Genomic DNA, 54,177 nt, shown 5'->3' on the forward strand with positions numbered 1-54,177 from the left:
TGGCGCATCCGGTAGACTGACAATGCGGCTGCGTCCCATCTGCGCGCTCGGTCAGCTGTTTTGACCGTGCTTGAGGCAGCCGCTAGTCTTAACGATCGTGCCCGGGTCATCCTGGGCCGTCATGCGTGCCCCTCGTAGTTTCGGGTCAGCGCGTGGAACGGGACTTCTGCCGACAGTCAGAAAGTTTATGACTCAGGCGCGCCCGTACCCATGCGACACACCCGACCGCGGGGGTCAGGCGCGCAGCAACCGACCGGACGACAGAAAGAGACCTACGCGGTGCCCACCATCCAGCAGTTGGTCCGCAAGGGCCGCCAGGACAAGGTGTCCAAGAACAAGACGCCGGCCCTGAAGGGTTCCCCTCAGCGTCGTGGTGTGTGCACGCGCGTCTACACGACCACTCCGAAGAAGCCGAACTCGGCGCTTCGCAAGGTCGCACGTGTCCGCCTCACCAGCGGCATCGAGGTCACCGCCTACATCCCGGGTGTCGGCCACAACCTGCAGGAGCACTCCATCGTGCTCGTGCGTGGCGGCCGTGTGAAGGACCTCCCCGGTGTCCGGTACAAGATCATCCGCGGTTCGCTCGACACCCAGGGTGTGAAGAACCGGAAGCAGGCTCGCAGCCGGTACGGCGCGAAGAAGGAGAAGAGCTAATGCCGCGCAAGGGTCCCGCCCCGAAGCGGCCGGTCATCATCGACCCGGTCTACAGTTCGCCGCTGGTCACCCAGTTGATCTCCAAGATCCTGGTGGACGGCAAGAAGCAGATCGCGCAGAGCATCGTCTACACGGCGCTCGAGGGCACCCGGACGAAGACCGGCACCGACCCGGTCATCACGCTCAAGCGTGCCCTGGACAACGTGAAGCCCAGCATCGAGGTGAAGAGCCGCCGCGTCGGTGGCGCCACCTACCAGGTGCCGATCGAGGTCAAGCCCGGTCGCTCGACCACGCTCGCCCTGCGCTGGCTCACGTCGTACTCCCGGGCGCGTCGCGAGAAGACCATGTCCGAGCGCCTGATGAACGAGATCCTGGACGCGTCCAACGGTCTCGGTGCGTCGGTGAAGCGCCGCGAGGACACGCACAAGATGGCCGAAGCCAACAAGGCTTTCGCCCACTACCGCTGGTGATCCGGGGTCCGATCCGGACCCCCGAGTTCACTCTTTTGAAGCACGACAGAAGCGAGAGGTAGACCACCGAGGTGGCCGTACAAATCACCACCGACCTGAGCATGGTGCGCAACATCGGCATCATGGCCCACATCGACGCCGGCAAGACGACGACGACCGAGCGGATCCTCTTCTACACCGGTATCACCTACAAGATCGGTGAGGTCCACGACGGCGCCGCCACGATGGACTGGATGGAGCAGGAGCAGGAGCGCGGCATCACCATCACGTCCGCCGCGACGACCTGCACCTGGAAAGACCACACCATCAACATCATCGACACCCCCGGGCACGTCGACTTCACCGTCGAGGTGGAGCGCTCGCTGCGCGTCCTCGACGGCGCCGTCGCGGTGTTCGACGGTGTCGCCGGTGTCGAGCCGCAGTCCGAGACCGTGTGGCGCCAGGCGGACCGGTACGGCGTACCGCGGATCTGCTTCGTCAACAAGCTGGACCGGACCGGCGCGGAGTTCATGCGCTGCGTCGACATGATCGTCGACCGGCTGGCCGCGGTGCCGCTGGTGCTGCAGCTGCCGATCGGCGCCGAGGCCGACTTCATCGGTGTCGTCGACCTGATCGGGATGCGCGCGCTGACCTGGCGCGGCGAGACCACGATGGGTGAGGACTACACCGTCGAGGAGATCCCGGCCACCCACACCGAGATCGCCGCCGAGTGGCGCGACAAGCTGATCGAGACGCTGGCCGAGGCCGACGACGAGATCATGGAGATGTACCTGGAGGGCGAGGACCCCACCCAGGAGCAGATCGTCGCGGGCATCCGGCGGGCGACCATCGCCAGCAAGCTGACCCCGGTGCTGACCGGTACGGCCTTCAAGAACAAGGGCGTCCAGCCCCTGCTCGACGCGATCAACGCCTTCCTGCCGAGCCCGCTCGACGTGCCCGACATCGAGGGCCACGACGTGAAGGACTCCTCGGTCGTCGTCACCCGCAAGCCGGACGACTCCGAGCCCTTCTCGGCGCTGGCGTACAAGATCGCGGCCGACCCGCACCTGGGCAAGCTGACCTTCATCCGGGTCTACTCGGGCAAGCTCGAGACCGGCACCCAGGTCCTGAACCCCACCAAGGGGCGCAAGGAGCGGATCGGCAAGATCTACCGGATGCACGCGAACAAGCGTGAGGAGATCGCGTCGGTCGGCGCCGGCCACATCGTCGCCGTGATGGGTCTGAAGGACACCACCACCGGTGAGACGCTGTCCGACCCGGCCAAGCCGATCATCCTGGAGTCGATGCAGTTCCCGGCTCCGGTCATCTCGGTCGCCATCGAGCCCAAGTCGAAGGCGGACCAGGAGAAGCTCGGCGTCGCGATCCAGCGCCTGGCCGACGAGGACCCGACCTTCCAGGTCCGGACCGACGAGGACACAGGCCAGACGATCATCGCCGGTATGGGTGAGCTCCACCTGGAGATCCTGGTCGACCGGATGAAGCGCGAGTTCCGCGTCGAGGCCAACGTCGGCAAGCCCCAGGTCGCCTACCGCGAGACGATCAAGAAGAAGGTCGAGAAGGTCGACTACACGCACAAGAAGCAGACCGGTGGTTCGGGTCAGTTCGCGCGCGTGATCATCGACATCGAGCCGACCAGCGCCGAGGCCGGTGGTGAGGGCGGGTACGAGTTCGTCAACGCCGTCACCGGTGGCCGCATCCCCCGGGAGTACATCCCGTCGGTGGACGAGGGCGCCCAGGAGGCGATGGAGTTCGGCGTACTGGCCGGCTACCCGATGGTGGACGTCAAGGTGACGCTGCGCGACGGCGCCTACCACGACGTCGACTCGTCCGAGCTCGCCTTCAAGATCGCCGGTTCGATGGCCTTCAAGGACGCCGCCCGCCGGGCGGCCCCGATCATCCTCGAGCCGATGTTCTCGGTCGAGGTCACCACGCCCGAGGACTACATGGGTGAAGTGATCGGCGACCTCAACTCACGCCGCGGCCAGATCCAGTCGATGGACGAGGGCCCCGGTGGCAGCCGGGTCGTGAAGGCCCTGGTGCCGTTGTCCGAGATGTTCGGGTATGTCGGTGACCTGCGGTCCAAGACCCAGGGCCGCGCGTCGTACTCGATGCAGTTCGATTCCTACGCCGAGGTTCCGAAGAACGTGGCGGAAGAGATCATCAAGAAGGCTCGCGGCGAGTAATCTCGCCCCGGACCAACCAACCCACAGCGCGTCGGCGTACGGCGTAAGTCAACATTTTCCAGGAGGGCCCCAGTGGCTAAGGCGAAGTTCGAGCGGACTAAGCCGCACGTCAACATCGGCACCATCGGTCACATCGACCACGGTAAGACCACTCTTACCGCGGCGATCACCAAGGTGCTGCACGACAAGTACCCGACCCTCAACGAGGCGTCGGCCTTCGATCAGATCGACAAGGCGCCGGAAGAGCGCCAGCGCGGTATCACCATCTCCATCGCGCACGTCGAGTACCAGACCGAGGCCCGGCACTACGCGCACGTCGACTGCCCGGGTCACGCGGACTACATCAAGAACATGATCACCGGTGCGGCCCAGATGGACGGTGCGATCCTGGTCGTCGCCGCCACCGACGGCCCGATGCCGCAGACGCGTGAGCACGTGCTGCTCGCCCGTCAGGTCGGCGTGCCGGCGATGGTCGTCGCCCTGAACAAGTGCGACATGGTCGACGACGAGGAGATCCTGGAGCTCGTCGAGCTCGAGGTCCGCGAGCTGCTCTCCGAGCAGGAGTTCGACGGTGACAACGCGCCGGTCGTGCACGTGGCGGCCCACCCGGCTCTGCAGGGTGACGCGAAGTGGGGCGAGTCGATCATGGAGCTGATGAACGCGGTCGACTCCTACATCCCGCAGCCGGAGCGCGAGATCGACAAGCCGTTCCTGATGCCGGTGGAGGACGTCTTCACCATCACCGGTCGCGGCACGGTCATCACCGGTCGGATCGAGCGGGGCGTCGTCAAGGTCAACGAGACCGTCGACCTGATCGGCATCCGCCCGGAGAAGCAGACCACCACGGTCACCGGTATCGAGATGTTCCGCAAGCTGCTCGACGAGGGCCAGGCCGGTGAGAACGTCGGTCTGCTGCTTCGTGGCACCAAGCGCGAGGACGTCGAGCGCGGCATGGTCGTGATCAAGCCGGGCACGACGACCCCGCACACCAACTTCGACGCGTCGGTCTACATCCTGTCGAAGGAGGAGGGCGGCCGTCACACGCCGTTCTTCCAGAACTACCGCCCGCAGTTCTACTTCCGCACCACGGACGTCACCGGCGTCGTCACGCTGCCCGAGGGCACCGAGATGGTCATGCCGGGCGACAACACCGACATGTCGGTCGAGCTGATCCAGCCGATCGCCATGGAAGAGGGCCTGAAGTTCGCGATCCGTGAGGGTGGCCGCACCGTCGGCGCCGGCCGGGTCACCAAGATCCTCAAGTAGTTCCCAGCAGTTCAGCGGTACCGCGAGCCGCCCATCCCCGACGAGGGGGTGGGCGGCTCTCGCGATTCAGGGCAGCAGAGCGCGATCCGGAGCACCAGGACCGAGTTCGCAGTACCAGGGCGAGGAGTATGCAGAGATGACCTATCCGAAGGCATCGGCCGGCGCTGCCGAGGCGAAGCTCACTGCGAGTCCTGACTTCCCCCGGATCGAGGAGGAGGTGCTGGGGTACTGGAAGACCGACGGCACCTTCCAGGCGTCGATCGACAACCGCCCGGCCGGGGAGAACGGGGAGAACGAGTTCGTCTTCTACGACGGCCCGCCCTTCGCGAACGGCTTACCGCATTACGGGCACCTGCTGACGGGGTACGCCAAGGACGTCATCCCGCGGTACCAGACGCTGCGTGGGCGCCGGGTGGAGCGCCGCTTCGGCTGGGACACCCACGGACTGCCCGCAGAGCTGGAGGCGCAGCGGGTGCTCGGGCTGAAGACCAAGGCGGACATCCTGGCCCTGGGGATCGAGAAGTTCAACGAGGCCTGCCGGACCTCGGTGCTCAAGTACACCGGCGAGTGGCAGGCCTATGTCACCCGCCAGGCCCGCTGGGTCGACTTCGAGAACGACTACAAGACGCTCAACCGGGACTATATGGAATCGGTGATCTGGGCGTTCAAGACCTTGTACGACAAGGGGCTGGTGTACGAGGGGCTGCGGGTCCTGCCGTACTGCTGGAACGACGAGACCCCGCTGTCGAACCACGAGCTGCGGATGGACGACGACGTCTACCAGCCGCGCCAGGACCCCTCGGTGACCGTCGCGGTGACGCTGGAGACGGGGGAGCGGCTGCTCGCCTGGACCACGACGCCCTGGACGCTGCCGAGCAACCTGGCGATGGCGGTCGGGCCGGACCTCGACTACGTCGTGGTTGAGGACGCCCAGGGCCGCCCGTCGATCCTCGCGGAGGCCCGGCTGGACGCGTACGCCACCGAGTTCGGCGCCGACGCCCGGGAGCGGGTCACCCGGCGCCTCAAGGGCTCCGAGCTGATCGGCCTGCGCTACGCGCCGCTCTTCCCGTTCTTCGCCGATACGGAGCTGTGGGGCACGGAGAACGCGTTCCAGGTGATCGCGGCCGACCACGTCACCACAGAGAACGGCAGCGGTGTCGTCCACATGGCGCCGGCGTACGGCGAGGAGGACCAGGCGGCCTGTGACGCCGTCGGCATCCCCACCCTGCTGACGGTCGACGAAGGGGCCCATTTCACCTCCGTGGTGGCTCCCTACCAGGGGTTGTTCGTGTTCGATGCGAACCGGCCGATCATCAACGACCTCAAGGCCGCCGGCGTACTGGTCCGCGAGGAGAGCTACGTCCACAGCTACCCGCACTGCTGGCGGTGCCGGAACCCGCTGATCTACAAGGCGGTGTCGAGCTGGTTCGTCGAGGTGACCCGGATCCGGGACCGGATGGTCGAGCTGAACGAGCAGATCACCTGGGTCCCCGAGCACGTGAAGCACGGCCAGTTCGGCAAGTGGCTGTCGAACGCGCGGGACTGGTCGATCAGCCGGAACCGCTTCTGGGGCAGCCCGATCCCGGTCTGGCGCTCCGACGACCCGGCGTACCCGCGGATCGACGTGTACGGCTCAGTGGCGGAGCTCGAGCGCGACTTCGGCGTACCGGTCGCCGATCTGCACCGGCCGTTCATCGACGACCTGACCAGGCCCAACCCGGACGACCCGACCGGCCGTTCGACCATGCGGCGGGTACCGGACGTGCTGGACGTCTGGTTCGACTCGGGGTCGATGAGCTTCGCCCAGGTGCACTACCCGTTCGAGAACACCGACTGGTTCGAGCACCACTTCCCGGGCGACTTCATCGTCGAGTACATCGGCCAGACCCGCGGCTGGTTCTACACCATGCACATCCTGGCCACCGCGTTGTTCGACCGGCCGGCCTTCTCCTCCTGCGTCAGCCACGGGATCGTGCTCGGCAGCGACGGCCAGAAGATGAGCAAATCGCTGCGCAACTACCCGGACGTGTCCGCGGTGTTCGAGCGCGACGGGGCCGACGCGATGCGCTGGTTCCTGATGTCGAGCCCGATCCTGCGCGGCGGCAACCTGATGGTCACCGAACAGGGCATCCGCGGGGGCGTCCGCCAGGTGATGATCCCGCTCTGGAACGCCTGGTACTTCTTCGCCCTGTACGCGAACGCCGCCAACGGCGGCACCGGGTACGACGCTACGTGGAGCACCGGGTCCGAAGTACTGCTGGACCGATATCTGCTGGCGAAGACCAGGGCGTTCGTCGAGGACATCCAGGGCAGGCTCGACGCGCTGGAGATCTCGGCCGCCTGCGAGTCCGTCGCGGCGTACCTGGAGGCCCTGACCAACTGGTACATCCGGCGGTCGCGGGAGCGGTTCTGGGACGACGGGGACGCGTCCTTCGCTGATGCGGCCAACACCCTCTATACGGCCCTCGAGGTGGCCACCAGGGCGATCTCGCCGCTGCTGCCGCTGGCGGCCGAGGAGGTCTGGCGCGGGCTGACAGGCGGCCGCTCGGTCCATCTGACCGACTGGCCCGACGTCACGGACCTGCCGAGCGACCCGGCCCTGGTAGCCCAGATGGACCGGATCCGGGAGGTCTGCTCGGTCACCTCGGCGGTTCGGAAGTCGACCGGGATCCGCGGCCGGCAGCCGCTGTGCAAGCTGACGGTGGCGACCACGGACGCCAAGGCACTCAAGCCGTTGACCTCGATCGTCGCCGCCGAGGCCAACGTCCAGGAGGTCCTCCTGGTGGACCTGGCCGATGTCGACGAACAGCACGCGCCGGTATCGCAGAAGCTGACCGTCAACGCCCGGGCCGCGGGGCCCCGCCTGGGACGGGACGTCCAGTCGGTGATCAAGGCGGCCAAGAGCGGCGACTGGTCCGTCGACGACGCGGGTGCGGTGACGGCGGGCGGGATCGCCTTGCAGGAAGGCGAGTACACCCTCGAGACGACCCTTGCCGACCACAACGGTACCGCGGACGCGGCCGCGGGGGAGAGTCGGGCGAGCGGGCTGCTGAGCGACGGTGGATTCCTCGTGCTGGACACCGCGATCACCCCAGAACTGGCCGCTGAGGGGATCGCGAGGGACGTCATCCGGGCGGTTCAGCAGGCCAGGCGCGACGCGGGCCTCGACATCACCGACCGGATCCGGATCGGGCTGGCGGCTGAAGGCGAGGACATCCGCCAAGCGGTCGAGACGCACCGCGACCTGATCATGAACGAGACCCTGGCCCTCGCGATGGACGAGGTCGAAAGCGCCGAATCCGGCGATCCGGTGCTGGTCGGGGACGGCCAGTCGGTGCGGATCCGGATCGAGAAGGCGTGAGACGGAGCACCCGCGGTGACGCCGGCAAGCCCGGCGCGCCGCCGTCCAGGCGCCCGTCTGGACTGGATTTGTCTTCTTCGGCCGGTATCTGTCAGACTGGTTCGGTTGCTCCGGCGCGACCCGCGCTTGGGGCGGCTGTTTTGTGTGGTCCGTCGGGCGTGACACCGAGCCCGGGAACACGCAGCGCCGCTCTTTCTGGTGGGTCAGCCCGGCCTGGTGCAGTCAAGCCGGGTCCAACTAACTAACTCGAGATCAGTAACGTCATGCCTGCGACAGGCGCGACACACCCGACCTCGGGGGCCGTAGTTCGGTGGCGACCACGCCCACTCTCCGAGGGTGGGCGGAGGTTCAGAGAAGACGAAGAGAAGGACGAAGCGAAGCGATGGCGGGACAGAAGATCCGCATCCGGCTGAAGGCCTACGACCACGAGGTCATCGACAGCTCGGCGCGCAAGATTGTCGACACGGTGACGCGTACTGGTGCGAAGGTTGCTGGCCCGGTGCCGTTGCCGACGGAAAAGAACGTGTTCTGCGTCATCCGCTCGCCGCACAAGTACAAGGACAGCCGCGAGCACTTCGAGATGCGCACCCACAAGCGGCTCATCGACATCATCGACCCCACGCCGAAGACCGTCGACTCGCTGATGCGTCTCGACCTGCCGGCCGGTGTCGACATCGAGATCAAGCTCTGAGGGAAACGCGAAACCAATGAGCATTCAGAAGAACACGCGCGGTCTGCTGGGCACCAAGCTCGGCATGACCCAGACCTGGGACGAGAACAACCGGGTCGTCCCCGTCACCGTGATCCAGGCCGGCCCCTGCGTCGTCACCGAGGTGCGTACCTCGGACAGCCACGGCTACGACGGTGTCCAGATCGCCTTCGGCGACATCGACCCCCGCAAGGTGAACTCGCCGATGCGCGGCCACTTCGAGAAGGCCGGCGTGACCCCGCGCCGTCACCTGCTCGAGCTGCGGACCGCTGACGCCAGCGAGTACACCCTGGGCCAGGAGATCAAGGCCGAGGCCTTCGAGGCCGGAGAGATCGTCGACGTCTCCGCCACCAGCAAGGGCAAGGGCTTCGCCGGTGTGATGAAGCGCCACGGCTTCCACGGTCTTCGCGCCACCCACGGTGTGCACAAGAAGCACCGCTCGCCGGGCTCCATCGGCGGCTGCGCGACCCCGGGCCGGGTCTTCAAGGGCCTCAAGATGGCCGGCCGGATGGGCAACGAGAAGGTCACCACGCAGAACGTGACGGTCCACGCGATCGACGCCGAGCGCGGTCTGGTCCTGCTCAAGGGCGCCGTCCCCGGTCCCAAGGGCGGCCTCGTGCTGATCCGCAACGCCGCGAAGGGAGCTACCAAATGAGCACCGTTGACGTCGTCGTCGTGAAGGGCGACAAGGTCAGCAAGAAGGGCTCCGCGGAGCTCCCGGCCGAACTCTTCGACGTTCAGGTCAACATCCCGCTGATCCACCAGGTCGTCGTGGCGCAGCTGGCCGCGGCCCGTCAGGGCACGCACAAGGTCAAGCGCCGTGGCGAGGTGTCCGGTGGTGGCGCCAAGCCGTACCGCCAGAAGGGCACCGGCCGCGCCCGTCAGGGCTCGACCCGCGCGCCGCAGTTCACCGGTGGTGGCGTCGTGCACGGCCCCACGCCGCGCGACTACAGCCAGCGGACCCCGAAGAAGATGATCGCCGCCGCGCTCCGCGGTGCGCTGTCCGACCGGGCCCGCGACGGTCGCGTCCTCGTGGTCGAGAAGTTCGTGGACGGCGACGCGCCCTCCACCAAGACCGCGCTGAAGGTCCTCGCCGAGGTCACCGAGTACGTCAAGGTGCTGGTGGTCGTCGAGCGGACCGATGACGTGTCGCTGCTCAGCCTGCGCAACGTGCCGACCGTGCACCTGATCGCGGCCGACCAGCTGAACGCGTACGACGTGCTGTGCAACGACGCGGTGATCTTCACCAGCGCTTCGCTGGACGCCTTCGTCGCCGGTACGCCGAAGGGCAAGTCCGTCAAGGCCGTCGCAACGTCGACCGAGGCCGAGGCCGAGCAGGAGGTAGAAGCATGAGCCACGGAGTCAACAAGGACCCGCGGGACGTGCTGCTGCGGCCGGTCGTGAGCGAGAAGAGCTACGGCCTGCTGGACGAGCAGAAGTACACGTTCGAGGTCGCTCCGGACGCCAACAAGACCGAGATCAAGCTCGCGGTCGAGAAGGTGTTCAAAGTCCGGGTCACTTCCGTCAACACGATCAACCGCAAGGGCAAGCGCCGCCGTACCCGTACGGGCTGGGGCAAGCGTCCTGACACCAAGCGAGCGATCGTCAGCCTCTCCGGCGACGACCGCATCGACATCTTCGGAGGCCAGTCGTAATGGGTATCCGCAAATACAAGCCGACGACGCCGGGCCGCCGTGGCTCGAGCGTGGCCGACTTCGTCGAGCTCACCCGTTCGACCCCTGAGAAGTCCCTGCTCCGCCCGCTGCCCAAGAAGGGCGGCCGGAACAACTCCGGCAAGATCACCACCCGGCACCACGGTGGCGGTCACAAGCGGGCGTACCGCCTGATCGACTTCAAGCGGTACGACAAGGACGGCGTGCCGGCCAAGGTCGCCGAGATCGAGTACGACCCGAACCGCACCGCGCGGATCGCGCTGCTGCACTACGTCGACGGCGAGAAGCGCTACATCCTCGCGCCGGCGAACCTGAAGCAGGGCACGATCGTCGAGAACGGCCCCGCGGCCGACATCAAGGTGGGCAACAACCTGCCGCTGCGCAACATCCCGGTCGGCTCGACGGTGCACGCCGTCGAGATGCGTCCGGGCGGTGGCGCCAAGATGGCTCGCTCCGCCGGTGCCAGCGTTCAGCTGGTCGCCAAGGAGGGCCGGATGGCCACCCTGCGGATGCCGTCGGGCGAGGTCCGGATGGTCGACGTGCGCTGCCGCGCCACCCTCGGTGAGGTCGGCAACGGCGAGCAGTCGAACATCAACTGGGGCAAGGCCGGCCGGATGCGCTGGAAGGGCAAGCGCCCGACCGTCCGTGGTGTCGCCATGAACCCGGTCGACCACCCGCACGGTGGTGGTGAGGGCAAGACCTCGGGTGGACGTCACCCGGTGTCCCCGTGGGGTCAGCCTGAGGGCCGCACCCGCACCCGCAAGGAAAGCGACCGCATGATCGTCCGGCGCCGCAAGGCCGGCAAGAAGCGCTGATAGGGAGCCGGACAGAGATGCCACGCAGCCTCAAGAAAGGCCCGTTCGTCGACCACCACCTGATGAAGAAGGTGGAGGTGCAGAACGAGAAGGGCACCCACAACGTCATCAAGACCTGGTCCCGCCGATCGATGATCGTGCCGGACATGATCGGCCACACGCTCGCGGTGCACGACGGTCGCAAGCACGTGCCGGTGTTCGTGACGGACGCGATGGTCGGGCACAAGCTCGGCGAGTTCGCCCCGACCCGGACGTTCAAGGGCCACGAGAAGGACGACCGCAAGGCACGGCGTCGCTGACCTCGGTCAGGACGAAGCGCAGAGCAACCGACGGAGAGATTCGAACATCATGAGCGTAATGGAGCGTAGGGCTGTCAGTGCCCGTCGCGAGAGCCTGCTGGGCGAGGAGCCCGGGGCCTTCGCGGTCGCGCGCTTCGTCCGCGTGACGCCGATGAAGGCGCGTCGCGTGGTCGACCTGGTGCGCGGCATGGGCGTCGACGACGCACTCGCCACTCTGAAGTTCGCCCCGCAGGCCGCTGCCGCGACCGTGTACAAGGTCGTCGACAGCGCCGCGGCGAACGCCGAGGGCACCGAGCACCTGAGCCGGACCGAGCTGGTCGTGGTGAAGGCCTTCGTGGACGAGGGACCGACGCTGAAGCGTCACCGCCCGCGTGCACAGGGCCGGGCCACCCGGATCGACAAGCGGACCAGCCACATCACCGTGGTCGTGGGTCCGAAGGTCGAGGCGGAGCCGGCCGAAGCCAAGAAGGACGCCAAGAAGGCCGACGGCACCAAGAAGGCCGCCGCCAAGAAGGCCGACGGCACGAAGAAGGCCGCCGCTGAGAAGAAGGGCAGGACCCGCTAGTGGGCCAGAAGGTTAACCCGCACGGGTTCCGACTCGGCATCAGCACGGACCACAAGAGCCGTTGGTACGCCGACAAGCTGTACAAGGACTACGTGGGCGAGGACGTCAAGATCCGCCGTCTGCTGAGCAAGGGCATGGAGCGCGCCGGCATCTCCCGCGTGGAGATCGAGCGCACCCGTGACCGTGTCCGCGTCGACATCCACACCGCCCGTCCGGGCATCGTCATCGGTCGCCGCGGCGCCGAGGCGGACCGGATCCGGGGCAGCCTCGAGGAGCTCACCGGCAAGCAGGTGCAGCTGAACATCCTCGAGGTCAAGAACGCCGAGGTCGACGCGCAGCTGGTCGCCCAGGGCGTGGCCGAGCAGCTGTCCGGCCGCGTGGCGTTCCGCCGCGCGATGCGCAAGGCGATGCAGACCACCATGCGTGGCGGCGCCCTGGGCATCCGGATCCAGTGCTCCGGTCGTCTGGGTGGCGCCGAGATGTCGCGGTCGGAGTTCTACCGCGAGGGCCGGGTGCCGCTGCACACGCTCCGCGCGGACATCGACTACGGCTTCTACGAGGCCCGCACGACCTTCGGCCGGATCGGCGTGAAGGTCTGGATCTACAAGGGTGACGTGGCCGGCTCCCGCGCCGAGCGCGAGGCGCAGGCCGCTGCCCGCGCCGCCACTCAGCAGCGTGGCCGTCCGGCCCGCCGTGACGGTGGCGACCGCGGCGACCGTGGTGGCCGTGGCGGTGACCGTGGTGGTCGTCGTGACGACCGTCGCGACGGCGGCGCCCGTACCGAGGCCCCCAAGGCCGACGCAGCGCCGGCAGCCGACAAGCCGGCCGAGACGACCGGAACGGAGAGCTGAACAGTGCTCATCCCCCGCAAGGTCAAGCACCGCAAGCAGCACCACCCGAAGCGCTCCGGCGCTGCCAAGGGTGGCACCACGCTGGCCTTCGGTGACTTCGGCATCCAGGCCCTGGAGAGCCACTACGTCACCAACCGGCAGATCGAGTCCGCTCGTATCGCGATGACCCGGCACATCAAGCGTGGCGGAAAGGTCTGGATCAACATCTACCCGGACCGCCCGCTGACCAAGAAGCCGGCCGAGACCCGGATGGGTTCCGGTAAGGGTTCGCCCGAGTGGTGGATCGCCAACGTGAAGTCCGGTCGCGTGATGTTCGAACTGTCGGGTGTGCCCGAGGACGTCGCCCGCGAGGCCATGCGCCGCGCGATCCACAAGTTGCCGATGAAGTGCCGCTTCATCACCCGAGAGGCAGGTGAGAACTGATGGCTACCCTGACCGCCGCCGAGCTGCGGAACCTGGGAAAGGACGAGCTTCTGGAGAAGCTCGGTAACGCCAAGGAGGAGCTGTTCAACCTCCGGTTCCAGGCTGCCACGGGTCAGCTGGAGTCCCACGGCCGGCTGCGCGCCGTCCGTAAGGACATCGCCCGCATCTACACGGTGCTGACCGAGCGGGCGCTCGGCATCACCGACGAGGTCGACGCTCCGGTCGCCACGGCTGACGCCGAGGAGACCGAGGAGACCGCGGACGACAGCGAGAAGGCCGGGAGCAAGGCATGACCGAGAACGCAGCGAAGGACGAGACCGTGAGCACGACCAAGGCGCGAGGTGCCCGCAAGACCCGTGAGGGTCTGGTGCTGAGCGACAAGATGGACAAGACCGTCACCGTCGAGGTCGAGGACCGGGTCAAGCACAAGCTGTACGGCAAGGTCATCCGTCGCACCAGCAAGCTCAAGGCCCACGACGAGCAGAACGCCGCCGGTATCGGCGACCGTGTCCTCCTGATGGAGACCCGGCCGCTCTCGGCGACGAAGCGCTGGCGCGTCGTGGAGATCCTCGAAAAGGCGAAGTGACAGACGTCGCCCCGCAGTACCCAATCGAAATCATTCGTTCCGCAAGGCTCACCACGGGTGAGAACCAGCGAGACAACCAGGAGATCAACAGATGATCCAGCAGGAGTCGCGACTGAAGGTCGCCGACAACACGGGTGCCAAGGAGATCTTGTGCATCCGCGTTCTCGGTGGCTCAGGTCGGCGCTACGCCGGTGTCGGTGACACGATCGTCGCCACCGTCAAGGACGCGATCCCGGGTGGTGGCGTCAAGAAGGGCGACGTCGTCAAGGCTGTCATCGTGCGCACCGTGAAGGAGCGCCGGCGTCCGGACGGCTCCTACATCCGGTTCGACGAGAACGCCGCGGTGATCCTCAAGGCCGACGGTGAGCCGCGCGGTACCCGTATCTTCGGGCCGGTCGGCCGCGAGCTGCGGGAGAAGCGCTTCATGAAGATCATCTCGCTCGCTCCGGAGGTGCTCTGAGATGGCGCAGGAGAAGGTGCGGCGTTCGCTGCACGTCAAGAAGGGTGATCTCGTTCGCGTGATCGCCGGCAAGTCCAAGGGTCTCGAGGGCAAGATCATCTCGGTCCTGCCCGAGGTCGAGAAGGTCATCGTCGAAGGCGTCAACCGGGTCAAGAAGCACACCAAGGTGCAGCAGGCCCAGCGCGGCGGCACCACGGGTGGCATCATCACCCAGGAAGCCCCGATCCACGTCTCCAACGTGATGCTGCTCGTCGAGATCACCGACGCGGATGGCAAGAAGCAGAAGGTCACCACCCGCGTCGGCTACAACCGCGTCGAGGTGCAGAAGCGGCGCCCCGACGGTTCGACGTACACCGGGTTCCGCAGCGTGCGTATCTCACGCCGCACCGGCGAGGAGATCTGATGACGACCGCAGCCACCGAGGCGAAGACGCTGCCCCGGCTGAAGACCAAGTACCGCGACGAGATCGTCGGCAAGCTGCAGGACGAGTTCCACTTCGAGAACGTGATGCAGGTACCCGGGCTCACCAAGATCGTGGTGAACATGGGTGTCGGCGAGGCGGCTCGCGACTCCAAGCTGATCGACGGCGCCATCAAGGACCTGGCCGCGATCACCGGCCAGAAGCCGTCGGTGACCAAGGCCCGCAAGTCGATCGCGCAGTTCAAGCTGCGTGAGGGCATGCCGATCGGCGCGCACGTCACGCTGCGCGGCGACCGGATGTGGGAGTTCCTGGACCGGTTGCTGGCGCTCGCGCTGCCCCGGATCCGCGACTTCCGCGGCCTGTCGGCCAAGCAGTTCGACGGCAACGGGAACTACACCTTCGGCCTGACCGAGCAGGTGATGTTCCACGAGATCAACCAGGACCGGATCGACCGGGTTCGCGGGATGGACATCACCGTGGTGACCACCGCCAAGAACGACGACGAGGGGCGCGCGCTGCTGCGGCAGCTCGGCTTCCCGTTCAAGGAGAACTGACGTGGCGAAGACAGCACTCAAGGTCAAGCAGGCCCGCAAGCCGAAGTTCGCGGTGCGTGGTTACACGCGCTGCCAGCGCTGCGGCCGGCCCAAGGCCGTCTTCCGCAAGTTCGGCCTGTGCCGGATCTGCCTGCGCGAGATGGCGCACCGGGGCGAGCTGCCCGGCGTGACGAAGTCCAGCTGGTGACGCAGTACCAAGTCCAGCTGGTGACCATCCGTACCACGGGCACCGTTTTTCTCTCCAACCACCATCTAGTCACCGTAGGTCGCCCGAAGGCGAAACCACGGCGGGAAAGAGGCCCCAGGCCATGACGATGACCGACCCGATCGCAGACATGTTGACACGTCTGCGCAACGCCAACCAGGCGTATCACGAGTCGACCCAGATGCCGTACAGCAAGATCAAGCAGGGCATCGCCGACATCCTCCAGCAGGAGGGCTACATCTCCTCCTACAAGGTGGAGGAGCCGAAGGAAGGCGCCGTCGGCAAAACCCTGATCGTCGATCTGAAGTTCGGCCCGAGCCGGGAGCGCTCCATCGCGGGCGTGCGCCGGATCAGCAAGCCCGGCCTGCGGGTGTACGCGAAGTCGACCAATCTGCCCAAGGTGCTCGGTGGCCTCGGCGTCGCGATCATCTCGACGTCGCAGGGACTCCTGACCGACCGGCAGGCCAAGAACAAGGGCGTTGGCGGGGAAGTCCTCGCCTACGTCTGGTGACGAAGAACCGGAAGGAGGACCACTCTCATGTCTCGCATCGGTAAGCTCCCGATCACGGTCCCGTCCGGCGTCGACGTCACGATCGACGGCCAGACGGTCACCGTGAAGGGTCCCAAGGGTCAGCTCTCGCACGTTGTTGCGGAGCCGATCGTGGTCAACCGCGACGAGGACGGCACGATCGCCGTCTCGCGTCCGGACGACCAGCGCAAGAGCAAGGAACTGCACGGCCTGTCCCGCACCCTGATCGCCAACCTGGTGACCGGCGTGACGGACGGCTACGAGAAGAAGCTCGAGATCGTCGGCGTCGGTTACCGCGTCCTGTCCAAGGGCCCGGCCACGCTGGAGTTCTCGCTCGGCTACAGCCACACCATCACGGTGGAGGCGCCGGACGGCATCACCTTCACGGTGGAGACGCCGACCCGGTTCTCGGTGCAGGGAATCGACAAGCAGTCGGTCGGCGAGGTCGCCGCCAACATCCGCAAGCTGCGCAAGCCCGAGCCGTACAAGGGCAAGGGTGTGCGGTACGCGGGCGAGCAGGTGCGCCGCAAGGTCGGAAAGGCTGGTAAGTAACCATGGCGATCGGATTGCGTCACAACAAGCACTCCGCCAAGAAGACCTCCTCCCGGCTGCGTCGCCAGATCCGCGTCCGCAAGAAGGTCAACGGCACCGCCGACCGGCCGCGCCTGGTGGTCAGCAAGTCCTCCAAGCACCTGTTCGCTCAGGTCATCGACGACGTCGCGGGCGTCACCCTGGTCTCTGCCTCCACCATGGAGGCCGACCTGCGTGGTGCGGAGGCGAACAAGACCGACAAGGCCAAGACCGTGGGCGGCCTGATCGCCGACCGCGCCAAGGCAGCCGGCATCGACTCGGTCGTCTTCGACCGGGCCGGGAACAAGTACCACGGCCGTATCGCGGCCCTGGCCGACGCCGCCCGTGAGGGCGGGCTCGGCTTCTGACATGGCGACACAAAGGGAAGAAGGTAGTTCGAAATGAGCGGAGGCCAGCAGCGTCGCGGAGGCGGCGCCGGTGGTGAGCGCCGTGGCCGTGACGGTGGTCGCGGTCAGGCAGCTGACAAGACCGCCTACATCGAGCGCGTGGTAGCCATCAACCGTGTCGCCAAGGTCGTGAAGGGTGGTCGTCGCTTCAGCTTCACCGCCCTCGTGGTCGTCGGCGACGGTGAAGGCACCGTCGGTGTGGGGTATGGCAAGGCCAAGGAGGTGCCCGCGGCGATCGCCAAGGGTGTCGAGGAGGCCAAGAAGGCATTCTTCAAGGTGCCGAGGATCCAGGGCACCATCCCGCACCCGGTCCAGGGCGAGAAGGCCGCAGGCGTTGTGATGCTGCGTCCGGCCGCTCCCGGTACCGGTGTGATCGCGGGTGGTTCGGCGCGCGCGGTACTGGAGTGCGCCGGGATCCACGACATCCTGAGCAAGTCGCTGGGCTCGTCCAACGCCATCAACGTGGTTCACGCCACCGTCGAGGCGCTGCGCAGCCTGGAGACTCCGGAGGCCGTGGCGGCTCGCCGTGGTCTGCCGGTCGAGCACGTCGCCCCGGCGGCGCTGCTGAAGGCGCGGGCGGAGGTGGCTTCCTGATGGCTCGCCTGAAGGTGACCCAGACCCGTTCCGGCATCGGTGGCAAGCAGAACCAGCGCGACACACTGCGGACCCTGGGCGTGAAGCGGATCGGCGACGTCGCCGTTCACGACGACCGCCCGGAGATCCGGGGCATGGTGCGCACGGTTCGCCACCTCATCACCGTCGAAGAGGTTGACTGACATGGCGCTCAAGGTTCACCACCTGCGTCCGGCGCCCGGCGCCAAGACCGCCAAGACCCGCGTGGGTCGTGGTGAGGGCAGCAAGGGCAAGACGGCCGGCCGCGGTACCAAGGGCAGCAAGGCCCGTAACAACATCCCCGAGAACTTCGAGGGTGGCCAGATGCCGCTGCACATGCGGCTGCCGAAGCTGAAAGGCTTCAAGAGCAGGAACCGAGTGGAGTTCCAGGTCGTTAACCTGGACAAGCTCGGACAGCTGTTCCCCGAAGGTGGCGAGGTCGGTGTGACCGACCTGGTCGCCAAGGGCGCGGTCCGCGACAGTCTCCCGGTGAAGGTGCTGGGCGACGGCGAGCTGACCGTTGCACTGCAGGTTTCGGTACACAAGTTCTCCAAGACCGCCAAGGACAAGATCCTTGCGGCCGGAGGATCAGCCACCGAGGTGTGAGTGCCAGGGCTCGTGCGAGCCAGCGTTTGTTATTGTCGCGCTGGAGTTCGGACGAGCCCTGGTTCGTCTCTTGCCCAGCTGCTTTGCTAGGCCCCTGCCCTGACCGGGCAAGGGAAACTTGTGGGAGGACAGGGTGTTAGGCGCCTTTGCCAACGCGTTCAAGACTCCGGACCTGCGCCGGAAGATCTTGTTCGTGCTCTTCATCGTCGTGATCTTCCGGATCGGCTCGGTCGTGCCGGCGCCTGGCGTCAACGTCCAGTCGCTGGACACCTGCCTCAACCAGGCGACCTCGGGTTCGAACGCGAACCTGTACAACCTGATCAACCTGTTCTCCGGTGGGGCACTGCTGCAGCTCGCGATCTTCGCGCTCGGCATCATGCCGTACATCACCGCCAGCATCATTCTGCAGCTGCTCACCGTGGTCATCCCGCGGTTGGAGTCGCTGAAGAAGGAGGGCCAGGCGGGACAGACCAAGATCACCCAGTACACCCGCTTCCTGACGGTCGGTCTGGCGATCCTGCAGGCGACCGCGTTCGTCGCGCTCGCCCGGACCCCCGGCCGGCTGTTCCAGGGCTGCAACGAGCCCCTGCTGCACAACGACGGCTGGTTCGCGGTCACCGTGATGGTGCTGACCATGACCGCCGGTACCGGTGTGGTGATGTGGCTCGGTGAGCTGATCACCGACCGCGGCGTCGGCAACGGCATGTCGATCCTGATCTTCACCCAGATCGTCGCCACCTTCCCGTCGCAGCTGTGGAGCATCCGCAAGCAGAAGGGCATCGCCACCTTCATCGTCGTGCTCGCCATCGGTCTGGTGATCATGGCCGCGGTCATCTTCATCGAACAGGCGCAGCGCCGGATCCCGGTGCAGTACGCCAAGCGGATGGTCGGCCGGAAGATGTTCGGCGGTACCTCGACCTACATCCCGCTGAAGGTGAACCAGGCGGGTGTGATCCCGGTCATCTTCGCCTCCAGCCTGATGTATCTACCGGTGCTGGTCAGTCAGTTCCGACAAGACGAAGGCTGGGCGCAGTGGATCCAGGGCAACCTCGTCAAGGGTGATCACCCGATCTACATCGTGACGTATGTCGCCCTGATCATCTTCTTCACGTACTTCTATGTCTCGATTACCTTCAATCCGAAGGAAGTTGCAGACAACATGAAGAAGTACGGCGGCTTCATCCCCGGGATCCGGGCGGGTCGGCCGACCGAGGAGTACCTCTCCTACGTCCTGTCCCGCATCACGCTGCCCGGCGCCATCTACCTAGCGGCGATCTCGCTGATCCCGCTGATCGCACTGGTCCTGCTGAACGCCAGCCAGAACTTCCCGTTCGGTGGCACGTCGATCCTGATCATGGTCGGCGTCGGTCTGGACACGGTGAAGCAGATCGAGTCGCAGCTGCAGCAGCGTAATTACGAAGGGTTCCTGCGCTGATGAGAATGTTGCTGATGGGTCCGCCCGGAGCGGGTAAGGGGACGCAGGCAAAGGTGCTTGCGGACCGTCTCGGCATCCCGGCCGTATCCACCGGCGACATCTTCCGCGCGAACGTGAAGGACGAGACCGAGCTCGGTCTCGAGGCGAAGCGCTACATGGACGCGGGCAACTACGTCCCGGACGAGGTCACCAACGCAATGGTGCGGGACCGGCTGTCCGAGGCGGACGCGGGTGACGGCTTCCTGCTGGACGGGTACCCGCGCACCCTTCCCCAGGTCGGCACCCTCGACGACATCCTGGCCGACCACGGCCACCAGTTGAACGCCGTGGTCGCGCTGGTCGCGGACATCGACGTACTGGTGGACCGGATGCTGCGCCGGTCCAAGGTCGACGGGCGCTCGGACGACTCCGAAGAGGTCATCCGGCACCGCCAGGAGGTCTACGCCGCCGAGACCAAACCGCTGCTGCGGGTCTACGCCCAGCGCGGCCTGCTGGTCGAGGTGGACGGCGTCGGCGAGATCGCCGAGGTCAGCGAGCGCGTGCTCGCCGCCCTCAAGACTCTGGATGGTTAGAACCGAGCTGTGATGTTCAAGGACCGCGGGATCGAGATCAAGAGCCGCGAGCAGATCCTGTCCATGCGTACGGCCGGCCTGGTGGTCGGCCGCACGCTGGAACTGCTCCGTGCCGAGGTCCGACCCGGAATCACCACCGGTGAGCTGGACGCGATCGCGGAGGACCAAATCCGGTCCTCCGGCGCGACCCCCTCGTTCAAGGGCTACCACGGTTTCACCGGCTCCATCTGCGCGTCGGTGAACGAGGAGATCGTGCACGGCATCCCCGGCGACCGGGTGCTGGGCGAGGGTGACGTCATCTCGATCGACTGCGGCGCGATCGTGAACGGCTGGCACGGCGACGCTGCGATCACGGTGCCCGTCGGCGAGGTGGCGCCCGAACTGCTCGAGCTCGCGAAGGTGTGCGAGGAGTCGATGTGGCACGGGTTCGCCGCCGCCCGGCTGGGTGGTCGGCTGACCGACATCTCCGCCGCCGTCGAGCGCCACGTCCGCGCCAACTCGTCGTACGGGATCGTCGAGGACTTCGTCGGGCACGGGATCGGGTCCGCGATGCACCAGCCGCCGAACGTGCCGAACTACGGCAAGGCCGGCAAGGGCCCGAAGCTGATCGAGGGCCTGGCCCTGGCGGTCGAGCCGATGCTCACGCTGGGCAAGCAGGACAACCACACGCTCGAGGACGACTGGACGGTCGTCACCGACGACGGCACGGCCGCGGCGCACACCGAGCACACCTTCACGCTGACCCCGCAGGGTCCGTGGGTGCTGACCGCCCTGGACGGCGGCGAGGCCCGGCTCAAGGAGCTCGGTGTCACCTTCGGTCCATTGGCCGACTGAGACTGATCAGCGGCCCACTGGCCGACGGACAGCGGGGTCCGTCCATCGGGGGACGCCGTGCGCTCCCAGGCTGAGGCACACTTGGCACATGCCCAGTCAGTACCAGCCACACCAGCGCTTCACCGAGGCCGACCGCGACAAGATCGCGGGCCGGCTGCGGGACGCCTTCGCCGACGGTCGGCTGGACCAACCCGAGTTCACCTCGCGGCTCGACCAGCTGTACGCCGTGCAGACGTACGGCGAGCTGGAACCGCTGGTGCGCGATCTGCCGCCGGTCCGGACCTACCAGACCCCCGCGATGGTGCAGGACAGCAAACCCGCTCCCGCCCCCGGTGAGTTCCCCGAGCGGAAGAAGAACAACCAGCAGCCGTCGCTGCGCCAGGCGGCCGGCGGCTTCACCGGCATCGTGATGATCAACGTCGTCATCTGGTTCGTCATCGGCCTCGCCAACGGCGGGCACTGGCCGCACTTCTGGCCGGTCTGGCTGCTCATCCCCTGGGCGTTCATCGTCCTGGGCAACCTCGGAAAGCGCCGTTGACGGCGGCTCCGGTCGGTCGCCGCGCCCTCCGGCCGCGGCTCAAGCCGGCCTGGGCGTGGCAATTCCGGCAGGGATCCGCGCTCGTCTATGTGCTCTGGTTCATCGTCGCCGTCCCGCTGGTGATCATCGGCCTGCTGGTCGAGCCGCGCTGGGTCGGCTGGATGGTGCTGGCCTGGTTCCTGGTGCTGATCGTCTTCACCCTGGCCACCCGGCTGTCCGAGGCCAGGTTGCGGCGGTCCTGGGAGGACGTCGTCGAGCAGATGGGCTGGCACTTCAACGCGGTCGATGCGGACCTGTTGGAGCGCTGGCAGTTCCCGCCGTTCAACGCTGACCCAGCGGCAGAGGTCGTCGACGTGACGGCGGGGCGGCATCGCGGGCGGGAGTTCTGGACCGGCCGCCTCCGGTACAAGGTCCGGCGCCGCCAACTCGGCTTCGACTTCCTCGACCTGGAGGTCGAGCGGCCGCTGCCGCCCCTGCAGGTGCTGCCCGCCTCACTGGCACCCTTGGCCGCGGCCAGCCTGCTGCCGATCAAGCTGTCCGTGGACGGGCTTCCCGAGCCGTACCAGTTGTTCAACGGCCGGGAAGACCTGGCCATCGAGGTGCTCCACCCGCGGGCGGTCGAGGCCCTCACGCCGGTGCCGCCCTTCGGCTTCAGCTGCGAGGGCCGTCGCTTCGTAGTGGTTCTCGCCGCCTACCGCGACGCCGGTACTGCGCTGGCGCAACTGGACGCCGCCTGTGACCTGCTGGACCTCATGCCCGAGCACGTCTGGCAGACCGGCGAGCAGTGGGCCGCCACGAGACCCCTGACTGACCAGACCTAGCTCGCTGGCATACTTTGGAGCGTCAGACACCTGGAACTCACGCGTCGCGGTTGACGCTCACTACCCGTCGCCAGGCGGGCGCTCCGGCCCGCAGGACTGGAGCCCGCGGAGGCCGATTGGGTTTCCAGCCGGTAGGTGGCGTACACTCTTCCCTTGGCCCATTGTGGCCTCTGATCGTGCTGCCCGCGGCTGCTCGATGAGCGCATTCTGTGTGCCGTCGGGAGGGTGGCCTTCGTTCAGGGGTGCGGGCCGGTAGTACCACCCATTCAGTTGTCGTCTACAGAAGTGCGAGGACATGCCCAAAAAAGAGGGAGTCATCGAACTCGAGGGCACCATCGTTGAGGCCCTGCCGAACGCGATGTTCCGTGTTGAGCTGTCCAACGGGCACAAGGTGCTCGCGCACATCAGCGGCAAGATGAGGCAGCACTACATCCGGATCCTCCCCGAGGATCGGGTCGTCGTGGAGCTGTCGCCGTACGACCTCACCAGGGGTCGCATCGTCTACCGGTACAAGTAACCACCACATCACCTGTCGAAGAAAGAAGCTCGATGAAGGTCAATCCGAGCGTCAAGAAGATCTGCGACAAGTGCAAGGTGATCCGCCGTCACGGCCGGGTCATGGTGATCTGCGAGAACCCGCGGCACAAGCAGCGGCAAGGCTGATCCAGCCCCACCTCGAGCAGCACAGCACTTTCGCACCACAGCGCGCACGCTCGTCCAGCAAAGCAACAGGCTGGATGCTGCCCCCGGAACAGAGGCCGGGGCCTTGCCGGTGAAATCCCGAGAGATCGGGCAGAGCACCGAGGCGGGCAAGGACGCGGCGCGCCACCACACCTCTGCCGACGAAAGGAACACCGCCACATGGCACGCCTCGTAGGGGTCGACCTGCCGCGCGACAAGCGCATCGAGGTCGCTCTCACCTACATCTTCGGTGTAGGTCGTACTCGCGCCCTGAAGACGCTCGAAGCCACCGGGATCTCCGGTGACAAGCGCGTCCACGAACTGGGCGACGAAGAACTGGTCAAGCTCCGGGACTTCATCGAAGGCAACTACAAGATCGAAGGTGACCTCCGTCGCGAGGTGACCGCGGACATCCGCCGCAAGATCGAGATCGGGTCGTACCAGGGTCGCCGGCACCGCAGCGGCCTGCCGGTGCGCGGTCAGCGCACGCGGACCAACGCCCGTAGCCGCAAGGGTCGCCGTAAGGCGATCGCCGGCAAGAAGAAGACGAAGTGATGACCCGGATGACCGTCGACCACCCCAGGAGCAACTGACCTATGCCTCCCAAGAGCCGCACCGCGGCGGGCGCGAAGAAGGTGCGCCGCAAGGAGAAGAAGAACGTGGCCGCCGGCCACGCGCACATCAAGAGCACGTTCAACAACACGATCGTGACGATCACCGACCCGACCGGCGCGGTCATCTCGTGGGCCTCCGCGGGCACCGTCGGCTTCAAGGGTTCGCGCAAGTCCACCCCGTTCGCCGCGCAGATGGCAGCCGAGGCTGCCGGCCGTCGCGCGATGGAGCACGGCATGCGCAAGATCGACGTCTTCGTCAAGGGTCCCGGCTCCGGCCGTGAGACCGCGATCCGTTCGCTGGGTGCCGTCGGCCTCGAGGTCGGCACCATCCAGGACGTGACCCCGACCGCCCACAACGGCTGCCGCCCTCCCAAGCGGCGCCGGGTCTGACCCAGAGAAAGGTAGGCAGCGAAAATGGCCCGTTACACCGGACCCATGACCAAGAAGTCGCGCCGTCTCGGGGTCGACCTCGTCGGTGGCGACAAGGCGTTCGAGCGTCGTCCGTACCCGCCGGGTATGCACGGCCGCGGCCGTCCCAAGGAGAGCGAGTACCTGCTTCAGCTCCGTGAGAAGCAGAAGGCCCGCTACGCCTACGGCGTGCTGGAGAAGCAGTTCAGCCTGTACTACAAGGAGGCCTCGCGGCGTCCTGGTAAGACCGGTGACAACCTGCTGATCATCCTCGAGTCCCGCCTCGACAACGTGGTGTACCGCGCCGGTCTGGCCCGGACCCGTCGTCAGGCACGTCAGCTTGTCGTGCACGGTCACTTCACCGTGAACGGCATCAAGGTGAACATCCCGTCGTACCGGGTCTCGGCCCACGACGTGATCGACGTCCGGCCGAAGTCGGCCGAGATGACGCCGTTCATCATCGCCAGGGAGACCCACTCCGAGCGAGTGGTTCCGGCCTGGCTCGAGGCGCTGCCCGAGCGGCTGCGGATCCTCGTGCACCAACTGCCCACCCGGGCACAGATCGACACCCAGGTCGCCGAGCACCTGATCGTCGAGCTCTACTCGAAGAACTGATCCGGTTCCCGCCGGTGGCCTCGCGGCCGCCGGCGGGCCGGTTCGTTCCTCGGTCTGCGACCTCAAATAGTGGTCGTCGCGGAACTAGAAGGAAGAACACACAGTGCTTATTGCGCAGCGCCCCACCCTGGCCGAAGAGGTCGTCGACGAGCACCGCTCGCGGTTCGTGATCGAGCCGCTGGAGCCGGGCTTCGGCTACACCCTCGGCAACTCCATCCGCCGTACCCTGCTGTCGTCCATCCCGGGCGCCGCCGTGACCAGCATCAAGGTCGACGGCGTGCTGCACGAGTTCTCGACGGTTGCCGGGGTCAAGGAAGACGCCACCCAGCTGATCCTGAACCTGAAGGACCTGGTCGTCTCCTCCGAGCACGACGAGCCGGTCACCATGTACCTGCGCAAGCAGGGCCCCGGTGACGTCACCGCCGCCGACATCGCGCCGCCGGCCGGCGTCGAGGTGCACAACCCGGACCTGAAGATCGCCACTCTGAACGAGAAGGGCCGGCTCGAGATGGAGCTGGTCGTCGAGCGGGGCCGCGGCTACGTGTCCGCGATCCAGAACAAGTCCGCCGACGCCGAGATCGGCCGGATGCCGGTCGACTCGATCTACTCGCCGGTCCTCAAGGTCACCTACAAGGTCGAGGCGACCCGTGTCGAGCAGCGCACCGACTTCGACCGTCTCGTCGTGGACGTCGAGACCAAGCCGTCGATGCTGCCCCGCGACGCCGTCGCGTCGGCCGGTAAGACGCTGGTCGAGCTGTTCGGCCTGGCCCGTGAGCTGAACGTCGAGGCCGAGGGCATCGACATCGGCCCGTCGCCGGTCGACGAGCAGATGGCGGCCGACCTGGCCCTGCCGGTCGAGGACCTGCAGCTGACCGTCCGGTCGTACAACTGCCTCAAGCGCGAGGGCATCCACACCGTGGGTGAGCTGATCTCGCGCAGCGAGCAGGACCTGCTGGACATCCGCAACTTCGGCTCCAAGTCGATCGACGAGGTCAAGCTGAAGCTGGCCGAGATGGGCCTGTCGCTGAAGGACTCGCCCCCCGGCTTCGACCTGCGCGCCGCCGCCGAGGCGTACGGCGACGACGCCGAGGACGAGGACGAGAGCTTCGCCGAGACCGAGCAGTACTGACAGTCCGGCCCTGCACCGCACGGCCCATCCCAAGGTCCGACCCGGGCCTGAGATTTCCTGGAGTCAACAGAGATGCCTACCCCTACCAAGGGATCCCGCCTCGGCGGCAGCCCGGCGCACGAGAAGCTGATCCTCAGCAACCTCGCGACCTCGCTGTTCGAGCACGGCTCGATCACCACCACCGCGACCAAGGCCAAGCGCCTGCAGCCGCTGGCGGAGTCGATGATCACCAAGGCCAAGCGTGGTGACCTCAACTCGCGTCGTCAGGTGATGAAGCGGATCCGCGACAAGTCCGTCGTGCACGTGCTGTTCACCGAGATCGGTGAGCGGTTCGCGGACCGTCCGGGCGGTTACACCCGGATCACCAAGCTCGGCCCCCGCAAGGGCGACAACGCCCCCATGGTGAAGATCGAGCTGGTCGAGGCCCTGGCGGACTCGCCGAAGGCCAAGGCCGCGGCGAAGAAGGCCACCCCGGCCAAGAAGGCGACCGCGAAGAAGGCCGCCGCCGAGGACGAGGCGAAGACCGAGGACGCCGAGGCTCCGGCCGAGGCGACCAAGGTCCAGGACGTCGTGGCCGCCAAGTACGAGGGCTCCGCGGCCCCGAACGAGGACGGCTCGGCGCCGGAGGGCTTCGACATCAAGGGCAACGAGAACTCGATGAAGTACCACACCACCGAGTCGCCCTGGTACGACCAGACCGAGGCTGAGGTCTGGTTCAGCACCGAAGAGGCCGCCGAGGCCGCCGGCTTCACCAAGGCCGGCGAGACCGAGGACAAGTAGCACCTCGCAGTCGCTGTCAGCGCCTCTCCGCTTTCGGGCGGAGGGGCGCTGCTGCGTTAGATTGCCCTGTGCGTTGGCGAATTGACCTGAGGTACGACGGCACCGGTTTTCACGGCTGGGCCCGTCAGACAGCCCTCAGGACCGTGCAGGAGACCGTTGAGGAAGCGCTGCGGACCGTACTGCGGCTCCCGGAGCCTCCGGTGGTCACCTGCGCCGGGAGAACCGACACGGGAGTCCATGCCCGCGGTCAGGTGGCCCATGTGGACCTGGAGACCCCTATGACTGCCGGAGACCTGTTCAGGCGGCTCAACGGCGTACTGCCGGTGGATGTGGCCGTTACGGGGCTAGGGGAGGCTCCGGCGGGCTTCGACGCCAGGTTCTCCGCTTTGTCCCGCCGGTACGTCTACCGCGTCTGTGACGACCCGGCAGGCTGGGATCCGCTGCGCCGCCAGGAGGTACTGCGGGTCGGCAGGCCGCTGGACGTGGGCCGGATGAACCTGGCTGCTTCCGAGTTGCTGGGCGAGCACGATTTCGCCGCCTTCTGCAAGAAGCGCGAGGGGGCGAGCACAGTCAGAGCCCTGCTGGACTTCTCCTGGGCCCGGGTGGCTCCTGGGCTACTGGAGGGCACAGTGATCGCCGATGCCTTCTGCCACTCGATGGTGCGGGCTCTGGTCGGCTCGATCATCCCGGTGGGCGACGGGCGCCGTGAGGTGGATTGGCCCACCAGCGTGCTCGCCGCGCGCGTGCGGGACTCGGCAGTGACCGTACTGCCCGCGCACGGGCTCACCCTGGAAGAAGTGCGCTACCCGGCAGACGAAGACCTGGCCGCGCGGGCCGTGCAGTCCCGCCAGGTCAGGGGAGAGGTGTACCACCGTGGCTGACCACTACTTCTCGGCTGAGCCCACCTCAGCCGACGTACGGCGTACCGTCGAGGCGCGGATCTGGGGGCGTGAGTACACCTTCACCACGGCGACCGGGGTCTTCTCCCGGGACCGCTTGGACCTCGGTACGTCGGTCCTGCTGCGCGAGGTGGAGCCACCCCGCGGCGGCGGGACGTACCTCGACCTGGGTACGGGGTACGGGCCTATCGCCTGCGCCCTGGCGGTAGAGGCTCCGGAGGCCCAGGTGTGGGCGGTCGACGTGAACAACCGGGCGCTCGAGTTGACCGCGGAGAACGCGAAAGCGGCCGACGTCGCGGAGCGGGTGCACCCGGCGCTGGTGGACGACGTACCGGCCGAGCTGCGGTTCGACGAGATCTGGTCCAACCCAGCGATCCACATCGGCAAGCCCGAGCTGCACAGGATGCTGCTGCACTGGCTGGCCCGGCTTGCCCCCGGCGGCGTGGCATGGTTCGTCGTCGGCAAGAACCTGGGCGCGGACTCGCTGCAGCGATGGCTGACGGAGCAGGGGTACCCCTGCGAACGCACGGCCAGCGCGAAGGGTTTCAGGGTTCTGCGGGTGACTGCAACGAATGAGGCTCCAGCGCCGTCCTGAGGGTATGGAGGCAGCCTTGGCGGCAGCAGAGGCGCATACCGGCGCGATCGACTTCGAGCTGTGGGTGACCGAGAAGTCGGACGCGCTGCTGCGGTTCGCCTACATCCTCACCGGCGACGTCACGCTGGCCGAGGATGCGGTCCAGGACGCCCTCACGACGGCCTGTGCACGCTGGGGCCGGGTCAGCCGGGCCGACGACCCCGAGGCGTACGTGAAGCGGATGGTGGTGAACGCGCACATCTCCTGGTGGCGCCGCTTCCGCCGCCGCGAGGCACCTGCAGCGGAGCCCACTCGAACGGCACCGGCCTCCCCGGACGGCACAGCCGCCCGGGCCGACGCGGAAGCCGTCTGGGCGCTCTGTGCGACCCTCCCGGACCGGCAACGCGCCGCGGTGGTGTTGCGCTTCTACGAGGAGCTCTCGTACGCCGAGATCGCGGACCTGCTGCACTGCGCGGAAGCCACCGCCAGATCCCACGTCCACCGGGCACTGGCTGTTCTGAAGAACACGCTGAGCAAGGAAGGAGCCGAGGATGCCTGAACCGGAGTACGGGCCTGAGCAGGAACTCGGCCCCAAGATCGCCGACGCTCTCCAGACCAAGGCGCATACCGCCCGCGGGCTGCAGGCGCGCGGACTGGCTCAGGTGGCGCGCAAGCGGGTACGCCGTCGGCGGCAGACGTTGATCGCGGGCTCGGCGGCCGTCGTGGTCGCCCTGTCGATCGGTGGTGTCTGGGGTGCCATCGGCGGCCCTTCGCCGGTCTCGACGAGTGCCAGCGACAGCAGCGCCGCGGGCTCGGGCGAAGCTGACGCCAAGGGGGCGGCGCCGTCCGTGGCGGGCCCGGCGTGTCCGGACCAGCACCCGATCCTGACGGCGGGCAGCCATGAGGCAGTGCCGCCCGGTGTGGGCCTCGATGTGGAACTTCCGGTCTACGGGCTTCAGGCGTGCCGCTACCGGCTCCTGGCGGGCGACACGATGCTGCTGGGTGCCGCGACCTTCAACGCGACCACGGCCCAGCAAGTGGTCGACGCCATCAAGGTGCTCCCCGAGAGGAACCCGACCCTGCCCGTCTTCAAGTGCACGCCCGACACGGCCCGTCCGTCGGAGGCGATCGTCCTGCGCTTCGACACCAGGCTGGGCATCCGGGAGATCTGGGTCGGCTACGACGGCTGCTCCTCGGCCGGCTTCTTCACCGGCTCCCGCACCTTCGGCCTCTACGCCGCCCCGCTCAAACTCTTCATGAAAGGCACCATCCGCCCCACCGAAGGCACCTATCTGGACCACCTCAAGGGCTGGTAGCTACTCCAACGACTGCCCCTGCCCTCGCCTGCTGTTCAGCTGCCGCACGTTGTCCGGTACCGCGCCGTCCCCGCCACTCGCCCGGAAGGACGCGTCAGGCGGCGTCTGCCCACCCAGAAACTTCCGCAGGTGGTCGACCTCAGGATCAGGTGCGGCCTGGTTGATCGCCTGGTCGCGGTGCCAGTCGCGCGAGTGATTCTCGATGCCGGATGTTGAGGTGCTCAAGGCGGTCACCGCGCGCCCGGCACTCTGGTGACCGGCGATGCTCTTGGCCACGTCGGACTGGAGTTCGCTGCCCTGCGCTGCCGCGACATCTGCCAGGTGTGGCCGCATCGCCTGGACCAGTTGGGTTCTGACCACATCCCGATGCTCGGCGGGCATGACATCGCCCAGCCGTTCGTCGATCACCATGTCGGCGACGGCTGCCCAGCGGTCGGTTCGGTCCGCCTGCTCGAGGCCTTCGCGTACCTGGCTCTGGGGCAGGCCGGAGACCTCTGCCGCACCGCGAATCAGTTCGTCGGTCGCCGCCGTGTAGGCCGGATAGGAGTCGATCGACTCGGCGCTGAGCAGTCCCGGCTGCGCGCGGTCCATGCCGATGTCCTGGATCACGTCGTCGACATTCTCGTGCGCCCAGGTCTCGGTCAGCCCTTCCTCCAGCACCAGGGTGTCGGGGGAGTAGACCGGGGTCGCGCCGGGAGCACTGTCATCCCCGAGCGTGTTGGTCAGGTGCTTGGCCTCATGGACCACGGTGAGGACGGCATCCCGCGCGTTGACCAGTTCGTCCTCGGTGAGCGGTCGGCCGGCGGTATAGGCCTGGGCGACCGGCTTGAGCACCCTGTCGACGTTGACAGTCATCCCACCGTCGTCCATGGCACTCCCGCCGGCGTTCGACCGTGTTTCCTCGTACAGCTCGCCGTTCCAGCGCGACGCGGTACCGGACAGTTTCTCCACCGACCGGACGACGCCGGCTACCCAGAGGTACTCGTTGCTGTTGGGTGGGACCGGTCGACCCGCGCTCATCCGGGCGAACTCTGCAGGTGGTCGATCAGCCGGACCAGCGGGCTGTTGAGCCTGCGGATCGCTCCGGCCTCGCGGACCGGCGCCTCGTCGGCGAGGGCGCCGATCTGCTCGATGGTCCGCTCGAGCTGAGGTATCCGGGTCCCGGCCGGCCCGTCGTCGTTGATCGCCCGGGCGAACAGGACCTGGGCCTGCCGGAACTGCTCGCTGCTCGCCTTGGCGGGACCGGCGAGAAGGCGGGGCAGTTGGCCGGCGCGAAAGCGCGCGCGTTCGCGGCCGCGCTCGTCCTGGACTTGTTCCGCCAGGTTGCGCAGTCGCTCGCCCTCGGCCCGCACCACGTCGGGCGTGGTGCCCTTGAGGTCGGACAGCAGCCGCCTCATCTCGGCCTGGAAGGTCTCGTAGTCGACCGGCTCGTCGTTCATCGGGCTCCCTGTTCGCTCGGCGTAGACGATAACGGTTCGCGGTCGCACGGAGCGCCGGTCAGACTGGGGGTATGGGTCATGTGGATGTTGCCGGGATCGGGTTCGAGCTGCCGGACGGGCGGGTGTTGCTGGACGACATCACGTTCCGGGTCGGGGACGGGGCCAAGGTCGCGCTGGTCGGCGCGAACGGGTCCGGGAAGACCACGCTGACCAGGATCATCGCGGGCGACCTGAAGCCGCACAGCGGGAGCATCGGGCGATCCGGCGGGCTCGGCGTGATGCGGCAGTTCGTCGGGTCGGTGCGGGACGAGACCACCGTCCGCGACCTGCTGCTCGGGGTCGCGCCGGAGCGGATCCGGACGGCCGCCGCGAAGCTCGACCAGGCCGAGCTGGCGATGATGGAGGCCGACGACGAGAAGACCCAGTTGCGCTATGCCCACGCCGTCTCCGAGTGGGGCGAGGCCGGCGGGTACGACGCCGAGGTGCTCTGGGACGTCTGTACCACGGCCGCCCTCGGCATCCCCTTCGACAACTGCCGGTGGCGCGAGGTGAAGACGCTGTCAGGTGGTGAGCAGAAGCGGCTCGTGCTGGAGGCGTTGCTACGCGGGCCCGACGAGGTACTGATGCTCGACGAGCCGGACAACTACCTCGACGTGCCGGGCAAACGCTGGCTGGAGGAGCAGCTCAACGCCACCCAGAAGACGGTGCTCTACATCAGCCACGACCGTCAACTGCTGGCCAACACCGCGACCCGGATCGTCACCGTCGAACTAGGGGCCGCGGGCAACACCGCGTGGACCCACGGCGGCGGTTTCCGCACGTACCACGCGGCCCGGGAGCACCGGTTCGAGCGGTTCGAGGAGCTCCGCAAGGTCTGGGACGACGAGCACGCCAAGCTGCGCGCGCAGATGCTGATGTACAAGCAGAAGGCGGCGTACAACTCCGACATGGCCTCGCGCTACCGGGCGGCGCAGACCCGGCTGCGGAAGTTCGAGGAGGCCGGGCCGCCCGAGGCGATCCCCCGCGAGCAGAAGGTCAGCATGCGGCTGACCGGCGGCCGCACCGGCAAGCGCGCGGTCGTCTGCACCGCCGTCGAGCTGACCGGCCTGATGAAGCCGTTCGACCTCGAGGTCTGGTACGGCGAACGCGTGGCTGTCCTCGGTTCGAACGGCTCGGGCAAGTCGCACTTCCTGCGCCTGCTGGCGAATGGCGGCTCCGACCCGGACATCGAGCACCAGCCCGTCGGAGAGGTGGCGATCCCGCCGGTCGTGCACACCGGCAACGCCAAGCTGGGCGCTCGCGTGCGGCCGGGGTGGTTCGCGCAGACGCACGAACACCCGGAGCTGGTCGGCAAGACGCTGCTGGAGATCCTCCATCGCGGTGACGACCATCGCGAAGGCATGGGTCGCGAGCTGGCCTCGCGGAAGCTGGATCGGTACGAGCTGGCCCACGCGGCCGAGCAGACCTTCGACAGCCTGTCGGGTGGCCAGCAGGCGCGGTTCCAGATCCTCCTGCTCGAGCTGTCCGGCGCCACGCTGCTGCTGCTCGACGAGCCGACCGACAACCTGGACGTGGAGTCGGCCGAGGCGCTGGAGGAAGGCCTGGACTCCTTCGACGGCACAGTGCTGGCTGTCACCCACGACCGCTGGTTCTCCCGCGGCTTCGACCGCTTCCTGGTATTCGGCAGCGACGGCTCGGTCTACGAGTCCCCGGAGCCCGTCTGGGACGAGGGCCGGGTAGAGCGCGCCCGCTAGCCGCAGTACTGCGCGTGGGGCTGCTCCCAGCTCGCTAGACGGGCTGGGGGCGGTCCACGCGGTACACGTAGTGGAGTGGGTCGTCGATGGGGTTGTCAGGCTCCATCGGACCCTCGGCGACGCGATGGAAGCCGGCCCGCTCCAGCGCCCGCCAGGACGGCCGGTTGCCGGCCACCACTGCGACCATGATCGCGGCCGAGTCCGGGTATGCCGACCAGGTGTCCGCGACGATCGCGGCGATCATCGCAGTCCCGATTCCCTGACCCGTGAGGCTTGCCTCCCCGATCAGGTAGTCGATCGTGGCCGCCTCGGCCGGTACGTCGGTCAACGCCTCGAACTCGGTCAGGTACTCCGGATAATCGCGCAGCTTGCACCGCTGGATCAGGCCCACCGGGAGGTCGTCCCGCAGTACCAGCAGGTCCTCCGACGGTTCACCGCCGTCGGCGCTCGTCCCGAAGTCCCGCTCGACCGCTTCGGGACGGGTCTCGTGGTTCCACCAGCGCGCGACGTGCGGGTTCGCCAGCCACCCGGCGAGCAGCGGGAAGTCGGCGCGGGTCAACCAACGGAAGCTGTAGCTCATGTCCCCTCCTGACAGATGCTGACGTCAAAACCATTGGCCAACCGTCAGCGTCCTATTTGCTGGTACGCCGCCGGTAGTACCGCGCCTGGCGAGCTCGCTGGCCGCAGGAGGGATCGCAGAACCGCCGTCGCGGGTGGGTCTTCACGAACAGCATCCGGCAGTTCGGACCCAGGCAGCGGACCACCTCGTCGGGTCCGGCCGCGAGGGTTATCGCGTCGGTGGCCAGGTCGGCCAGCAGACGCGTGGTCCCCGTGGTCGACGAGTTCCCGACGGCGACCGGGTCTGCGCCGGGTCTCCACTCCAACTGCAGCGAGGAGTGTGCCTGAGCAGCGCAATCGTTGAGGGCGGCGATCGACTCGTCGCCCGGATGCTCCCCGTCGGCGAGCGCGGCGAGCACGCGATGGGCGTGATCCCGGAAGTCCCGCACCCGCCCCGCATCCCGAGCCGGCACGACGACCGGCCTCGCGGCTGACCCGGTCGCATCCGCCTCGCCGTGGAGTTCGGCGTACGAGCTGAACCAGCCGTTGAGGAGTTCGGCCGAGGCCAGGTAGTCCAGGATCTCGCCGCGGTCGTCGTACCGCGTGTTCGCGAACTCGACGACGAGCGGCTCGGTGCCCAGCAGCGGATACTCCACGCACTGACGATAACAAGAACTTCTTGCCGTCAGACTGTGAAGCACCAGCCTTGTTTATAGGCGGCCCAGTGCTCGGGCGTAGCGGTGAAGTCGACGTACAACGCGAGCCCGAAGTTCTCCCGTCCGGCCTTGCCGAGCCCTAACCGAGCACCTCGTACCGCGGCCTGCACCGTCTCCGCGTGACCCCAGTGCGACGGGTTGCTCTCCCAGTACGCCGGCAGGCCCATCAGCAGGTCCACGTTGGGCGGAGTGACCTCGAGTGCCAGTTCGGTCTGGCGAGCCACGTAACCGCCGTACAGGGACTCGGTCGGCATCGCGGTGTCGTACGACATCACCGCGACCTGCTCGACCCGCCGGGCGACCTCGGCGAAGTAGTCCTGCGACCACCATTTGCCATGGCCAACGACCGCGATGGTCGCCTTGGCCAGCCCTGGCGCCGGGCTGATCTGTGCGGTCGCCACCGACAGCGGGACGTCCCGGGCGGCCGTCACCGCGTGCACCTGGTCCAGCAGCGCCAGGAAGCCCTTCGAGCCCGACCACACCGGCTCCACGTCGAAGTGGATCCCGTCGAAGCCCTGGTCGAGCACCTGAGTGGAAGTGCTGGTCACCCGGTCGCGGACCACCGGATCCTCGAGATCCATGCCGGGCTTCTTCTCTGGCTGCAGTACGTCGCCGAGCCAGGCCTGGACCCGGATGTTCGGCATCGCCTGGTGCACGGCGTCGGTGAACCAGCGGGCCTTGGGGGAGACCTTTGCCAACGGCAACGTCCCGTCGTGTTCCATCGGCCCGGTGTGCACGTAGAGATCGCGGACCCCGGTGTCCTTGAGCAACGCGGCCAGCGTCGCTACATCCGCCGCGGACTTCCTCCCGTCGACCCAGGCATGCCCGAGCCAGACCGCATCCTTGCCGCGCGTCCTGGCGTCGACCGACGGATCGCCTGTGTACTCGAGCCGGAGCGACACCGCCAGCACTCCCAACGGCAACGGAACCACCAGCACGAACGCCAGTACTGCGACCAGCAGCACCTTCCGCCGGCGCGACCAACCCCGCCACCTCGCCACGAATCCCCGCTTTGCGGCGGACCCGCGCGGCCCGGCTCCCGGAGTCACGGAGTACGGCCCGGGCGCAGGCCGTCGTACAGGAGGGCGAGCATGCGGTCGCGGACGGGCGGCTCGAGGCCGACCGCGGTGGCGCCGCGGGATGCGCCGATCAGCAGCGCGTACACCTCCGGCAGGGCGGCGTCAGCGCGGACGTCTCCGCTCTTCTGCGCGCGGTCGAGCAGTTCGCCGAATGCTTGGCGCAGTCCCACTCCGGCCTGCTTGGCGTCCTGGCCGACGGCCGACTTCGCAGCGCCGAGGGCCTCCGCGATGGCCAGCTTCGACGCGGACTCCGAGACGACCTGGCTGAAGAAACCGTAGAAGGCTGCGCCCGGATCGTCGTCCCCCGCCAACTCGATCGCACGATCGCGGAGTCGCTCCAGCCGCCGGGTGAGCACGGCCTCGAGCAGTTCGACCTTGGTGGGGAAGTGCCGGAAGACGGTGGCGATCCCGACGTCGGCGAGCTTGGCGACCTCGTCCGTGGACGCGGTCGGGGACTGCCCGAACACCTCCTCGGCCGCGGTCAGGATCCGGGCCCGGTTGTCCCGGGCATCGGCTCGCAACGGCCTCATCGCTCTCCTCGCTCGTGGTCGGCATCGACAGCCTAGGAGACGCCGGCCAACGCTCCCGGGTTGTAAACGGAGTTGTGACTCCATATATTCGGAGTCGCAACTCCGCTTAATCTCGTGGAAGAGGACCAGATGACTCCGAAAGATGTCTTCCTGCGGCTCGTGCACGGTGTCGCCGACCGTGACTTCGAGGCGCTGCCCGGGCTGTACGCCGAACAGACCGACGTCCGCCACCCGATGTCGCCGTACGGGGATCAGCCGCTGCTCAGCCGCGACGCTTTGCGCGAGCACTTCGGCGGGACCGGGCCGCGCGTCACCGAGGTGGTGAAGTTCCAGCCCGCCAACATCCGGATCCACGAGACGCAGGACCCCGAGGTGATCGTCGCGGAGTTCGACTACGCCGGCACCGTGATCGCGACCGGCGAGCCGTTCACCGTGCCCTGTGTCTTCGTACTGCGTGTCCGCGACGGCCTGATCGTCGAGTCGCGCGACTACATCGACCACCTCGCGATGGCGAGGGCCAGGGGGCAGCTCGACGAGCTCATCGCGGCCCTGGAACCCGCAAGCTGAAGAGCTGGGAACCGGGCGGCGGGACCGCGGCGTCGTAGTCCGCAGAAGCGCACAGAACGGCCCCGGTTCGTGGCGAAGATGCCGGACCGGGGCCGTCTCCAATGCTCAGACGCTGAGCCTCTTCAGTGGTGCCGCGGCGAGCGCCTTGGCGGCGATCACCAGCCCGGCCGCGGCGAGCACGATGTCCTTGAACACGTACTGCGCCTCCAGCGTGGGCGTCCCCGGGAACAGGTCCCCGGAGAACAGCACCAGCGGCGACATGATGCCGACCAGCGAGAACCCGAGCACCAGTAGTCCGGTGCGCAACAGCTTGCCGGTGACCAGCGTGATCCCGATGAAGCACTCCATCACGGCCGTGAGCAGCAGCGCGGCCTGCCCGTTGATCACGCCGAGGGTGAGAGTGTCGATGGTCCGGATCACGAGCGCCTCCGCCGGGCTCGCGCCGGGGAAGAACTTCAGGATCCCGAAGGCCAGGAAGACCAGGCCCAGGCTGATCCGCAGGATGTCGATGCTCCGGCGGCCGAGCCAGCCGGTGATTGTGTTGCCTTTGACAAGTAACGCGTTCATGGTCGGTTTCTCCCGTTCGCGGCTGATGACCACTTCAGCGTCGCGGTTTCCGGGCCCTCGCCGCGTCCCGCCGGCGACGGCACTGCGACTACCCCAGCCGCGGTAGTACCCCGTACCGGGGACTCGCCCGTACGGCGTACCGGCCAGGGTTGCCCTGATGTCCACGGGAGCAGACGGCGAGAACGCGAACGGCTCCCCGACCTCGGTCGGGGAGCCGCTTTGATCAGGCGGTTCAGCGGGTCAGCGGTCGCCCATCGGGACGTACTGCGTGCCGCGCGCGCCGGTGTAGATCTGCTTCGGCCGGGCGATCTTCTGGTCGCTGTCGCCGAGGCTCTCCAGCCACTGCGCCAGCCAGCCCGAAGTACGCGGGATGGCGAACAGCACGGTGAACATCTCCGGCGGGAACTGCAGCGCCTCGTAGATCAGGCCCGAGTAGAAGTCGACGTTCGGGTAGAGCTTGCGGGAGACGAAGTACTCGTCTTCCAGCGCGATCTTCTCCAGCTCGACGGCGATCTTCAGCAGCGGGTTGATCCCCGTCACCTCGAACACGTCGTCGGCGGCCTTCTTGATGATCTTGGCGCGCGGGTCGTAGTTCTTGTAGACCCGGTGGCCGAAGCCCATCAGCCGCTCGTCGCCGTTCTTCACGCCCTCGATGAACGACGGCACGTTGTCGACCGTGCCGATCCGGCGCAGCATCTTCAGCACCGCCTCGTTGGCGCCGCCGTGCAGCGGGCCGTAGAGGGCGGCGATCCCGCCGGTGACCGCGCTGTACGGGTCGACCTGGGTCGAGCCGATCGCCCGGACGGCGTTGGTGGAGGCGTTTTGCTCGTGGTCGGCGTGCAGGATGAACAGGATCTCCAGCGCGCGCACCAGCCGGTCGTCGGCGGCGTACTTGGGCTCGCTCATCTTGAACAGCATGGAGAGGAAGTTCGCCGCGTAGCTGAGCTCGTTGTCCGGGTACACGTACGGCTTGCCCTGGGCGTGCCGGAACGCGAAGGCGCCGAGCGTCGGCATCTTGGCGATCAGCCGGCGGATCTGCAGCGCCCGCGACTCCTCGTCGAAGATGTTGCGCGACTCGGGGTAGAAGGTGGACAGCGCGCCGACCGAGGCGAGCAGCATGCCCATCGGGTGCGCGTCGTAGCGGAAGCCCTGCATGAAGGTCTTGAGGTTCTCGTGCACGAACGTGTGATACGTCACGTCGTGTGTCCAGGCCTCGAACTCGACCTTGTTCGGCAGCGAACCGTTCACCAGCAGGTACGCGACCTCGAGGTAGTTCGACTGCTCGGCGAGCTGCTCGATCGGGTACCCGCGGTACTCCAGGATGCCCTTGTCGCCGTCGATGAAGGTCACGGACGACCGGGTCGAGGCCGTGTTGACGAATCCCGGGTCGTAGGTCGCGAGACCCCCGTCGCCGTCGGTTGCGCTGATCTGCTTGAGGTCTGCGGCACGGATGGTGCCATCGGTGATGGCAAGGTCGTAGTCCTTGCCGGTCCGGTTGTCCCGGACGGTGAGCGACTGTTCGGTCACAATGCCCTCTTCGGAAGCTGGCGTCATCGCCGGAGTGAGTGAGGGTGATCGTCGCCGGCGTTACGCGGATCGGACTGCAATCTTCACCGCTAAACTAGTGCGGTCCTCTGCTGCTTCCAAGCCGGGGTCCCCTGGCGGCCTGGGCTCACTTTGACCCCGGGGTGTCCGCGCCGGTATTCTGGGCTGCTGTTGTGCGTTCCTGGTCCTCGCCGGTGTTGCGGGCCGCTCGCCGACGTACCAGTTCTGTTTTGTCAACCTCTGAGAAACGAAGGTCAACGACCGTGCGCACGTACAGCCCGAAACCTGCTGACGTCACCCGTGAGTGGCATGTGATCGACGCCACCGACGTCGTGCTCGGTCGGCTCGCCGTCCAGATTGCCACCCTGCTGCGCGGCAAGCACAAGCCGACATTCGCGCCGCACGTGGACGGCGGGGACTTCGTCGTCGTCATCAACGCCTCCAAGATCGCCCTGTCCGGCAACAAGCGGACCGACAAGCTGGCGTACCGCCACTCGGGTCACCCGGGTGGTCTGACGGCCACGCCGGTCGGCGAGATCCTCGAGAAGGACCCTCGCAAGGCCGTCGAGAAGGCTGTCTGGGGCATGCTGCCGAAGAACCGTCTCAGCCGGAAGCTGCTCAGCAAGCTGAAGGTGTACGCCGGTCCGGAGCACCCGCACACGGCTCAGCAGCCGAAGCCGTTCGAGATCACCCAGATCGCTCAGTAGTAGCGATCGACGAGCCAGGTAAACGAGGATTCCCAGCGTGAGCGACATCACCACCGAGACCGACGCCGAGTTCGACCCCGAGGTCCCCATCGACAGCGAGGGCCCGGTCGCCTACACCTCCGAGACGAACCCGAGCCCGGAGCAGCGTGCCGAGTCCGGCCGCGTCGCGGTGATCAACCCGGCCGGTGCCACCGGCCGCCGCAAGGAGGCCGTCGCTCGCGTCCGCCTCATCCCGGGGACGGGCAGCATCACCGTCAACGGCAAGCCGATCGACGTCTACTTCCCGAACAAGGTTCACCAGCAGCACGTGAACGAGCCGTTCGTGGTCGCCGGTCTCGAGGGCTCCTACGACGTCATCGCCCGGATCAACGGCGGTGGCATCACCGGCCAGGCCGGTGCCCTGCAGCTGGGCATCGCCCGCTGCCTGAACGCCGCCGACGAGGAGGCGAACCGCCCGGGGCTGAAGAAGGCCGGTCTGCTCAGCCGCGACGCGCGGATCAAGGAGCGCAAGAAGGCCGGTCTCAAGAAGGCCCGTAAGGCTCCGCAGTACAGCAAGCGCTGATCACCTGATGTCGCGTTTGTTCGGCACGGACGGCGTCCGCGGCCTGGCGAACGTGGATCTCACCGCGGAGCTGGCTCTCGACCTCTCGGTCGCGGCCGCTCACGTACTCGGCGAGGCCGGTGCCTTCGAAGGGCATCGGCCACGCGCCGTTGTGGGCCGGGATCCTCGTGCCAGCGGTGAGTTCCTCGAAGCAGCGGTGGTGGCCGGTCTGGCCAGCGCCGGTGTCGATGTCGTCCGGCTCGGCGTGCTGCCGACCCCGGCCGTCGCCTACCTGACCGGTTCGACCGGTTCCGATCTCGGCGTGATGCTGTCCGCGAGCCACAACCCGATGCCCGACAACGGCATCAAGTTCCTGGCCCGCGGCGGGATCAAGCTCGACGACGTGATCGAGGACGCGATCGAGGCCCGGATGGGCGAGGAGTGGCAGCGCCCGACCGGTGCCAAGGTCGGCCGCGTGCTCGACGACGGGCAGGGATTCGAGACGTACGTCTCGCACCTGGTCCGCTCCGCCCCCAACCGCTTCGACGGCGTCAAGGTGGTCATCGACTGCGCCAACGGCGCGGCCTCGCTGACCGCCCCCGAAGCCCTGCGCCGGCTGGGTGCCGAGGTCATCACGCACTCCGCGGCTCCGGACGGGCTCAACATCAACCTCGACTGCGGCTCGACCCACATGGAGGGCCTGCGCCGCGAGGTGATCGGCCACGGCGCCGACCTCGGCATCGCCCTCGACGGCGACGCCGACCGCTGCCTGGCCGTGGACGCGGCCGGCGAACTCGTCGACGGCGACCAGATCCTGGCCGTGCTCGCGCTGTCCATGCGCGACTCCGGCCGGCTGTCCAACGACACCGTCGTGGCGACCGTGATGAGCAACCTCGGCTTCGTCCAGGCGATGGTCCGGGAGCGGATCGCGGTCGAGCAGACCAAGGTCGGCGACCGGTACGTGCTGGAGGCGATGAAGGCCGGTGCCCACAAGCTCGGCGGCGAACAGTCGGGCCACGTGATCCTGTCCGACCACGCCACCACCGGCGACGGCACTCTGACCGCAGTCATGCTGCTGGCCCGGATCGCCCAGACCGGCAAGTCCCTGTCCGACCTGGCCGCCGTGATGACCCGCCTCCCGCAGGTCCTCATCAACGTCCCCAACGTCGACAAGACCCGGGCCGGCACCGACCCCGAAGTACAGGCCGCCGTCGCAGCAGCCACCGCCCGCCTGGGCGAAACCGGCCGAGTCCTCCTCCGCCCCTCCGGCACGGAGCCCCTCGTCCGAGTCATGGTCGAAGCCGAGTCCTCAGACACCGCCCACGAGGTAGCCCACGACCTGGCCGCCGTAGTGGAAACGTCCCTCAAGCTCTGACGAGTACGACGGGGGAGCAGCCCCACGCCGCTCCTCCGTCGCAGCTCCCACCCACCCCTGGCCCGCCGCTCCTACGTCGCAGCTGTAACGGTGGCTCGGGTGGTCTCTGCACGGGCTAGTCCTGGCGTCCCCCGGTGTCTAGCAGGCGCGGCTTGGACGCGGACACCCGGCGGGCGACGCATGCAGCGGCGCGTCGCCTACCCTGATGGGCGACGTACCTATTCCTCGGCTCGCCGTTGTGTGACGTCGTGGTGGAGATCAGATCCTCGAGGTCAGAGTCGGGAGGACATGAGCCACTCCCAGGAGGCGGGCGAACGTATTTCGGCCTTCCGCAAGCGCCGGCAGCTCACCCAACACGGGCTTGCGGCCAGAGCCAACGTGTCCTATAGCCTGCTGACCAAGGTGGAGAGTGGCAGCAGGCCGGCGTCAGATGCCTTCGTGGCCGCTTGTGCTCGGGCAATGGGCGTAGAGATCGCCGCCATCATCGGAGACACGGGCGCGGATTCCACGCGCGACGAGCGCTTGGGTGGTCTCCTCGCACAGGTGCAGACACAGCTTGATCTCTTCGATCTGGATCCCGACGAGACGATTCGTCCTCGCTCGCCCGTGGTGCTCCGCGAGGCGGTGCGTCAGATGAACCAGGTCGCGCAGGCTGCCAAGTACGAGCCGACGGCAACAGTCCTGCCAAGCCTCTTCGCCGAATTACAAACGGCAGCCCATCTGTGGACAGGCTCCCGTCAAGCTGCTGCTTGGGGGTTGTTGGCCGAAGCTTACCGGTGCGCCCACACGGTGGGTATTGCGACTGGCTATCCCGACATGTCCTTGGTCGCGTTGAGTCGCATGGATTGGGCCGCTCGGCGCGCAGGTGATCGGGCGCCGGGCCTGAGGGCCGCGCGGGAGTACCTCCGGGTCACCGCCTACCTGCGGAAGCAGGACTACGACACCTGCTGGAGTCTCAACGCCGCCGGCCGGGCTCATCTAGAGGGCACTGATCAGCACACGCCCGGAAGCCTGATCGCGGGTGGTCAGCTCAACCTCGGAGCTGCGGTGCTTTCCGCCCGAGTCGGCGACGCCAGCGCCACCCGCGACTACCTCGACGAGGCTCGGCACCATGCTCGTCTGACGGGCGAGGACCTCGAGACATTCTGGTTCGGCTTCGGCCCGACGAACGTCGCCGTGCATCGCGTGATGACGTTGATCGAGCTGGGTGACTACTCACATGCCATTCGTCTCGGAGAGACCATCGAGTTCCCGGCCGAATGGTTGCCAACCCGTATTGGCCATCACCACTTCGACATGGCACGCGCCTACCAGCGCATGAGTATGCCGGACGAGGCCGTGAGGCACCTCCAGCTGGCCCGCCAATCCGCGCCTGGACAGGCCAGGCGGCATCCCTCGGTGCGATCGGTAGTCACCGATCTGTTGCGCATGGAGCGACACCCGTCGGGGGCGCTGACCCGCTACGCCGGATGGATCGGCATGTAGGTTTCACCGGCAGAGGTTTCACAGATTGTGAAAGTCACCAGGCCCACGCGTCGACACTATTGATTACGTAGCGCACCGATGCGACTACCGGCGGGGCTCAGGTTTCGTCGCTTCCCGAGCCCTCCGGGTGATGATCAATGGCAACCGGCTTCTGGTTCCTCACGCTTGTCGCAATCGCGCTGTACGGCGCCATCCTCGCCGCCATTTCTGCAGAGATCAGGGGAGATTGATGCGGACGGCACCGGATCGCCGATTGTGCGTGTGGTTCGGGTCGCACAGGATCGTTGAACACATCTCGGAGGCGGTCTTCGCGGCGCGGTTCGAAGGTGCGATGCGCAGGAGATTCGCTGGCCTCCGCGTGACCAACGAGCCGAGTCCGCCACAGGTCGCGAGCGGTGAGGAGCCCGAGCGTTCCGCCGGAATGTCGCGCCCACTGACTGGTGGGCAGGTGCATCGATCCCTGCATCTGCGCCTGCCCGCCCTTCCATCCCTTGTCGACGTCTGGAGTTGCACATGGCTGCCACACACGTCCCACTACTCCCCACCGCCGAGGTGGCGAGCCTTCCCGAGCGGGCCCGAGAAGTCGTGGAGTACCGCAAGTCCGGTCTGTCGCTCAACCATGTGCAGGGCTGCCCGCTCGGATGTGCTTATTGCATCCGGCACACCTATGGGTTGTGGGACGCAGACACGCCGGCCGCGCTGATGACCGATGCCGAAGCCGTCGAAAAGCTGGTGAACCATCGCTACTTCATTCCGCACCTGACACCCCTGCAAATCTTCAACCGGGCGACCGATCCGTTCCTGGCAGGCGTTCGCGATCACCTGTTCGCCGTACTGGAAGACCTCGACCGGCGAGGCTTCACCAACCATGTCCTCGTGATCACGCGGGCCGTTGTTCGCGACGCCGACTGCGTCCGGCTCAACGCATTGGAGAACCTCAAACTGACGCTCCTGTTCACCTATTCCGGCATTGAGGATCGTCGCGTCGAGCCATATCCGAGCTCAGTCGCCATCGGGTCACTGCGTCGTGCTACCGCCTATGGCTCAGCTGAGCAGCCGCGGCGTTATCGGACGGTTCTCTACTGGCGTCCGCTCGTCCCCGGCCTGAACGACACAGATGAGCACTTGCAGCGAGCTGTCACTTTGTCCGCAGCAGCTGACGCCACTGTCTTCACGGGGCTGTTCTACCGCGATCAGATCGCCGACTACTACAAGTCAAATGGCATCCCCGAACCATACGAGGGGACGGCCAGGCGCAAGATCGTCCCCGAGACGCTCGACCGCCGAGTGGTGGAGGCTTTCGCCAGCCGGCCGGCTGTCAGTACGCCGTTGTTTCGCAAGACGTCCTGCGCGGTTTCGTACGCTCACGGCCTTCCTGACTACAACGGTCACTACGGCATCCGGGAGCTGTGCGACATCTGTCCGGCAGCTCAGTTGAAGTTGTGCGCGGGTGCTCACCAAACGCCGACGACGCGCACATTCCTCGATGCCGCAGTTGTGCTGCCCGAAGCGGCAGACTTGGAAGTGCTCGACATCACGGATCGTGCGGTCCAAGTCGAGGGGCTGCCGTCGGAGCAGCCTCGATATTACCTACAGCACGCGTTCGCTTTTCAGGTTCACGACGCCGGACATCCGCACCACCTGAATAGGCACGGACGCGCGGAGATCGGATGGGAGGCGACGACCGATGATTGAGTCCGGAGCGGCATGGACCACCTCTGCCTATGCCGTTGTCGATGTCGAAGGGAATGGCCAGCGGCCGCCGGAGCTCGTGGAGATCTCGATCGTGCCGATCGAAGGTGGAATGATCGGTCCACCGAAGAGTTGGCTTGTTCGGCCTCCGCGGCCGATCACTGCCATGGCACGCCGATTCCATAGGATTTCTGACGAGGATGTCAGCGGCGCTCCCCGGATTGCCGAGATCGCCTCGGATCTGCATGCTGCTTTGGACGGAGCGGTCTTCGTCGCCCACAACGCCGGGGTCGATCTCGGTGTGCTGACCCGCGAGCTGGCTGGCTTTCAGCCCGTGGAAGTTGTCGACACGCTCAAGCTGGCCAGGCGCCTTCTGCCAGGCCGGGAGTCGTACAAACTTGGCGCCTTGGCGGCCTCATTGGACTTGGCTGACGGGCTATCGCCCGACTTGGCTCCGCACCGTGCCACGTACGACGCGATGGTGTGTGCCCGCCTTCTCGAGCGCCTCGCAACTCCCGGGGACGGCAAAACGCTGAACCTTCTCGAACTGCTCGACATCTCGGCTAGCAAAGCCGCAGTCCTCCCCGCAGCCGATGAATCAGCAGCGACCCTCTTCTGAACCCCGCGCCGGACTCTTCGTCACCATCGACGGCCCCTCCGGCGTGGGCAAGACCACGACGATCACGCATGTCGCGCAATTGCTGGAAGCTGACGGCGTTGCGCCCCACCTCACCCTCGAGCCATCGCGTGGCCCGATTGGACGGCTCGCCTACGAGCTCACCGACACAGTGACTGGACCGGCCCTTGCCTGTTTGTACGCCGCGGACCGGTACCACCATCTTCAAAGCGAGATCCGGCCGGTTCTGCAAGCCGGACAACTAGTACTCTGCGACCGATACGTGCCCTCGGCACTGGTGATGCAGCGCCTCGACGGTCTCGAACTCGACTTCCTCTGGAACCTGAACACACTCGCCGATAGGCCGCATCTGGCAATCATCCTGACTGCTGATCCCAGCGTCATCACCGCTCGGTTAACGACCAAAGGCCCGCACAATCGCCTGCAGCGGCAAGTTGACAGCAGCGTGGCAGAAGCTCGCTTCTATAGAGAGGCCTCCGAACACCTCGGACACAGCGACTACCAGATGCTGCCAATCGACACGACGCGACTGACACCCGGACTGGTTGCGGCACGAATTCGCTTAGCGATCCACCGCTGTTTGAACAGAGCGCCGTCTATCCACACGGCCCGGGACTGCTCTGTCGGGGACGCCAGCCCACGGTGTGGCGGTGGACGCGAGTCAGAGGAGTGGGCTTGATTGGGACGGACAGCGCGGGCAAAGACGGGTGAGGCATGAACTGAGGTCGCCGTGCCCGCAGATCATCGTCTCCGGAGATGCTCGGCCATGGCGAGCCGGTGAACGCCGACGTGAGCGCTATACAGGGCACACCGACGATCGTGATGCCGAAACGCCGGCGATCGAGATCTCGGCGGCTGTCGTGGCCAGGTCCGCCACGACTGGGACCTCCGTTGAGATGCTCTGCCATGCGTGCCTTCGGCCGCTCGGCATCATCTCTGCCCGTTCTCAGTCGGGGATACGCAACGCATGCCGCAGGTGCCAGCAACGGCCGCATGCTGTGGCACGAGAAAGTGATGGACAGCTATGGACGTTTGTTGTCATCGTCGCGGGATGCGACAGGACGAGATTTGGGATGACGATGCTGCCAGGCGGTATGACTCGCCAGGGACGGGGATGTTTGCTCCTGAGGTGCTTGGGCCGACTGTGGATCGGTTGGTGGAACTGGCGGGGGAGGGGCGGGCGCTGGAGTTTGCGGTTGGGACTGGGCGGGTTGCGGTTCCGCTGGCCGAGCGCGGGGTTCGGGTTACTGGGCTGGAGCTTTCTGGGCCGATGATCGAGCAACTGCGGACGAAGGTCGACGAGGAGACGATCGAGGTGGTCGTCGGCGATATGGCGACCGTCCGCGTTCCGGGAGAGTTCACAGTCGTCTATCTCGTCTACAACACGATCTCTAATCTGCTGACCCAGGAGGAGCAGGTCGCGTGCTTTCGCAATGCCGCGCGGCATCTGGTGGGCGGTGGGCGGTTCGTGATCGAGCTTTGGGTTCCTGACTTGCGGCGGCTTCCGCCAGGGCAGTCGGCCACGGTGATTCACAACGAGCCGGGGTACATCGGGCTGGACACCTACGACGTGCTGAACCAGCAGGTCGTGTCTCACCACTTCAAGTTCGACGACAGCAAGCAGGCGCAGCTCTTCCGGAGCCCGCACCGGTACATCTGGCCGGCTGAACTCGACCTGATGGCGCAGCTCGCCGGATTCGAGCTCGAGAGCCGACACGCGGACTGGGCGGGGGCCGAGTTCACCTCCGAGTCCCGGTCGCACGTGTCGGTCTACCGCCTGCCCTCAGAACCCACGCAGGTCAGGTGAGGCGCGAGACCTGGTAGTGGGTGATCAGCCAGCCTTCGGGAGTACTGCGGATGATCAGACTCAGGTAGACGGACACAGTGGGCTTGTCGAGGAAGCTGAAGTCGACGGTGAGATAGCCGAGGATCAGGTCGTCGGCCAGGCGCTTGGTCTCGCGGATGTCGTAGTGGGCGGTCATGCCGATCGGCTGGACGTCGTAGTACGCGGCGACGCTCTCCGGGCCGATGCTGTAGGGGTGTAGGCCTTGGAAGATCGCGTCGTCGGTGAAGTACGAGGCGACGAGCTTCGGGTCGTGAGCGTCGACAGCAGCCTTCCACTGGTCGACGACGGTTCGCAGGCTCTCGGTATCTGTGGACATATTGTTCTTCCTTCTACTGCTGGTAGTGGTCAGTGGCCCGCGCTCTGGCCGCCGTCGACGTGCAGGACCTCGCCGGTGACGAACGGGGCGTTCTCCAGGTAGGTGATCGCGTCCACGACGTCGCGGATGTCGCCCATCCGGCCGACCGGGTGCATTCCGGCGAGGGCATCGTGGGTCTCGACCGGGTGCATCGGCGTCCGGATGATGCCGAGGGCAACGGTGTTGACCCGGATGCCGCGGGCGGCGTACTCGATGGCCAGGGACCTGGTGGCCGCGTTCAGGCCGCCCTTGGTGAGGGACGCCAGCGCCGACGGTACGTTCGCGTCGGCATGCTCGACCAGGCTGGTCGAGACATTCACCACGTGCCCGCCGCCGGTGGCGAGCATCGCGGCGACGGCCTGCTGCGAGATCTCGAAGAACCCGCGCAGGTTGACGCCGGTGACCAGGTCGAAGTCCTCATCGGTGTAGTCGGTGAAGGGCTTGGCGACGAAGACGCCCGCGTTGTTGATCAGGGTGTCGATCCGGCCGAACTCCGCCAGCCCGGCCTCGATGATGCGAGTGCCGACACCCGGCTCCGAGATGTCACCCGGCACGGTGCGCACCAGCGGGTCGTCGGACGGCGTGATGGAACGGGAGTTCGCGACGACCGCGTACCCGAGCTTGCGGTAGGCGGTCACCAGGGCCTCGCCGATCCCTTGGGAAGCGCCCGTGATCACGACGACTTTCTGCGTACTCATTCGCTGCTGCCTGCTCTCTGCTGGATGGCGTTCCGGCCTCCGGTTCTGGAGACCATGGATTGAGAGTCGCTCGGGCGCCGGGCGTTCAGAACGACCGAGTTGCTCCCTGCTGAGAGGCAGCGGCTCCCACGGCCTCGGGACTAGGTAGGGACGGGGTGAGATACCGTCACGGTGTGCTGCGTAGCTGGATGTTGGCCGGGTTGGTGGTCGTGTGCGGGCTACTGGTAGCCGCCTCCCAGGTCGCCTCGGGCTCACCTGGCTCGGGCGTCGTCATGGCGATCGCCTTCTGCGCGCTGGCCGCGCTCGTATCACCGCTTGTCTTCCCCAGGTCGATCACCGCGGCCGAGGCGCAGAGCCGCAGTACCGACGACGGAAGAGCGATCATCTACTGGCGCCCGGGCTGCCAGTACTGCATCCGCCTGCGGCTGAAGCTCGGCGGCGCCGCGCGCCGGGCCTATTGGGTCAACATCTGGACCGACCCTGAGGCCGCGGCCGCCGTCCGTGCCATCGCCGACGGCAACGAAACCGTCCCCACAGTCGTCCAGGCCGGCCACTCCCAGGTGAACCCAGACCCGACCCACCTCCGGCGGCAACTCCTCACCGACTGAAGACTGGCGCGTGGCCGGATCCGTGAACCTCGGACGGGCCACTGAGGATCGCGGAGTGTAGTCGGGCGAGGTTGGTTGGCTGAGGTTCAAGTGATTGAACTGTGCTGGTTGTTGTCGAGGGTGTGCGGGGCGTATTGGATGAGGTTGTTGTTTCCCCTTGACCGGGCCCGATGGCGTGGGTAACTTTCGCGTGCGGGGGCACGGTTGTAATTCAATTACCTGAGGGGTCGGTCATGTCCGCCATGCGCCGTTTTGCCGTTGCCAGCCTCACCGGGGTGAGCGCCGTTGCCGTTGTGGCTTCGCTGGCTCCCGCTGCCGCTGTCAGTGCTCCACCGCCCGAGCCTCGCGCCAAGGCGCCGGCGATCACCAATCTGCAGCAGGCCACTCAGGCGCTGCGGGGGATGACGCTGGAGGAGAAGATCGGGCAGATGTTCGTGCTGTTCGCCTACGGGCCGGACGCCGCGACACCTGACGCCCGGAACACCGCCCTGTACGGCGTGGCGACGCCCGCCGAGGTGGTCGCGAAGTACAAGCCGGGTGGGTGGATCTACTTCAACGCCCGGGACAACGTCACCAGCCCGACCCAGCTGGCGACGTACTCGAACCAGTTGCAGACCGCGGCCACCCAGACCGGCCTGCGGATCCCGCTGACGATCGCCACCGACCAGGAGCAGGGAGTGGTCGTCCGGATCGGGCCGCCCGCCACGCAGTTCGGCGGCAACATGGCCCACGGCGCGTCCCGCAGTACCGCGGACGCCCGGACGGCGGCCGGGATCACTGGGCGTGAGCTGAAGGCGATGGGCATCCGGCAGGACTACGCGCCGGTCGCGGACGTCAACGTGAACGCGCTCAACCCCGTGATCGGCGTCCGCTCGTTCTCCAGCGATCCCAAGCTGGTGAGCGACATGACGGTCGCGCAGGTCCAGGGGTACCAGAAGGACGCCGGGATCATGGCGACCGCGAAGCACTTCCCGGGCCACGGTGACACCCGCGACGACAGCCACACCGCGCTGCCGACGATCAACCACACCCTGCAGGAGTGGAACACGATCGACGCGCCGCCGTTCAAGGCCGCGATCAAGGCCGGCATCGACTCGATCATGACCGCGCACATCGTGGTGCCGTCGCTCGACCCGTCGGGTGACCCGGCGACGCTGAGCAAGCCGATCCTGACCGGGGTGCTGCGCAACCAGCTCGGCTTCAAGGGCCTGATCATCACCGACGCGCTGGAGATGGCCGCGGTCCGGGCCAAGTACGGCGACGCCGAGGTGGCGGTCCGCGCAATCGAGGCCGGGGCCGACCAGATCCTGCTGCCGCCGGCGCCCGACGTGCAGTTCAACGCGGTCGTCAACGCGGTGAAGTCGGGCCGGATCAGCGAGCGCCAGATCAACGAGAGCCTGCTGCGGATCCTGCTGATGAAGCTGAAGAACGGCGTGCTCTTCCAGCCGTTCGTGGACCCGGCGAAGATCCCGAGCGTCGTCGGTACGCCGGCCAGCCTGGCCAGCGCGCAGAAGATCGTCGACAAGAGCATCACCCTGGTCAAGAACGACAACTCGACCCTCCCGCTCTCCAACACCCCGCGGAAGGTCCTCGTCACCGGTTGGGGGGTCGCGACGACGGCGTCGCTGGGCACCAGCCTCACCAACCGCGGCGCGACCACCACAGTCGCGCAGACCGGGGCAGCGCCGACCGACGCGGCGATCGCCGACGCGGTGGCGAAGGCGCAGGTCAATGACGTGACGGTCGTCCTGACCCAGAAGGCGTGGGACACGACGGTGACGGACAAGCTGGCCAAGCAGCAGAAGCTGGTCAAGGATCTGCTTGCCACCGGCAAGACCGTGATCGTCGTCGCGGTCCGCGACCCCTACGACATCGCGTACTTCGACCAGGCGCCGACGTACGTGGCCACCTACGGCTACCAGGGTGTCTCGATGGAGTCGCTGGCGAAGGTGCTCTACGGCGAGATCGCGCCCACTGGCAAGCTCCCGGTCGACATCCCGGTGGCGGGTCAGCCCACGACCCCGCTCTACCAGTTCGGCCACGGACTGACCTGGTGAGCCCGATCGAGTTCTCCCGTCGGCAGACCCTCGGCCTCGCGGCCGCGGCCGTAGCTGGTACTACGTTCGCGGCCGCGCCCGCCCAGGCGGCGTCCAACCGTTGGGTCCGCGAGACCCTGAGCAGGATGTCGCTCGAGCAGAAGGTCGGGCAGCTCTTCGTCAGCTACGTCTACGGCCCGACCGCGGACACCGCCGACCCGCGCAACACCGACCTGTACGGCGTGGCGACGCCGGCCGAGGTGGTACGCAAGTACCGCCTCGGCGGGGTGATCTACTTCGCCTGGACCGACTCGGTCGCCAACCCCGACCAGATCGCGCGGCTGTCGAACGGCCTGCAGAGCGCCTCCCTGGACAACCAGGGGATCCCGCTGCAGATCAGCACCGACCAGGAGCACGGCGTCGTGTTCCGGGTCGGTCCGCCGGCCACCCAGTTCCCCGGCGCCATGGCGCTCGGTGCGACCAGGTCCGCCACGAACGCGCGCACGGCCGGCGGCATCGGCGGACGCGAGCTCAAGGCCGTCGGCGTCAGCACCGACTTCGCGCCGGTCGCGGACGTCAACGTGAACCCGCTCAACCCGGTGATCGGGGTCCGCTCGTTCTCGAGCGACCCGCAACTGGTCGCGCAGCTGACGGCCGCCCAGGTCGCCGGCTACCAGCGCGACGGCCGGATCGTCTCCACCGCGAAGCACTTCCCGGGGCACGGTGACACCGCGACCGACAGCCACACCGGGATCCCGTTGATCAGCCACACCCGGGAGCAGTGGAACACCATCGACCGGCCGCCGTTCGAGGCGGCGATCCGAGCCGGCATCGAGTCGATCATGACGGCGCACATCGTCGTCCCGGCGCTCGATCCGTCCGGCGACCCGGCCACCCTGAGCAAGCCGATCCTGACCGGGATCCTGCGCGAGCAGCTCGGCTTCGACGGTGTGGTGATCACCGACTCCCTGGGGATGCAGGGCGTCCGGGACAAGTACGGTGACGCCGAGATCCCGCTCCGGGCGATCGAGGCCGGTGTCGACCAGCTCCTGATGCCGGTCGACCTGGACCTGGCGTACAACTCGGTCCTCAACGCTGTTCGCAGCGGCCGGATCAGCGAGCAGCGGATCGACCAGAGCCTCGAGCGGATCCTCAGCCTGAAGCTGAAGACCGGCGTCGTCGACCAGCCGTACGTCGACGTCACCCGCGTCTCGAAGATCGTCGGTACGCCGGCCAACTACGCGGCGGCTCAGCGCATCGCCGACCAGAGCACCACCCTGCTCAAGAACGACGCCGGCCTGCTGCCGCTGTCGCCGGCGCCCCGCAAGATCCTGGTCGCGGGCTACACGCCGGTGGTCCTCGGCGCGGCGTTGCAGAAGTGCGGCGCGACCACCACGGTCAAGGACACCGGTGCCACTCCCACCGACGCCAAGATCAACGATGCGGTCGCGGCGTCCGCCGGAGCTGACCTGACGATCGTGCTCACCATGAAGGCGTGGGACACGGCCGTCACCGACAAGCAGGCGAAGCAGCAGAAGCTCGTCAACGCGCTGCTGGCCACCGGCCGCCCGGTGATCGTCGTCGCCGTCCGAGACCCGTACGACGTCGCGTACTTCGCCGCGGCGCAGACGACCCTCGCCACCTACTCCCACGCGGCCGCCTCCCACGAAGCACTCGCGAAGGTCCTGTACGGCGAGATCGCGCCGACAGGCAAGCTCCCGGTGGACATCCCGACCGCCGCGGATCCCACCCAGACCCTGTATCCGTTCGGCCACGGCCTCACCTGGGACGCCAAGGAGACCCGCCTGACAGTGGCGTCGTACAACATCCATGCCGGGGCGGGCGAGGACAACGTCTTCGACCTGGACCGGACGGCGCAGGCGATCAAGGCGCTCGACGCGGACGTGGTCGGCCTCGAAGAGGTGGACGTGCACTGGGATGCGCGCAGTCAGTGGCGCGACACCATCGCGGAACTGGCGGAGAAGCTCGGCATGTACGCCGGGTTCGCGCCGATCTACGACCTGGATCCACCGGCCGCCGGGCAGCCGCGCAGGCAGTACGGCGTCGGCGTGCTCTCGCGATTCCCCTTACAACGTACGGAGAACCATCCGATCACCCGGCTCTCCACCCAGGACCCGAATCCCGTACCCGCTCCGGCGCCGGGATTCCTGGAGGCCGAGCTCGACGTCCGCGGCCGACGGGTGCACGTCTACGTCACGCACCTGGACTACCGGGCTGACCCGTCGGTCCGGCTCGCCCAGGTGGACGACACGGTGAAGATCCTGGCCCGGGACCGCAAGAAGGACCTGCAGATCCTGGTCGGGGACTTCAACGCCGAGTACGGCGCGCCCGAGCTCGCCAAGCTCTGGCGGCGCCTCGACGACAGCTGGACCGAAGCCGCGGCGACCACTGGTGGTCCCTCGACCTATCCGGCCGTCACCCCGGTGAAGCGGATCGACTTCGTCACCGTCGGCGCGGGCTTCCGCGTCCAGCACGCCGCAGTACCTCCAGAATCAACGGCCAGTGATCACCGCCCCGTGATGGCTGACCTGTACTTCCGCCCGTGACTACTTCCCCTGTGTGTCCTCGAAGGAGAATGCGATGAAGCGCCGCAGTTTGCTGGCTGGTGCGGGAGCACTCGCCGCCGCCCCGCTGATCGACGTCCAGGCCGCCGGCGCGGCCGAGCCGGCCAAGCAAGGCAGCAAGGTGACGACCGGCGCCCAGGCGCTGTCGAACGACGGGTGGAAGGCACTCGCCGGGCAGAAGGTCGGGGTGATCAGCAACCCGACCGGCATCCTCGAGGACCTGAACCACATCGTCGACACCATGCACGCGTCCGGCAAGGTCAACGTGGTAGCGGTCTTCGGGCCCGAGCACGGCTTCCGCGGCAGCGCGCAGGCCGGCGGTTCCGAGGGCGACCACGTCGACCCGCGGACCGGGATCATGGTCTACGACGCGTACGGCGCGAACGCCGACAAGCTCGCGTCGCTCTACACGAAGTCGGGCGTCGAGACGGTCGTGTTCGACATCCAGGACGTCGGCTCGCGGTTCTACACCTACATCTGGACCATGTACGAGGCGATGATCGCCGCGGTCCGGACCGGCGCCAAGTTCGTCGTGCTGGACCGGCCGAACCCGGTCGGCGGCTACGCGCGCGGCCCGATGCTCAAGCCCGGCTACACCTCGGGCGTGGGCAAGGAGGAGATCATCCAGCAGCACGGCATGACCGTGGGCGAGCTGGCCCGGCTGTTCAACGCGGAGTACCTGCCGCTGGACGCGGACGGCGCCCGGCTCAAGGAGCTCCAGGTGATCCAGGTGAAGGGCTGGAAGCGCGACCAGTTGTACGCCGACACCGGGCTGACCTGGGTGATGCCGAGCCCGAACATGCCGACGCCCGACACCGCGCTGCTCTACCCCGGCGCCTGCCTGTTCGAGGCGACCAACATGTCCGAAGGCCGCGGCACGACCCGGCCGTTCGAGCTGATCGGCGCGCCGTACGTCGACTACAAGTGGGCGCAGGCGCTGCAGACCAAGAACATCCCGGGCATCGCCTTCCGCGAGGCCTACTTCACGCCGTTCATCAGCAAGAACGCGAACGTGCTCTGCGGCGGAGTCCAGATCCAGATCACCGACCCGCACCGGGTGGAGGCGATCGTCGCCGCGACCCACATGATCGTCGAGGCCAAGAAGCTGTATCCGGGCTTCGCCTGGCGTACCGGTGACAACCCGCCCGGCCGGTGGATCGACCTGCTGACCGGATCGGACCGCTTCCGCACCATGCTGGACGGCGGCGCCACCGCCGAGGCGATCATCGCCGCCTGGCGCAGCGAGACCGACGCCTGGACCGCCCGGCGCGCGAAGTACCTGCTGTACAAGGGAGATCACCGGTGAATCTGGTCAAGCCGATCGCGGTAGTGTCTACCCTGATGCTCACCATGGCCACTCCTGCAGTTGCTTCAGGCAACAAGTCCGGGCGCTTCGACCAGCCGTTCGACGGTTACGCGCCG

67 protein-coding genes (1 of these 67 only partly in view) are annotated in these 54,177 nt (G+C 67.2%); 57 read left to right on the forward strand and 10 right to left on the reverse strand.

Annotation, left to right across the window (positions count from 1 at the left end; genetic code table 11):
• The first annotated feature begins 279 nt into the window (after positions 1–279).
• The 42 genes from rpsL to ACFPJ1_RS30155 all read left to right on the forward strand — a co-directional run bounded on the left by rpsL (position 280) and on the right by ACFPJ1_RS30155 (position 29,435).
• A complete protein-coding gene (rpsL, locus tag ACFPJ1_RS29950) occupies positions 280–654 on the forward strand; it encodes a 30S ribosomal protein S12 (RefSeq protein WP_012923692.1) in 375 nt (124 codons plus the stop codon).
• Positions 654–1,124, forward strand: a complete 471-nt coding sequence (gene rpsG, locus ACFPJ1_RS29955; RefSeq protein WP_112243231.1) for a 30S ribosomal protein S7 — start codon at positions 654–656, stop codon at positions 1,122–1,124. The genes rpsL and rpsG overlap by 1 nt, the downstream gene beginning before the upstream one ends.
• A gap of 71 nt (positions 1,125–1,195) precedes the next feature.
• Positions 1,196–3,307 (forward strand): elongation factor G, encoded by a 2,112-nt coding sequence (gene fusA / locus ACFPJ1_RS29960; protein ID WP_380108965.1) that lies wholly within the window; start codon positions 1,196–1,198, stop codon positions 3,305–3,307.
• Positions 3,308–3,379: 72 nt separating this feature from the next.
• A complete protein-coding gene (gene tuf / locus ACFPJ1_RS29965) occupies positions 3,380–4,573 on the forward strand; it encodes an elongation factor Tu (protein ID WP_380108967.1) in 1,194 nt (397 codons plus the stop codon).
• 136 nt (positions 4,574–4,709) lie between these two features.
• On the forward strand, positions 4,710–7,934 hold the full coding sequence (ileS, locus tag ACFPJ1_RS29970) for an isoleucine--tRNA ligase (protein ID WP_380108969.1): 3,225 nt from the start codon (positions 4,710–4,712) through the stop codon (positions 7,932–7,934).
• 382 nt (positions 7,935–8,316) lie between these two features.
• Positions 8,317–8,625, forward strand: coding sequence for a 30S ribosomal protein S10 (rpsJ, locus tag ACFPJ1_RS29975; RefSeq protein ID WP_012923688.1), 309 nt, complete (start codon positions 8,317–8,319; stop codon positions 8,623–8,625).
• Between the two features lie 16 nt (positions 8,626–8,641).
• Entirely contained in the window at positions 8,642–9,298 is a 657-nt protein-coding gene (gene rplC / locus ACFPJ1_RS29980; RefSeq protein WP_241994849.1) for a 50S ribosomal protein L3, read from the forward strand.
• The gene (gene rplD / locus ACFPJ1_RS29985) at positions 9,295–9,996 is read left to right on the forward strand and encodes a 50S ribosomal protein L4 (RefSeq protein WP_380108970.1); all 702 of its coding nucleotides are present in this window, start codon (positions 9,295–9,297) and stop codon (positions 9,994–9,996) included. The genes rplC and rplD overlap by 4 nt, the downstream gene beginning before the upstream one ends.
• A complete protein-coding gene (gene rplW / locus ACFPJ1_RS29990) occupies positions 9,993–10,298 on the forward strand; it encodes a 50S ribosomal protein L23 (protein WP_380108972.1) in 306 nt (101 codons plus the stop codon). Before rplD ends, rplW begins: the two co-directional genes overlap by 4 nt.
• A complete protein-coding gene (rplB, locus tag ACFPJ1_RS29995; protein ID WP_132190618.1) occupies positions 10,298–11,131 on the forward strand; it encodes a 50S ribosomal protein L2 in 834 nt (277 codons plus the stop codon). The genes rplW and rplB overlap by 1 nt, the downstream gene beginning before the upstream one ends.
• A 17-nt stretch (positions 11,132–11,148) precedes the next feature.
• Complete coding sequence (gene rpsS / locus ACFPJ1_RS30000; protein ID WP_132190619.1) at positions 11,149–11,430, forward strand: 30S ribosomal protein S19; 282 nt, start codon at positions 11,149–11,151, stop codon at positions 11,428–11,430.
• A 58-nt stretch (positions 11,431–11,488) separates the two neighbouring features.
• Positions 11,489–11,995, forward strand: coding sequence for a 50S ribosomal protein L22 (rplV, locus tag ACFPJ1_RS30005; RefSeq protein ID WP_380108974.1), 507 nt, complete (start codon positions 11,489–11,491; stop codon positions 11,993–11,995).
• The gene (gene rpsC / locus ACFPJ1_RS30010; RefSeq protein ID WP_380108975.1) at positions 11,995–12,846 is read left to right on the forward strand and encodes a 30S ribosomal protein S3; all 852 of its coding nucleotides are present in this window, start codon (positions 11,995–11,997) and stop codon (positions 12,844–12,846) included. Before rplV ends, rpsC begins: the two co-directional genes overlap by 1 nt.
• 3 nt (positions 12,847–12,849) lie before the next feature.
• Entirely contained in the window at positions 12,850–13,269 is a 420-nt protein-coding gene (rplP, locus tag ACFPJ1_RS30015; RefSeq protein WP_132190622.1) for a 50S ribosomal protein L16, read from the forward strand.
• Positions 13,269–13,562 (forward strand): 50S ribosomal protein L29, encoded by a 294-nt coding sequence (rpmC, locus tag ACFPJ1_RS30020; protein ID WP_380108976.1) that lies wholly within the window; start codon positions 13,269–13,271, stop codon positions 13,560–13,562. The genes rplP and rpmC overlap by 1 nt, the downstream gene beginning before the upstream one ends.
• A complete protein-coding gene (gene rpsQ, locus ACFPJ1_RS30025) occupies positions 13,559–13,855 on the forward strand; it encodes a 30S ribosomal protein S17 (RefSeq protein ID WP_132190624.1) in 297 nt (98 codons plus the stop codon). Before rpmC ends, rpsQ begins: the two co-directional genes overlap by 4 nt.
• A 91-nt stretch (positions 13,856–13,946) precedes the next feature.
• Positions 13,947–14,315, forward strand: a complete 369-nt coding sequence (gene rplN / locus ACFPJ1_RS30030; RefSeq protein WP_077019238.1) for a 50S ribosomal protein L14 — start codon at positions 13,947–13,949, stop codon at positions 14,313–14,315.
• A 1-nt stretch (position 14,316) separates the two neighbouring features.
• Positions 14,317–14,718, forward strand: a complete 402-nt coding sequence (gene rplX / locus ACFPJ1_RS30035) for a 50S ribosomal protein L24 (protein ID WP_380108978.1) — start codon at positions 14,317–14,319, stop codon at positions 14,716–14,718.
• Complete coding sequence (gene rplE, locus ACFPJ1_RS30040) at positions 14,718–15,290, forward strand: 50S ribosomal protein L5 (protein ID WP_132284909.1); 573 nt, start codon at positions 14,718–14,720, stop codon at positions 15,288–15,290. Before rplX ends, rplE begins: the two co-directional genes overlap by 1 nt.
• Position 15,291: 1 nt before the next feature.
• A complete protein-coding gene (locus ACFPJ1_RS30045) occupies positions 15,292–15,477 on the forward strand; it encodes a type Z 30S ribosomal protein S14 (protein WP_012923674.1) in 186 nt (61 codons plus the stop codon).
• 121 nt (positions 15,478–15,598) lie between these two features.
• Positions 15,599–16,006, forward strand: coding sequence for a 30S ribosomal protein S8 (rpsH, locus tag ACFPJ1_RS30050; RefSeq protein WP_132190627.1), 408 nt, complete (start codon positions 15,599–15,601; stop codon positions 16,004–16,006).
• Positions 16,007–16,033: 27 nt separating this feature from the next.
• Positions 16,034–16,576 carry a 50S ribosomal protein L6 gene (gene rplF / locus ACFPJ1_RS30055; RefSeq protein WP_132190628.1) on the forward strand — a complete coding sequence of 181 codons (543 nt, stop codon included), beginning with the start codon at positions 16,034–16,036 and terminating at the stop codon, positions 16,574–16,576.
• Between the two features lie 2 nt (positions 16,577–16,578).
• A complete protein-coding gene (gene rplR, locus ACFPJ1_RS30060) occupies positions 16,579–16,962 on the forward strand; it encodes a 50S ribosomal protein L18 (RefSeq protein WP_360277900.1) in 384 nt (127 codons plus the stop codon).
• A gap of 33 nt (positions 16,963–16,995) precedes the next feature.
• Complete coding sequence (rpsE, locus tag ACFPJ1_RS30065; protein ID WP_077019243.1) at positions 16,996–17,595, forward strand: 30S ribosomal protein S5; 600 nt, start codon at positions 16,996–16,998, stop codon at positions 17,593–17,595.
• Complete coding sequence (rpmD, locus tag ACFPJ1_RS30070; protein ID WP_012923669.1) at positions 17,595–17,777, forward strand: 50S ribosomal protein L30; 183 nt, start codon at positions 17,595–17,597, stop codon at positions 17,775–17,777. Before rpsE ends, rpmD begins: the two co-directional genes overlap by 1 nt.
• Before the next feature lies 1 nt (position 17,778).
• Positions 17,779–18,219: a 50S ribosomal protein L15 gene (gene rplO, locus ACFPJ1_RS30075; RefSeq protein ID WP_132284913.1), complete on the forward strand. Its 441-nt coding sequence runs from the start codon at positions 17,779–17,781 to the stop codon at positions 18,217–18,219.
• Between the two features lie 133 nt (positions 18,220–18,352).
• A complete protein-coding gene (gene secY / locus ACFPJ1_RS30080; RefSeq protein ID WP_380108982.1) occupies positions 18,353–19,654 on the forward strand; it encodes a preprotein translocase subunit SecY in 1,302 nt (433 codons plus the stop codon).
• Positions 19,654–20,226, forward strand: a complete 573-nt coding sequence (locus tag ACFPJ1_RS30085; RefSeq protein WP_380108984.1) for an adenylate kinase — start codon at positions 19,654–19,656, stop codon at positions 20,224–20,226. Before secY ends, ACFPJ1_RS30085 begins: the two co-directional genes overlap by 1 nt.
• A gap of 12 nt (positions 20,227–20,238) precedes the next feature.
• On the forward strand, positions 20,239–21,060 hold the full coding sequence (map, locus tag ACFPJ1_RS30090) for a type I methionyl aminopeptidase (protein WP_380109378.1): 822 nt from the start codon (positions 20,239–20,241) through the stop codon (positions 21,058–21,060).
• Positions 21,061–21,148: 88 nt separating this feature from the next.
• Positions 21,149–21,598, forward strand: a complete 450-nt coding sequence (locus ACFPJ1_RS30095) for a DUF1707 SHOCT-like domain-containing protein (protein ID WP_380108986.1) — start codon at positions 21,149–21,151, stop codon at positions 21,596–21,598.
• Entirely contained in the window at positions 21,595–22,419 is an 825-nt protein-coding gene (locus tag ACFPJ1_RS30100) for a hypothetical protein (protein WP_380108987.1), read from the forward strand. The genes ACFPJ1_RS30095 and ACFPJ1_RS30100 overlap by 4 nt, the downstream gene beginning before the upstream one ends.
• A 295-nt stretch (positions 22,420–22,714) precedes the next feature.
• Positions 22,715–22,936, forward strand: a complete 222-nt coding sequence (gene infA / locus ACFPJ1_RS30105; protein ID WP_012923661.1) for a translation initiation factor IF-1 — start codon at positions 22,715–22,717, stop codon at positions 22,934–22,936.
• 32 nt (positions 22,937–22,968) lie between these two features.
• Positions 22,969–23,082: a 50S ribosomal protein L36 gene (rpmJ, locus tag ACFPJ1_RS30110; protein ID WP_008361054.1), complete on the forward strand. Its 114-nt coding sequence runs from the start codon at positions 22,969–22,971 to the stop codon at positions 23,080–23,082.
• Positions 23,083–23,280: 198 nt separating this feature from the next.
• The gene (gene rpsM, locus ACFPJ1_RS30115) at positions 23,281–23,655 is read left to right on the forward strand and encodes a 30S ribosomal protein S13 (protein WP_132190639.1); all 375 of its coding nucleotides are present in this window, start codon (positions 23,281–23,283) and stop codon (positions 23,653–23,655) included.
• 41 nt (positions 23,656–23,696) lie between these two features.
• Positions 23,697–24,104 (forward strand): 30S ribosomal protein S11, encoded by a 408-nt coding sequence (gene rpsK / locus ACFPJ1_RS30120; protein ID WP_012923659.1) that lies wholly within the window; start codon positions 23,697–23,699, stop codon positions 24,102–24,104.
• 24 nt (positions 24,105–24,128) lie between these two features.
• On the forward strand, positions 24,129–24,737 hold the full coding sequence (rpsD, locus tag ACFPJ1_RS30125; protein WP_132190640.1) for a 30S ribosomal protein S4: 609 nt from the start codon (positions 24,129–24,131) through the stop codon (positions 24,735–24,737).
• Between the two features lie 103 nt (positions 24,738–24,840).
• Entirely contained in the window at positions 24,841–25,866 is a 1,026-nt protein-coding gene (locus ACFPJ1_RS30130; protein ID WP_112243143.1) for a DNA-directed RNA polymerase subunit alpha, read from the forward strand.
• 72 nt (positions 25,867–25,938) lie between these two features.
• Positions 25,939–26,646, forward strand: coding sequence for a 50S ribosomal protein L17, sunset domain variant (rplQ, locus tag ACFPJ1_RS30135; protein ID WP_380108989.1), 708 nt, complete (start codon positions 25,939–25,941; stop codon positions 26,644–26,646).
• 143 nt (positions 26,647–26,789) lie between these two features.
• Positions 26,790–27,527, forward strand: coding sequence for a tRNA pseudouridine synthase A (locus tag ACFPJ1_RS30140; protein WP_380108991.1), 738 nt, complete (start codon positions 26,790–26,792; stop codon positions 27,525–27,527).
• Complete coding sequence (locus ACFPJ1_RS30145; RefSeq protein ID WP_380108992.1) at positions 27,520–28,140, forward strand: class I SAM-dependent methyltransferase; 621 nt, start codon at positions 27,520–27,522, stop codon at positions 28,138–28,140. The genes ACFPJ1_RS30140 and ACFPJ1_RS30145 overlap by 8 nt, the downstream gene beginning before the upstream one ends.
• Positions 28,141–28,144: 4 nt before the next feature.
• Positions 28,145–28,678, forward strand: coding sequence for a SigE family RNA polymerase sigma factor (locus tag ACFPJ1_RS30150; protein ID WP_380108993.1), 534 nt, complete (start codon positions 28,145–28,147; stop codon positions 28,676–28,678).
• Complete coding sequence (locus ACFPJ1_RS30155; protein ID WP_380108995.1) at positions 28,671–29,435, forward strand: hypothetical protein; 765 nt, start codon at positions 28,671–28,673, stop codon at positions 29,433–29,435. Before ACFPJ1_RS30150 ends, ACFPJ1_RS30155 begins: the two co-directional genes overlap by 8 nt.
• On the opposite strand, the gene ACFPJ1_RS30160 is transcribed toward ACFPJ1_RS30155, so the two are convergent.
• Together ACFPJ1_RS30160 and ACFPJ1_RS30165 are read right to left on the reverse strand one after the other, a co-directional pair.
• Positions 29,436–30,455, reverse strand: coding sequence for a hypothetical protein (locus ACFPJ1_RS30160; protein WP_380108996.1), 1,020 nt, complete (start codon positions 30,453–30,455; stop codon positions 29,436–29,438). It lies immediately after the preceding gene.
• The gene (locus ACFPJ1_RS30165; protein ID WP_380108997.1) at positions 30,452–30,874 is read right to left on the reverse strand and encodes a hypothetical protein; all 423 of its coding nucleotides are present in this window, start codon (positions 30,872–30,874) and stop codon (positions 30,452–30,454) included. Before ACFPJ1_RS30165 ends, ACFPJ1_RS30160 begins: the two co-directional genes overlap by 4 nt.
• Before the next feature lie 71 nt (positions 30,875–30,945).
• On the opposite strand from ACFPJ1_RS30165, the gene ACFPJ1_RS30170 reads away from it, so the two are divergent.
• On the forward strand, positions 30,946–32,628 hold the full coding sequence (locus tag ACFPJ1_RS30170; protein ID WP_380108999.1) for an ABC-F family ATP-binding cassette domain-containing protein: 1,683 nt from the start codon (positions 30,946–30,948) through the stop codon (positions 32,626–32,628).
• Positions 32,629–32,662: 34 nt separating this feature from the next.
• Here ACFPJ1_RS30170 and ACFPJ1_RS30175 read toward each other — a convergent pair whose 3' ends face one another.
• From ACFPJ1_RS30175 to ACFPJ1_RS30190, 4 genes are read right to left on the reverse strand one after another with little or no spacing between them, the layout of a single operon-like run.
• Positions 32,663–33,208 carry a GNAT family N-acetyltransferase gene (locus ACFPJ1_RS30175; protein WP_380109001.1) on the reverse strand — a complete coding sequence of 182 codons (546 nt, stop codon included), beginning with the start codon at positions 33,206–33,208 and terminating at the stop codon, positions 32,663–32,665.
• A gap of 52 nt (positions 33,209–33,260) precedes the next feature.
• Positions 33,261–33,842 (reverse strand): CGNR zinc finger domain-containing protein, encoded by a 582-nt coding sequence (locus ACFPJ1_RS30180; RefSeq protein WP_380109002.1) that lies wholly within the window; start codon positions 33,840–33,842, stop codon positions 33,261–33,263.
• A gap of 29 nt (positions 33,843–33,871) precedes the next feature.
• A complete protein-coding gene (locus ACFPJ1_RS30185; RefSeq protein WP_380109003.1) occupies positions 33,872–34,903 on the reverse strand; it encodes a glycoside hydrolase family 18 protein in 1,032 nt (343 codons plus the stop codon).
• 44 nt (positions 34,904–34,947) lie between these two features.
• Entirely contained in the window at positions 34,948–35,511 is a 564-nt protein-coding gene (locus ACFPJ1_RS30190) for a TetR/AcrR family transcriptional regulator (protein ID WP_380109004.1), read from the reverse strand.
• A gap of 129 nt (positions 35,512–35,640) precedes the next feature.
• Between ACFPJ1_RS30190 and ACFPJ1_RS30195 the strand changes: the two genes are divergently transcribed.
• A complete protein-coding gene (locus ACFPJ1_RS30195; RefSeq protein WP_380109006.1) occupies positions 35,641–36,078 on the forward strand; it encodes a nuclear transport factor 2 family protein in 438 nt (145 codons plus the stop codon).
• 105 nt (positions 36,079–36,183) lie between these two features.
• Here ACFPJ1_RS30195 and ACFPJ1_RS30200 read toward each other — a convergent pair whose 3' ends face one another.
• Positions 36,184–36,810, reverse strand: a complete 627-nt coding sequence (locus ACFPJ1_RS30200; protein WP_380109008.1) for a DoxX family membrane protein — start codon at positions 36,808–36,810, stop codon at positions 36,184–36,186.
• 75 nt (positions 36,811–36,885) lie between these two features.
• Positions 36,886–38,172 (reverse strand): citrate synthase, encoded by a 1,287-nt coding sequence (locus ACFPJ1_RS30205; RefSeq protein ID WP_380109010.1) that lies wholly within the window; start codon positions 38,170–38,172, stop codon positions 36,886–36,888.
• Positions 38,173–38,453: 281 nt separating this feature from the next.
• Between ACFPJ1_RS30205 and rplM the strand changes: the two genes are divergently transcribed.
• The 8 genes from rplM to ACFPJ1_RS30245 all read left to right on the forward strand — a co-directional run bounded on the left by rplM (position 38,454) and on the right by ACFPJ1_RS30245 (position 46,434).
• Complete coding sequence (gene rplM, locus ACFPJ1_RS30210) at positions 38,454–38,897, forward strand: 50S ribosomal protein L13 (protein WP_132190656.1); 444 nt, start codon at positions 38,454–38,456, stop codon at positions 38,895–38,897.
• A gap of 37 nt (positions 38,898–38,934) precedes the next feature.
• Positions 38,935–39,459 (forward strand): 30S ribosomal protein S9, encoded by a 525-nt coding sequence (rpsI, locus tag ACFPJ1_RS30215; protein WP_380109012.1) that lies wholly within the window; start codon positions 38,935–38,937, stop codon positions 39,457–39,459.
• A gap of 7 nt (positions 39,460–39,466) precedes the next feature.
• The gene (gene glmM / locus ACFPJ1_RS30220; RefSeq protein ID WP_380109014.1) at positions 39,467–40,813 is read left to right on the forward strand and encodes a phosphoglucosamine mutase; all 1,347 of its coding nucleotides are present in this window, start codon (positions 39,467–39,469) and stop codon (positions 40,811–40,813) included.
• Between the two features lie 288 nt (positions 40,814–41,101).
• The gene (locus tag ACFPJ1_RS30225) at positions 41,102–42,298 is read left to right on the forward strand and encodes a helix-turn-helix domain-containing protein (RefSeq protein WP_380109016.1); all 1,197 of its coding nucleotides are present in this window, start codon (positions 41,102–41,104) and stop codon (positions 42,296–42,298) included.
• A gap of 585 nt (positions 42,299–42,883) precedes the next feature.
• On the forward strand, positions 42,884–43,993 hold the full coding sequence (locus ACFPJ1_RS30230) for a hypothetical protein (RefSeq protein ID WP_380109018.1): 1,110 nt from the start codon (positions 42,884–42,886) through the stop codon (positions 43,991–43,993).
• Entirely contained in the window at positions 43,986–44,609 is a 624-nt protein-coding gene (locus tag ACFPJ1_RS30235; protein ID WP_380109020.1) for a 3'-5' exonuclease, read from the forward strand. The genes ACFPJ1_RS30230 and ACFPJ1_RS30235 overlap by 8 nt, the downstream gene beginning before the upstream one ends.
• Positions 44,584–45,306 (forward strand): dTMP kinase, encoded by a 723-nt coding sequence (gene tmk, locus ACFPJ1_RS30240; RefSeq protein WP_380109022.1) that lies wholly within the window; start codon positions 44,584–44,586, stop codon positions 45,304–45,306. Before ACFPJ1_RS30235 ends, tmk begins: the two co-directional genes overlap by 26 nt.
• A 435-nt stretch (positions 45,307–45,741) precedes the next feature.
• On the forward strand, positions 45,742–46,434 hold the full coding sequence (locus tag ACFPJ1_RS30245) for a class I SAM-dependent methyltransferase (RefSeq protein WP_380109024.1): 693 nt from the start codon (positions 45,742–45,744) through the stop codon (positions 46,432–46,434).
• On the opposite strand, the gene ACFPJ1_RS30250 is transcribed toward ACFPJ1_RS30245, so the two are convergent.
• Together ACFPJ1_RS30250 and ACFPJ1_RS30255 are read right to left on the reverse strand one after the other, a co-directional pair.
• The gene (locus tag ACFPJ1_RS30250) at positions 46,427–46,789 is read right to left on the reverse strand and encodes a nuclear transport factor 2 family protein (RefSeq protein WP_380109026.1); all 363 of its coding nucleotides are present in this window, start codon (positions 46,787–46,789) and stop codon (positions 46,427–46,429) included. The genes ACFPJ1_RS30245 and ACFPJ1_RS30250 overlap by 8 nt on opposite strands.
• A gap of 29 nt (positions 46,790–46,818) precedes the next feature.
• The gene (locus ACFPJ1_RS30255; protein WP_380109028.1) at positions 46,819–47,526 is read right to left on the reverse strand and encodes an SDR family NAD(P)-dependent oxidoreductase; all 708 of its coding nucleotides are present in this window, start codon (positions 47,524–47,526) and stop codon (positions 46,819–46,821) included.
• A gap of 173 nt (positions 47,527–47,699) precedes the next feature.
• On the opposite strand from ACFPJ1_RS30255, the gene ACFPJ1_RS30260 reads away from it, so the two are divergent.
• From ACFPJ1_RS30260 to ACFPJ1_RS30280, 5 genes are all read left to right on the forward strand, one after another.
• Positions 47,700–48,134 (forward strand): glutaredoxin domain-containing protein, encoded by a 435-nt coding sequence (locus ACFPJ1_RS30260; RefSeq protein ID WP_380109030.1) that lies wholly within the window; start codon positions 47,700–47,702, stop codon positions 48,132–48,134.
• Between the two features lie 233 nt (positions 48,135–48,367).
• Positions 48,368–50,191 (forward strand): glycoside hydrolase family 3 protein, encoded by a 1,824-nt coding sequence (locus ACFPJ1_RS30265; protein WP_380109031.1) that lies wholly within the window; start codon positions 48,368–48,370, stop codon positions 50,189–50,191.
• Entirely contained in the window at positions 50,188–52,737 is a 2,550-nt protein-coding gene (locus ACFPJ1_RS30270; protein ID WP_380109033.1) for a glycoside hydrolase family 3 N-terminal domain-containing protein, read from the forward strand. The genes ACFPJ1_RS30265 and ACFPJ1_RS30270 overlap by 4 nt, the downstream gene beginning before the upstream one ends.
• Positions 52,738–52,771: 34 nt before the next feature.
• A complete protein-coding gene (locus ACFPJ1_RS30275; protein ID WP_380109034.1) occupies positions 52,772–54,061 on the forward strand; it encodes an exo-beta-N-acetylmuramidase NamZ family protein in 1,290 nt (429 codons plus the stop codon).
• Positions 54,058–54,177: the 5' portion of a serine hydrolase gene (locus ACFPJ1_RS30280; RefSeq protein ID WP_380109036.1), read on the forward strand. 1,605 nt of this gene lie beyond the right edge of the window; only the first 120 of its 1,725 coding nucleotides appear in the window; it begins with the start codon at positions 54,058–54,060; its stop codon lies beyond the right edge, outside the window. The genes ACFPJ1_RS30275 and ACFPJ1_RS30280 overlap by 4 nt, the downstream gene beginning before the upstream one ends.

This window comes from Kribbella qitaiheensis, assembly GCF_042657745.1.
GTDB lineage: Bacteria > Actinomycetota > Actinomycetes > Propionibacteriales > Kribbellaceae > Kribbella > Kribbella qitaiheensis.

Excerpts from the sequence above, each read along its gene's own strand:
- rplV (WP_380108974.1), top strand. The coding sequence starts at position 11,489 with ATGGAGCGTAGGGCTGTCAGTGCCCGTCGCGAGAGCCTGCTGGGCGAG.
- rpmD (WP_012923669.1), top strand. The coding sequence starts at position 17,595 with ATGGCTCGCCTGAAGGTGACCCAGACCCGTTCCGGCATCGGTGGCAAG.
- rpsG (WP_112243231.1), top strand. The coding sequence starts at position 654 with ATGCCGCGCAAGGGTCCCGCCCCGAAGCGGCCGGTCATCATCGACCCG.
- rplX (WP_380108978.1), top strand. The coding sequence starts at position 14,317 with ATGGCGCAGGAGAAGGTGCGGCGTTCGCTGCACGTCAAGAAGGGTGAT.
- ACFPJ1_RS30245 (WP_380109024.1), top strand. The coding sequence starts at position 45,742 with ATGTTTGCTCCTGAGGTGCTTGGGCCGACTGTGGATCGGTTGGTGGAA.
- rpsD (WP_132190640.1), top strand. The coding sequence starts at position 24,129 with ATGGCCCGTTACACCGGACCCATGACCAAGAAGTCGCGCCGTCTCGGG.
- rplO (WP_132284913.1), top strand. The coding sequence starts at position 17,779 with ATGGCGCTCAAGGTTCACCACCTGCGTCCGGCGCCCGGCGCCAAGACC.
- rplB (WP_132190618.1), top strand. The coding sequence starts at position 10,298 with ATGGGTATCCGCAAATACAAGCCGACGACGCCGGGCCGCCGTGGCTCG.
- ACFPJ1_RS30160 (WP_380108996.1), bottom strand. The coding sequence starts at position 30,455 with ATGAGCGCGGGTCGACCGGTCCCACCCAACAGCAACGAGTACCTCTGG.
- rplR (WP_360277900.1), top strand. The coding sequence starts at position 16,579 with ATGGCGATCGGATTGCGTCACAACAAGCACTCCGCCAAGAAGACCTCC.
- rpsH (WP_132190627.1), top strand. The coding sequence starts at position 15,599 with ATGACGATGACCGACCCGATCGCAGACATGTTGACACGTCTGCGCAAC.
- ACFPJ1_RS30150 (WP_380108993.1), top strand. The coding sequence starts at position 28,145 with ATGGAGGCAGCCTTGGCGGCAGCAGAGGCGCATACCGGCGCGATCGAC.
- rpsJ (WP_012923688.1), top strand. The coding sequence starts at position 8,317 with ATGGCGGGACAGAAGATCCGCATCCGGCTGAAGGCCTACGACCACGAG.
- ACFPJ1_RS30255 (WP_380109028.1), bottom strand. The coding sequence starts at position 47,526 with ATGAGTACGCAGAAAGTCGTCGTGATCACGGGCGCTTCCCAAGGGATC.
- ACFPJ1_RS30085 (WP_380108984.1), top strand. The coding sequence starts at position 19,654 with ATGAGAATGTTGCTGATGGGTCCGCCCGGAGCGGGTAAGGGGACGCAG.
- ACFPJ1_RS30250 (WP_380109026.1), bottom strand. The coding sequence starts at position 46,789 with ATGTCCACAGATACCGAGAGCCTGCGAACCGTCGTCGACCAGTGGAAG.
- rplD (WP_380108970.1), top strand. The coding sequence starts at position 9,295 with ATGAGCACCGTTGACGTCGTCGTCGTGAAGGGCGACAAGGTCAGCAAG.
- ileS (WP_380108969.1), top strand. The coding sequence starts at position 4,710 with ATGACCTATCCGAAGGCATCGGCCGGCGCTGCCGAGGCGAAGCTCACT.
- rpmC (WP_380108976.1), top strand. The coding sequence starts at position 13,269 with ATGGCTACCCTGACCGCCGCCGAGCTGCGGAACCTGGGAAAGGACGAG.
- ACFPJ1_RS30170 (WP_380108999.1), top strand. The coding sequence starts at position 30,946 with ATGGGTCATGTGGATGTTGCCGGGATCGGGTTCGAGCTGCCGGACGGG.
- ACFPJ1_RS30275 (WP_380109034.1), top strand. The coding sequence starts at position 52,772 with ATGAAGCGCCGCAGTTTGCTGGCTGGTGCGGGAGCACTCGCCGCCGCC.
- rplW (WP_380108972.1), top strand. The coding sequence starts at position 9,993 with ATGAGCCACGGAGTCAACAAGGACCCGCGGGACGTGCTGCTGCGGCCG.
- ACFPJ1_RS30225 (WP_380109016.1), top strand. The coding sequence starts at position 41,102 with ATGAGCCACTCCCAGGAGGCGGGCGAACGTATTTCGGCCTTCCGCAAG.
- rplQ (WP_380108989.1), top strand. The coding sequence starts at position 25,939 with ATGCCTACCCCTACCAAGGGATCCCGCCTCGGCGGCAGCCCGGCGCAC.
- rpsS (WP_132190619.1), top strand. The coding sequence starts at position 11,149 with ATGCCACGCAGCCTCAAGAAAGGCCCGTTCGTCGACCACCACCTGATG.
- tmk (WP_380109022.1), top strand. The coding sequence starts at position 44,584 with ATGAATCAGCAGCGACCCTCTTCTGAACCCCGCGCCGGACTCTTCGTC.
- ACFPJ1_RS30165 (WP_380108997.1), bottom strand. The coding sequence starts at position 30,874 with ATGAACGACGAGCCGGTCGACTACGAGACCTTCCAGGCCGAGATGAGG.
- ACFPJ1_RS30175 (WP_380109001.1), bottom strand. The coding sequence starts at position 33,208 with ATGAGCTACAGCTTCCGTTGGTTGACCCGCGCCGACTTCCCGCTGCTC.
- rpsM (WP_132190639.1), top strand. The coding sequence starts at position 23,281 with ATGGCACGCCTCGTAGGGGTCGACCTGCCGCGCGACAAGCGCATCGAG.
- rplN (WP_077019238.1), top strand. The coding sequence starts at position 13,947 with ATGATCCAGCAGGAGTCGCGACTGAAGGTCGCCGACAACACGGGTGCC.
- ACFPJ1_RS30265 (WP_380109031.1), top strand. The coding sequence starts at position 48,368 with ATGTCCGCCATGCGCCGTTTTGCCGTTGCCAGCCTCACCGGGGTGAGC.
- infA (WP_012923661.1), top strand. The coding sequence starts at position 22,715 with ATGCCCAAAAAAGAGGGAGTCATCGAACTCGAGGGCACCATCGTTGAG.
- glmM (WP_380109014.1), top strand. The coding sequence starts at position 39,467 with ATGTCGCGTTTGTTCGGCACGGACGGCGTCCGCGGCCTGGCGAACGTG.
- ACFPJ1_RS30155 (WP_380108995.1), top strand. The coding sequence starts at position 28,671 with ATGCCTGAACCGGAGTACGGGCCTGAGCAGGAACTCGGCCCCAAGATC.
- rplE (WP_132284909.1), top strand. The coding sequence starts at position 14,718 with ATGACGACCGCAGCCACCGAGGCGAAGACGCTGCCCCGGCTGAAGACC.
- rpmJ (WP_008361054.1), top strand. The coding sequence starts at position 22,969 with ATGAAGGTCAATCCGAGCGTCAAGAAGATCTGCGACAAGTGCAAGGTG.
- ACFPJ1_RS30190 (WP_380109004.1), bottom strand. The coding sequence starts at position 35,511 with ATGAGGCCGTTGCGAGCCGATGCCCGGGACAACCGGGCCCGGATCCTG.
- ACFPJ1_RS30195 (WP_380109006.1), top strand. The coding sequence starts at position 35,641 with ATGACTCCGAAAGATGTCTTCCTGCGGCTCGTGCACGGTGTCGCCGAC.
- rpsE (WP_077019243.1), top strand. The coding sequence starts at position 16,996 with ATGAGCGGAGGCCAGCAGCGTCGCGGAGGCGGCGCCGGTGGTGAGCGC.
- rplF (WP_132190628.1), top strand. The coding sequence starts at position 16,034 with ATGTCTCGCATCGGTAAGCTCCCGATCACGGTCCCGTCCGGCGTCGAC.
- ACFPJ1_RS30235 (WP_380109020.1), top strand. The coding sequence starts at position 43,986 with ATGATTGAGTCCGGAGCGGCATGGACCACCTCTGCCTATGCCGTTGTC.
- map (WP_380109378.1), top strand. The coding sequence starts at position 20,239 with ATGTTCAAGGACCGCGGGATCGAGATCAAGAGCCGCGAGCAGATCCTG.
- rpsQ (WP_132190624.1), top strand. The coding sequence starts at position 13,559 with ATGACCGAGAACGCAGCGAAGGACGAGACCGTGAGCACGACCAAGGCG.
- rpsK (WP_012923659.1), top strand. The coding sequence starts at position 23,697 with ATGCCTCCCAAGAGCCGCACCGCGGCGGGCGCGAAGAAGGTGCGCCGC.
- rplC (WP_241994849.1), top strand. The coding sequence starts at position 8,642 with ATGAGCATTCAGAAGAACACGCGCGGTCTGCTGGGCACCAAGCTCGGC.
- ACFPJ1_RS30095 (WP_380108986.1), top strand. The coding sequence starts at position 21,149 with ATGCCCAGTCAGTACCAGCCACACCAGCGCTTCACCGAGGCCGACCGC.